Origin of the sequence: Mucilaginibacter defluvii, from assembly GCF_039543225.1 — a bacterium.
GTDB classification, from domain to species: Bacteria; Bacteroidota; Bacteroidia; order Sphingobacteriales; family Sphingobacteriaceae; genus Mucilaginibacter; species Mucilaginibacter defluvii.
Window position 1 is genome coordinate 1326445 of sequence record NZ_BAABJI010000001.1, and the last position, 57671, is coordinate 1384115.

49 protein-coding genes and 1 pseudogene (2 of these 50 only partly in view) are annotated in these 57671 nt (G+C 50.3%); 17 read left to right on the plus strand and 33 right to left on the minus strand.

Annotation, left to right across the window (positions count from 1 at the left end; all coding sequences use genetic code 11):
- From ABD960_RS05925 to ABD960_RS05940, 4 genes are all read right to left on the minus strand, one after another.
- Positions 1–459, minus strand: partial view of a TlpA family protein disulfide reductase gene (locus tag ABD960_RS05925; protein WP_345330002.1) — the 5' end (the start) only. 1005 nt of this gene lie to the left of the window's left edge; 459 of the gene's 1464 nt are visible here — the first part of the coding sequence; its start codon is at positions 457–459; its stop codon lies beyond the left edge, outside the window.
- 15 nt (positions 460–474) lie between these two features.
- Positions 475–1860, minus strand: a complete 1386-nt coding sequence (locus tag ABD960_RS05930) for a RagB/SusD family nutrient uptake outer membrane protein (RefSeq protein ID WP_345330003.1) — start codon at positions 1858–1860, stop codon at positions 475–477.
- Positions 1861–1871: 11 nt separating this feature from the next.
- Positions 1872–5144, minus strand: a complete 3273-nt coding sequence (locus tag ABD960_RS05935) for a SusC/RagA family TonB-linked outer membrane protein (protein ID WP_345330004.1) — start codon at positions 5142–5144, stop codon at positions 1872–1874.
- 129 nt (positions 5145–5273) lie between these two features.
- The gene (locus ABD960_RS05940; protein ID WP_345330006.1) at positions 5274–5546 is read right to left on the minus strand and encodes a hypothetical protein; all 273 of its coding nucleotides are present in this window, start codon (positions 5544–5546) and stop codon (positions 5274–5276) included.
- Positions 5547–5922: 376 nt separating this feature from the next.
- Here ABD960_RS05940 and ABD960_RS05945 point away from each other — a divergent pair, with 376 nt between their 5' ends.
- Both ABD960_RS05945 and ABD960_RS05950 read left to right on the plus strand, forming a co-directional pair.
- Positions 5923–6207 (plus strand): helix-turn-helix domain-containing protein, encoded by a 285-nt coding sequence (locus tag ABD960_RS05945; protein ID WP_345330008.1) that lies wholly within the window; start codon positions 5923–5925, stop codon positions 6205–6207.
- Between the two features lie 241 nt (positions 6208–6448).
- Positions 6449–7741, plus strand: coding sequence for a hypothetical protein (locus tag ABD960_RS05950; protein ID WP_345330009.1), 1293 nt, complete (start codon positions 6449–6451; stop codon positions 7739–7741).
- Between the two features lie 189 nt (positions 7742–7930).
- On the opposite strand, the gene ABD960_RS05955 is transcribed toward ABD960_RS05950, so the two are convergent.
- From ABD960_RS05955 to ABD960_RS06015, 13 genes are all read right to left on the minus strand, one after another.
- The gene (locus tag ABD960_RS05955) at positions 7931–8566 is read right to left on the minus strand and encodes a TetR/AcrR family transcriptional regulator (RefSeq protein ID WP_345330010.1); all 636 of its coding nucleotides are present in this window, start codon (positions 8564–8566) and stop codon (positions 7931–7933) included.
- A complete protein-coding gene (locus ABD960_RS05960) occupies positions 8563–8703 on the minus strand; it encodes a putative holin-like toxin (RefSeq protein WP_345330011.1) in 141 nt (46 codons plus the stop codon). Before ABD960_RS05960 ends, ABD960_RS05955 begins: the two co-directional genes overlap by 4 nt.
- Before the next feature lie 204 nt (positions 8704–8907).
- Entirely contained in the window at positions 8908–9267 is a 360-nt protein-coding gene (locus tag ABD960_RS05965; RefSeq protein ID WP_345330012.1) for a hypothetical protein, read from the minus strand.
- Entirely contained in the window at positions 9236–10111 is an 876-nt protein-coding gene (locus ABD960_RS05970; RefSeq protein ID WP_345330013.1) for a hypothetical protein, read from the minus strand. The genes ABD960_RS05965 and ABD960_RS05970 overlap by 32 nt, the downstream gene beginning before the upstream one ends.
- A 90-nt stretch (positions 10112–10201) precedes the next feature.
- Positions 10202–10699 (minus strand): IPT/TIG domain-containing protein, encoded by a 498-nt coding sequence (locus ABD960_RS05975; protein ID WP_345330014.1) that lies wholly within the window; start codon positions 10697–10699, stop codon positions 10202–10204.
- 19 nt (positions 10700–10718) lie between these two features.
- Entirely contained in the window at positions 10719–14078 is a 3360-nt protein-coding gene (locus tag ABD960_RS05980; RefSeq protein WP_345330015.1) for a TonB-dependent receptor, read from the minus strand.
- Between the two features lie 208 nt (positions 14079–14286).
- Positions 14287–15255, minus strand: a complete 969-nt coding sequence (locus tag ABD960_RS05985) for a FecR family protein (RefSeq protein WP_345330016.1) — start codon at positions 15253–15255, stop codon at positions 14287–14289.
- A 59-nt stretch (positions 15256–15314) separates the two neighbouring features.
- Positions 15315–15932 (minus strand): sigma-70 family RNA polymerase sigma factor, encoded by a 618-nt coding sequence (locus ABD960_RS05990; protein ID WP_345330017.1) that lies wholly within the window; start codon positions 15930–15932, stop codon positions 15315–15317.
- Positions 15933–16078: 146 nt separating this feature from the next.
- Complete coding sequence (locus ABD960_RS05995; protein WP_345330018.1) at positions 16079–16720, minus strand: TetR/AcrR family transcriptional regulator; 642 nt, start codon at positions 16718–16720, stop codon at positions 16079–16081.
- A gap of 240 nt (positions 16721–16960) precedes the next feature.
- On the minus strand, positions 16961–18190 hold the full coding sequence (locus ABD960_RS06000; RefSeq protein ID WP_345330019.1) for a glycosyltransferase family 87 protein: 1230 nt from the start codon (positions 18188–18190) through the stop codon (positions 16961–16963).
- 152 nt (positions 18191–18342) lie between these two features.
- Positions 18343–18660, minus strand: a complete 318-nt coding sequence (locus tag ABD960_RS06005) for a hypothetical protein (RefSeq protein WP_345330020.1) — start codon at positions 18658–18660, stop codon at positions 18343–18345.
- Positions 18661–18824: 164 nt separating this feature from the next.
- Positions 18825–19172, minus strand: a complete 348-nt coding sequence (locus tag ABD960_RS06010) for a hypothetical protein (RefSeq protein ID WP_345330021.1) — start codon at positions 19170–19172, stop codon at positions 18825–18827.
- Between the two features lie 90 nt (positions 19173–19262).
- Entirely contained in the window at positions 19263–19718 is a 456-nt protein-coding gene (locus ABD960_RS06015; protein ID WP_345330022.1) for an MgtC/SapB family protein, read from the minus strand.
- Between the two features lie 170 nt (positions 19719–19888).
- Here ABD960_RS06015 and ABD960_RS06020 point away from each other — a divergent pair, with 170 nt between their 5' ends.
- From ABD960_RS06020 to ABD960_RS06080, 13 genes are all read left to right on the plus strand, one after another.
- A complete protein-coding gene (locus ABD960_RS06020; protein ID WP_345330023.1) occupies positions 19889–20203 on the plus strand; it encodes a DUF6660 family protein in 315 nt (104 codons plus the stop codon).
- A gap of 271 nt (positions 20204–20474) precedes the next feature.
- The gene (locus ABD960_RS06025; protein ID WP_345330024.1) at positions 20475–24863 is read left to right on the plus strand and encodes a CusA/CzcA family heavy metal efflux RND transporter; all 4389 of its coding nucleotides are present in this window, start codon (positions 20475–20477) and stop codon (positions 24861–24863) included.
- Between the two features lie 5 nt (positions 24864–24868).
- Positions 24869–26086 carry an efflux RND transporter periplasmic adaptor subunit gene (locus tag ABD960_RS06030; RefSeq protein WP_345330025.1) on the plus strand — a complete coding sequence of 406 codons (1218 nt, stop codon included), beginning with the start codon at positions 24869–24871 and terminating at the stop codon, positions 26084–26086.
- A 10-nt stretch (positions 26087–26096) separates the two neighbouring features.
- The gene (locus tag ABD960_RS06035; protein WP_345330026.1) at positions 26097–28187 is read left to right on the plus strand and encodes a heavy metal translocating P-type ATPase; all 2091 of its coding nucleotides are present in this window, start codon (positions 26097–26099) and stop codon (positions 28185–28187) included.
- A gap of 86 nt (positions 28188–28273) precedes the next feature.
- Positions 28274–29596, plus strand: coding sequence for an NRAMP family divalent metal transporter (locus tag ABD960_RS06040; protein WP_345330027.1), 1323 nt, complete (start codon positions 28274–28276; stop codon positions 29594–29596).
- On the plus strand, positions 29593–30270 hold the full coding sequence (locus tag ABD960_RS06045) for a hypothetical protein (protein ID WP_345330028.1): 678 nt from the start codon (positions 29593–29595) through the stop codon (positions 30268–30270). Before ABD960_RS06040 ends, ABD960_RS06045 begins: the two co-directional genes overlap by 4 nt.
- Entirely contained in the window at positions 30267–30998 is a 732-nt protein-coding gene (locus tag ABD960_RS06050) for a ZIP family metal transporter (protein WP_345330029.1), read from the plus strand. Before ABD960_RS06045 ends, ABD960_RS06050 begins: the two co-directional genes overlap by 4 nt.
- Positions 30999–31065: 67 nt before the next feature.
- Entirely contained in the window at positions 31066–31689 is a 624-nt protein-coding gene (locus ABD960_RS06055; RefSeq protein WP_345330030.1) for a hypothetical protein, read from the plus strand.
- A gap of 15 nt (positions 31690–31704) precedes the next feature.
- A complete protein-coding gene (rseP, locus tag ABD960_RS06060; protein WP_345330031.1) occupies positions 31705–33021 on the plus strand; it encodes an RIP metalloprotease RseP in 1317 nt (438 codons plus the stop codon).
- 8 nt (positions 33022–33029) lie between these two features.
- Positions 33030–33626, plus strand: a complete 597-nt coding sequence (locus ABD960_RS06065; protein WP_345330032.1) for an HD domain-containing protein — start codon at positions 33030–33032, stop codon at positions 33624–33626.
- 118 nt (positions 33627–33744) lie between these two features.
- On the plus strand, positions 33745–34131 hold the full coding sequence (locus ABD960_RS06070; RefSeq protein WP_345330033.1) for a hypothetical protein: 387 nt from the start codon (positions 33745–33747) through the stop codon (positions 34129–34131).
- 124 nt (positions 34132–34255) lie between these two features.
- The gene (locus tag ABD960_RS06075; protein WP_345330034.1) at positions 34256–36595 is read left to right on the plus strand and encodes a TonB-dependent receptor; all 2340 of its coding nucleotides are present in this window, start codon (positions 34256–34258) and stop codon (positions 36593–36595) included.
- Between the two features lie 10 nt (positions 36596–36605).
- Positions 36606–37568 carry a DJ-1/PfpI family protein gene (locus ABD960_RS06080; protein WP_345330035.1) on the plus strand — a complete coding sequence of 321 codons (963 nt, stop codon included), beginning with the start codon at positions 36606–36608 and terminating at the stop codon, positions 37566–37568.
- A gap of 50 nt (positions 37569–37618) precedes the next feature.
- Here ABD960_RS06080 and ABD960_RS06085 read toward each other — a convergent pair whose 3' ends face one another.
- The 15 genes and pseudogenes from ABD960_RS06085 to ABD960_RS06150 all read right to left on the minus strand — a co-directional run bounded on the left by ABD960_RS06085 (position 37619) and on the right by ABD960_RS06150 (position 54195).
- Positions 37619–38020, minus strand: coding sequence for a hypothetical protein (locus tag ABD960_RS06085; protein WP_345330036.1), 402 nt, complete (start codon positions 38018–38020; stop codon positions 37619–37621).
- Between the two features lie 95 nt (positions 38021–38115).
- Complete coding sequence (locus tag ABD960_RS06090; protein ID WP_345330037.1) at positions 38116–38508, minus strand: hypothetical protein; 393 nt, start codon at positions 38506–38508, stop codon at positions 38116–38118.
- 66 nt (positions 38509–38574) lie between these two features.
- A complete protein-coding gene (locus tag ABD960_RS06095; RefSeq protein WP_345330038.1) occupies positions 38575–38817 on the minus strand; it encodes a hypothetical protein in 243 nt (80 codons plus the stop codon).
- Between the two features lie 36 nt (positions 38818–38853).
- Complete coding sequence (locus ABD960_RS06100) at positions 38854–39228, minus strand: hypothetical protein (protein WP_345330039.1); 375 nt, start codon at positions 39226–39228, stop codon at positions 38854–38856.
- A gap of 26 nt (positions 39229–39254) precedes the next feature.
- Positions 39255–39938 carry a DUF1345 domain-containing protein gene (locus ABD960_RS06105; protein WP_345330040.1) on the minus strand — a complete coding sequence of 228 codons (684 nt, stop codon included), beginning with the start codon at positions 39936–39938 and terminating at the stop codon, positions 39255–39257.
- A 34-nt stretch (positions 39939–39972) separates the two neighbouring features.
- Positions 39973–40773, minus strand: a complete 801-nt coding sequence (locus tag ABD960_RS06110; RefSeq protein WP_345330041.1) for a phosphatase PAP2 family protein — start codon at positions 40771–40773, stop codon at positions 39973–39975.
- Between the two features lie 61 nt (positions 40774–40834).
- Positions 40835–41254 carry a hypothetical protein gene (locus ABD960_RS06115; protein ID WP_345330042.1) on the minus strand — a complete coding sequence of 140 codons (420 nt, stop codon included), beginning with the start codon at positions 41252–41254 and terminating at the stop codon, positions 40835–40837.
- A gap of 22 nt (positions 41255–41276) precedes the next feature.
- Positions 41277–42209: a bestrophin family protein gene (locus ABD960_RS06120; RefSeq protein WP_345330043.1), complete on the minus strand. Its 933-nt coding sequence runs from the start codon at positions 42207–42209 to the stop codon at positions 41277–41279.
- Positions 42210–42252: 43 nt separating this feature from the next.
- Complete coding sequence (locus ABD960_RS06125; RefSeq protein WP_345330044.1) at positions 42253–43287, minus strand: hypothetical protein; 1035 nt, start codon at positions 43285–43287, stop codon at positions 42253–42255.
- Positions 43288–44043: 756 nt separating this feature from the next.
- A complete protein-coding gene (locus ABD960_RS06130; protein ID WP_345330045.1) occupies positions 44044–45270 on the minus strand; it encodes a hypothetical protein in 1227 nt (408 codons plus the stop codon).
- The gene (locus ABD960_RS06135; RefSeq protein ID WP_345330046.1) at positions 45267–45530 is read right to left on the minus strand and encodes a Rieske (2Fe-2S) protein; all 264 of its coding nucleotides are present in this window, start codon (positions 45528–45530) and stop codon (positions 45267–45269) included. The genes ABD960_RS06130 and ABD960_RS06135 overlap by 4 nt, the downstream gene beginning before the upstream one ends.
- A 108-nt stretch (positions 45531–45638) precedes the next feature.
- Positions 45639–45698 (minus strand): annotated as a pseudogene (locus ABD960_RS20970) (twin-arginine translocation signal domain-containing protein); the annotation flags it as partial.
- A 1-nt stretch (position 45699) separates the two neighbouring features.
- Entirely contained in the window at positions 45700–46884 is a 1185-nt protein-coding gene (locus ABD960_RS06140; protein WP_345330047.1) for a di-heme oxidoredictase family protein, read from the minus strand.
- Positions 46885–47282: 398 nt separating this feature from the next.
- On the minus strand, positions 47283–47960 hold the full coding sequence (locus tag ABD960_RS06145) for a hypothetical protein (RefSeq protein WP_345330048.1): 678 nt from the start codon (positions 47958–47960) through the stop codon (positions 47283–47285).
- Positions 47935–54195, minus strand: coding sequence for a P-loop domain-containing protein (locus tag ABD960_RS06150; RefSeq protein ID WP_345330049.1), 6261 nt, complete (start codon positions 54193–54195; stop codon positions 47935–47937). Before ABD960_RS06150 ends, ABD960_RS06145 begins: the two co-directional genes overlap by 26 nt.
- A gap of 270 nt (positions 54196–54465) precedes the next feature.
- On the opposite strand from ABD960_RS06150, the gene ABD960_RS06155 reads away from it, so the two are divergent.
- Together ABD960_RS06155 and ABD960_RS06160 are read left to right on the plus strand one after the other, a co-directional pair.
- Positions 54466–55950 carry an AAA family ATPase gene (locus tag ABD960_RS06155; RefSeq protein ID WP_345330050.1) on the plus strand — a complete coding sequence of 495 codons (1485 nt, stop codon included), beginning with the start codon at positions 54466–54468 and terminating at the stop codon, positions 55948–55950.
- A 5-nt stretch (positions 55951–55955) separates the two neighbouring features.
- Entirely contained in the window at positions 55956–56774 is an 819-nt protein-coding gene (locus tag ABD960_RS06160) for a hypothetical protein (protein ID WP_345330051.1), read from the plus strand.
- A 552-nt stretch (positions 56775–57326) separates the two neighbouring features.
- On the opposite strand, the gene ABD960_RS06165 is transcribed toward ABD960_RS06160, so the two are convergent.
- Positions 57327–57671: the 3' portion of a hypothetical protein gene (locus tag ABD960_RS06165; protein WP_345330052.1), read on the minus strand. 93 nt of this gene lie beyond the right edge of the window; only the last 345 of its 438 coding nucleotides appear in the window; its start codon lies beyond the right edge, outside the window — the gene reads right to left on this strand; it ends in the stop codon at positions 57327–57329.

Genomic DNA, 57671 nt, shown 5'->3' on the forward strand with positions numbered 1-57671 from the left:
CTTGAAAGCTTTTTTACTATCCCGGATCAAGTTGAATTTCGAGGCTCCTTTACCGGAGAACCGAACATCGTCCGAACGGGTATCGACAGTTACTTTAATATCATCACCGTTTTCAACAAAAAAGTCAGGTCTTAATATTTGCTTTTCTGGATCGCTTCCGGCGCGTCGTAAAGTAATAAAGACATAAGCTACCGGTCCACTGAATGCAAAGCTCAGGTGGTATTTCCCGTTAACCCGCCGTGCTTGCACACGGATGAATTCGGCCGTGCCGCTTTCTTTGTACATCAATGTGGAATAGCCTGCTGACAAAGAATCTTTAGCACTGATACCTTGCGCAAGCACCGTAATATCAGCTTTTGAGAGCGAATCTGATTTATACGTTGCTGATTGCTTACCATGAGCATTCGATGTCGACAGCAGGTATAATAAAGTAGTTAGAGCTATGAACAGGTGTTTCATAAATTGTCGGTTTAATTATCTTGGATTTTGTGCGATGCCGCTTGCATCGATCTCATTTTGTGGAATTGGCAGCGTGTAGAGCGGACTGTTAGGCGCTAATTGGTAGATCTGCCCTTTATAGTTGCGTTCGATGGTAACCGCCGTTTCGGATCGCTGGTTGAACCGCCGCAGGTCTTCCCAGCGGATATTCCCGGTGAAAGGCAGTTCTTTCCGGCGTTCGGTAATGATCCGTGCTAACAATTCCGCGGTCTGGCCGGTGTTGACCGGTACATAGGTCGCGTTGTACCGTTTGCTCAGCAGACGGTTCAGGTCATCTAATGCGGTAATGATGTTCCCGTTACGCAATGCGCTTTCCGCCCGGATCAGGTAAAGCTCATTGGTGGCAAAGCCTGTGAAATTGTAGAAGTTACTGCCTTCATAACTCCCTTTATAACGGTAAAGGCCGGTCTTACTGTCCAGGGAATAGAATGCGGACTTACGCAGGTCATTGTCCGTGTACTGTCCATATAAAGATGGGTTCACACGGCCATGGGTACTCAGTGGCCATACGGCGGAGTTTCCCAGCGCGCTGGCGTAAAAAATGATCTCAGGGTTTCCTTTCGCGAATGAGGGAAAAGGTTGATTGGCTGTGATGTTCAGCGTTTTGAAATCGAGCAGGTCACCTTGTGTTTTAAGTGCGTCGTCAGCGTAGCGGAATGCTTCCTGGTAGTTCTGCATGAGTAAATATACTTTAGCAAGTAAAGCCAGCGCTGCTGTTTGAGATGGGCGCGTCTTATACAGCGGTACTGCAGGCAACAACGCCGTAGCTTCTTTAAGGTCTTTGATCACCTGATCATATCCTTCCTGTACAGTTGACCTGACGGACCGCTGGTTAACATCGGCGGTCAGGCGGACCACGATGCCCGCGTCAGTGCCCGCCGTTCCAGGCGAATAGGGTTTAGCGAAAAGCTGGCTTAACTGGTAAAATGCAAAAGCGCGGTAAAACAAGGCTGAGCCGCGAACATTGTCAAACGCTGTCTGCTCTCCAGCGGCCGGTTTCAATAAAGCTGACCGTTCAAGTACAATATTACTGTACTCCACTTGCTGGTAAGGGTTTTGCCAATCTGGTGAATTAGCACCCTGGTAGATATCTTTTTGCCACAGGTAGGTGTTTCTGTTAGGGGCGGTAATGGCACCCACGCTGGCTTCGCTGAAATAAACGTTGTCCGAACCGATCAATCCTAAGATCGGACACGAAGCATTCATCACCTGGGTATTGTCCAATATGGCCTGAAGGTCTTGTAGATCCCTGGGCGTTACGCTGCTCTTATTGTTCTTGACGTCCAGCCAGTCATCCTGTTTCTGACAGGATGCTGCAAAAACCAAGAACAGCAAAAGACCTGAAATAATAGTATTTTTCATGATGGTCAGATTTAAAGGCGGGCATTGAAGCCGAACGCAATGATTAATGGATTTGGAAAAGTATATGGTGAACTGCCAGCATCCGGGTCGATCCCTGATTTATTGGCCCGCCATAGGATAGCTAAATTGCTGGCGTAGCCATACATCTGCAATCCTTTTATCGCCTTATGGTTGCGGAGCAGTCTACCCAGATCATAGCTTAAACGAACATCCTGTAAGCGGACGTGATCCGCTTTTTCAATGAGTGGCGCTGAATATCTGTAAAAAGTGTTCCGGTTCTGGTCTGAAGGGTAAACGACCGAGGGTATCCCGGTACGGCTTTCATCGCCCGGTTTTTGCCACCTGTTCGAAAAATCGGCATGTCGCCCATCATTACTTGAGACTATATCTGCATAGTTGAGGCTGGTAGAGGAGCGTCGAAAATAATATCCGAGTTGATAGGTAATATTGAAAGATAATTCGATGCCCTTATAGACCACATCATTCCGGAAGCCGCCGTACACTGTTGGCCGGGCAGAGCCGTGGAATTGGAGGCTGTCCGGTTGAAAATTGGCGATGATGTTCGCATAGTTCTTGCTTACAGTGCCGTTCAAGAAGCCTTGAGGATCGCCGTTTACCGGGTCAAGACCAGCCGAGCGATAACTGTACAATCCGAACAACGGCTTGCCGACCACCGGGAGACCGCCGAATTGTTGCAGGCTGCGACTGGTATAGGTTGCGTTAAACTTGGTCACCTTGTCTTTTAAGGTGCTGAACAGGATCGTTGAGCGCCAAAGCAACGCCCCCGTCGAATTGATCGTTCGCAGGGTGACATCCACACCCTTTGTCTGGGTACTGGCGTAATTCGCAAAAAAAGTAGTAAAACCGGTGGATGGTGCGATAGGTACGTTATCCACCAGGTCCTTGCCATCCTTTTGATACCATTCTACCGTAGCAGAGATACGGTCCTTGAATAGACTAAAGTCGATTGCGGCGTTAATGTTCCGGACCTTTTCCCAGCTCAAACTCGGGTTGGGTGCCGTCAGATTGAGTATCGTTTGCGCACCGGTAAGTGAGTTGATGGAATAACTACCGGTAACATACGCAGATCCGTTGTAAACGTTTCCGTTAAAACCATAACTCAGTCGTGCTTTCAATACCGGTAACCATTTTATGGAATAGAAAGATTCATTGCTGATATTCCAGCCAATACCCGAAGACCAGAGCGGCGTGATCTTATCGTTGGTCTTCACCCCAAAGATATTCGCACCATCCTTTCTCCCGCTCAGGGTAACGGTGTACTTGTTCTGATAGGTATAGGCCGCATTCGCAAAATAAGATACGTACCTGTTTAACGTCCCCGTAACATTGCCGGACGGCATTGGTATTTGCGCCAATCCAGAGGGGTTGGTAGGAAGAAAATTCAAATAATCAATCGCCCCAACGGATGTTCCGTAAGCATCATCATACCCGAGCGAATTTCGGATATAACCATCGCTGCTTAATTCGCGGATCTCTGCTCCGGCTATGGCGGATAGCTCGTGATCATCAGCGATTGTACGGTCAAAACTAAGCTGCCCTCTCAAATTATTTGAATAAAGGTTGTATCTGCCCAGGTCGAGCAGTCCGCCTTTAGGCACTTGGTACGTTTTTTTACCGGAGGTCTGGTCGATGACCGTAAAACGATTGACAAGGTTTCTGGCGTTATAACTTTCAGGACTCTGGTAGTTCCGGGTTTCCACTACTTGCCGCTCATTTTGATATTGTATTTCCACATTCAGGAAAGGAGCAAACTTGTAACGGGCACCGGCCTTTAAGACCATATCGCTCACATTTGTCGAAAAGTCCCCGAGCGCCAGTTCATTCAGTGGCTTATAGGTCCAGTCTAAAAAGCCTTTCGAGGATGCTCCGGTGGCGTATTCATAATTATAATCTTTTACGACACTGGCTGGATTGCCTGATGCATCCCTGAACTGAGCGTATGGATAGATGCCATTTACGGGTCCGCCGACCGATATGCCTGTGCCGTAATACAAGCGGTTATTTGTCAATGTTGTATTTCGGCTATAATTGATCCCGGTAGTGATCTCCAGATTCTTCAGCGGGGTGTACACATTTAGCGCATGGATCGTAAATCGCCTGAACCCATTCCGCACCAGGTTATCACTGTTGTGGTCATAGCCGATTCCGAATGCATAGCTGTTTTGTTGGGTGCCGCCCCTTAGATTTAAAGCGTACTGTTGTTTGATCGCTTTTTGATAGATATACTGCTTATAGTCATTTCGTACATCCAAGCTACCCCTGTCATTGATCTGCCTGTCAGCATCCGCCTGGCTGACCGAGCCGTTTTTCACCTTGGCCAATAAACTAATGACTGGTGATAAAGGTGGCATAGAAGGATCGTTGCTGAGATAAGCGTCATAATAACCCTGACCGAACAATAAACGTTCGATGCCAATATAATCTGCCGATGTCAGGAAGTTGCGGTCAAAAAAAAGATTGGGCTTATTTTGAATAGTAACGTTGCTGTTCAGTTCCACGTTAAGTGGCTGGTTCTTTCGTCCTTTTTTTGTCGTGATCACGATCACGCCATTCCCGGAACGCGCACCCCAGATGCTGGCTGCCGCTGCATCTTTCAGTACCGTAATATTTTCGATGTCATTGGGGTTGAGATTACTGATGTTCCCCTCGTAAGGAAAGTTATCTACCACGATAAGTGGATCAGTGCTTACATTTCGGGATAGGGTACTCGTACCACGTATATTGATGCCTAAAATACGGTCGCTGGGATTAGTGGAAATGGAGGTGTTGCTCAACCCATTGAAGCGTAAACCGCTCGTCACACCATTCAGTCGGTCAAGGACATTAGGTCCGACACTTCTATTGAATAATTTATTGTCGATCTGTGCGACCGAACCGGTAACTCTCTCCTTGGATAAACTTTGATAACCTGTTTTGACTACCACTTCATCCATGATCGCGCTGTCCAGATGGAGGCGTATGACCAGTGGAGATGAGGTTTGGGGCGTGATCCTTACACGTTGAGTTAGGTAGCCGACGAAACTGATTACCAACGTATTTGCTGTCGCTGGTAAGTTAATTGTGAACCGGCCTTCCTTATCAGTACTTGTTCTGCTGTCTCCGGGAACGGCTTGTATGTTACCGCCCTGAAGAGGTTTTTGGTCCGCAAAGTCGATGACCGTTCCGGTCAATATCTTGTTGGGAGGTTTGGTATTATCCTGAGCCAGCGCCTTAAAAAAAAGGCAAAGCGCGGCCGTGACGATCAAAGTCGTTATTTTTTTCATGTGTGTTTGTAATAATGATTTTGGAAATAAAAGGCAATGGCAACCCGCTATTTAACTATTAACTGGCGCAGGTTGCCATAGCAAGGGGATCATTCCGGTGGGCAGATGACCACCCGCCAAACGCGCATTTTACTTGTTGTCTTCATGGGGTTCGATACCGTTTTCCGACAAGGTTTGCATCACTTCGGCCTGGTGATAGATTTTACTGATCAGTTGGGGTAAGTTGGGGAAGCCCAGCGCTGCCAGGTCGTCTGCATCGCGGCCTTGTGCGGCAAGGCTGCGTGTGAACCATTCTTCCAGTTCCTGTTGGAATTGTTCATAAGGGACGGTGCGGAAACGCTCCATGATCTCGGTGAGACTGGTGAAATCGGGGTGTTCAGACTTCGGCTTTAATTCATCCATTGTTTAATGATTAAAAAGTTCATTAAGTATGGAGTCTGTAAGAGGAACTAGGCTAAAATACTACAGGCATGGTTCCCAACTTATCGCTCTGGAGGGTTGACACGCCCTTGAACACAAATAAGAAGGGAAACCCATACCTGTAGCATGGGCATTCCGGCTTCTCATCTCGCGTTCTTTTGAAAGTGTCAATTTCCAGAGCAAGACTCAAAGCGAATGCTTCAATTTTTTTCGTGAAGTATTCGCAAAAATAACATTAGTGCTTAAAACACTTAGTTTTATTTAGCTTTTTATAATATTCATCAAATATAACTTAAACTCAATAAAATAGGAAAAATTTTTCCTAATTAATGAATGAGATATGACTTCTTTTTGATGAATGGGAAGTCAGTACCGAGATCAAAAATTTATCGACCAGGTTTGCAAAAAAATTATTGAAATAAGAAAAGCAAAAGGATTAGTTCAAGAAGATTTGGTCGAGAGAACAGGATTTGATATTCGCCAGATTGGCAATATTGAAAGAGGGATTAGTAATACGTCAATTAGCAATATTGCCCAGATCGCCCGCGCATTAGAAGTACACCCAAAGGAACTATTAGATTTCGACTTTGAACTTTTAAAGCAACCTCCCACCAGAAGAGAAAGAAAAGGAAAAAAAGAATAGCCATCCGTTCTAAATAAATCTCTACTTTTTCTGTACTACAACTCGCCTGTACATATACAGGGTCGTATATTTTTTCACGCGATATTCTCGACTTTAAATTTATATTAACAACACTTCCTATGCGATGTTAGCTGAGGTATTACGACAATATTTGTAATAACAATGAAAGCAGCAGCGCGGAAAAATAAAATATTATTGCATGATATCCCAGCCATTTCTAACTTCGTGAATAAACCTGATCATGAAATTACTCATCGAGAAATGGCTGGAAGATCACAAACTGCCTGAAGCCGCTGAACCTTTAATTTGGGATGCCATAATTTGTTACAAGTCGGGAGCTTACAGAGCCTCCTTACTGATGTCCTATCTTGGCTTTTTGGTAACGATAAAACATCGCATATTAATAGGTAATAAACCCAATTTGTTACCGCTCCAAAAATGGAACGATAAATTAAGCGGCCTCCGAAATGAAGATCAGTGGGAAGCCGAAGTTTACTCTGCTCTCCAAAAAAAAGAAACGACCACTGGATCAGGACCAAGCAGAACCAGGACGGAAGACCCATATTTTCCGATCACCGACGGCGTAAGGCAACAGATCACCTATTGGAAAGACCGGCGAAACGATTGTGCTCATAATAAAGACAACATCATAATAGCAGCTCATATTGAAGCTTTTTGGTCGTTTTTGATGAGTAATTTACCTAAAATGACATTGGAGGGTGGTATGGTATCCCTGTTACTCAAGTTGGATGCCTATTACGATCCGAATCAAACTGCTGCAGGTACACCCTTGGCTCCGATAGTTGCAGAGATCCATTCATCTGTTGAACAATCTGAGCTTCCCTCATTTTGGACCGAAGCTTTTACTGTTGTTGGTGGTACGAATGACTGGTTTCATGACTTACGAAATGCTTTCATTTTTGAAGTCCTGAGATCATCTACAATAGCGATAAAGGGATCTTTAATAGAATTTATTAAAAGAGATGAACCCAAAATGTTAAGCTACATTGATATTCATCCTGAATTTGTCCAGATGTTGGATTACAGTGAGCAGGAAATTAGGGCATTTTGGAAAACAAAAACCCGACAAAGAACTAATCCACTAAAAATCTATGCTTCTCTGTTAAGGAACAACCTCATTCCTGATGCTGAAATAGAAGAGGCGAACAACTTCTTTGCAGAAAAGCTCGAGTATACTAAGGACGGGTTGGATCGTGATATTTTAAATCAAAAGGGATTTGATAAAGTATTATATAAGAAATTATTCACCGACCCGGACCGCAGCTATTGGAAATTTTGGGAGACGATAAATTCAACGGTGACCGGTTATTTACAATACGTTGAATTCCTGCCTTTGAACAATGATATCGTACAATTTATTTGTGAAGAATTGAGCAAACCCTATTTCTCTTATTATCTGGCGCAAGGATTGGAAAATATTTTTCAAAACAACGCGGGTAAAAAGCAAGAGTTTAAAAATATAGCAACACTAGGATCAATTGCTATTCCCGATAGATTGCCGTCATTGGCTTAATATTGCAAACAGCATTTTCAACAGATGATGCTGGTTGTGAGCAAAAAAATAACGCCCCGCTGCACTCGCTGCAATGGGGCGTCAACCTAAACCTTATCACAATTAAACTGGTAAGTTCACCAGTTTAATGCCGCAAATTTAGTGAATATTAGTTATTTACTATTAAGGTAAATTTCTGAGTTTATTGCATTACGCCTCATAAGCCCAGCTAATGATCATTTCAATAGCCTCCAGCATTTCTTCTCTACCCTGTTCTGTGGAAACATCAAGGTCTGAAAATCTGCCGCCATTGTGACGGGTATGTAAGATGGAGTAATAAATGCCGCCCACTAACAGTGCTGCGACCGCACGGAAGTTAATGTTCGTTTTCTTGAAATGCGTATCGGTCATTTCAAAGAGCTGCTGGCCTAAGCTTTCGCGAACATGGTGGATGCTGCGCATTAAGGGGCTTTTGGCGGTGAGCTCCCAAATGATGAGTTCCTGCAATTGTTTGTCGAGGTAAAAGTACCGGAACTGGTTTTGTAAGATGTCAGTGATCAGCTTTTGATTGTCGGTGAATTGATGCCGCTCGGTGAGTTCTTTTACCTTGTCTGCGAACATCATCCAATAATCTGTTTCGAGGATATAGGCTTCGATCAGATTGTTGAAGTTGCGGTCAAAGTAGTCATAGATCAGTTTTTTGGTGACACCGGCCTGTTTGGCGACTTTGTTAACGCCAAGCCCGGCATAACCTTCCTTGCGCAAGATCTCACCGACCGCATCCATGAGTTTTCTTTTGGTCAGTTCTTTGTTCCGGGTCTGCTTGGGTTTGTCTGAAAATATCATCGTTCTCCTTTCTTATTCTTCGCTTTCAGTTCAGACCAGGTACGTTTTTCGTTCCGGTTGTCTTTCCATATTTGGATAATGATGGCTAGTAGAAAAACGACCAGCATACCGAAACCGATCAGTGTGGTTATCTCCATTTTATTAAAAAATAAGGCAGGCCATCAAAGCATAAACAATGATACTACTGCCGGCCACCACCAGCCCAAGAGGCAGGAGGTGCGGGTTAAAGTCCAGTCTGTTGTCAGGTGATGCTTCAGATAAGTTCGTCATGGGCAAAAAGTATAAAAGGCAGACAGCCATTGCTGCCTGCCTTTGGGTATTACAATTACGTTGGGCTTGTATTAGGTGCCGTAAACCAGCCGGATATTCTGCGCGAGCAGCGGGAATACACGGGCATCCTGTTCGGCTTTCCTTTTGAGCGCTTTAAGCTTTGGGGACAGGAACTGGATCTTGGTTTTGTTGAACAGTTCGTGATAATCGCCGATCAGTTCGGAGAGTGCCATGACCTGTTGATTATAGCTGATAAAAAGTGTTTCCAGTTCTGCTCGCAGCTCACTGGCTACGTGCAGATCGAGATCCTGCTTAAAGTCACTGTTTAATAAACTTTCCAGTTGAAGCAGGGCATCTACCAGATGCTGATGCTTCGAGGTGCTGATGCGCTGCATGGTTTTATTGCTTGTGGCTAATGGTAAAGGCATCATCAGCGCCCACATTTACCTGTATTTGTTCAGTAAATGTATTTTCTGTATCTGTTCGATAAACGTCAGGCGATCTGTTGATCCGCCAGTATAGCAATCCGCTGGCCGGGTCTGCCCGAAGCCAGCTTACAGAACCTGTGGTTGCGATCTCTTTTCTGCCGCCACCATCAGACAGGTTAACCTGAATTAGTTTTTGCTGTCCATCATAATAATAGAGTTTACCTGCCTTGTCGTCAATTGCGATATAGCTTACTTCAGTAAACGGAGCCGACTCAAACAAGGTAACAGCGCTGCCAGAGCCATTAATGTTGGTACTCCTGATCTTGGTATACGGCGTGTATTCTGTCCAGAATACTTTACCTATAGTGCCACTACCCTCAACCCTGAACGGGCTTTCGGCGCTGAGGTCGTAGATCTTCTTTGGAGTGGATGCATTGTTCAGGTCTAACTCAAATAGCCCCATAATTCCGGTAGATCCCTGGTACAAATTCAAGTAAAGTTTATTGGATGCTTCATCTACGCCAAATTCCTGTACAAAATCACCATTGGCATCAGCCGCGTATGCTGCCTTTACCGGCCCTGAACCATCCATCGGCGCCTGCATCACATTGCCGTTATTCATGTTAATCCAGTACAATAATTTTCTGGTATTATCGCTCTTAATAAAGAAAGGAGTTCCGGCATCGGCACTACCATATAGCAGCTGCCCTGTAAACACGCCGTTTTCGTTTTTGCTCACGTAAATATCCTGCCCAACTACATAATAAACAGCATCTACATCAGGCAAACCTTTCAATATGGTAAACGGTAGCGCGCTTGTACGCAAACCACCCTGTTCAACATACACGGTAGTTTGGCCAAGTGCTAACCCGGCAGGTACTTTTACGGTGATGGTGGTATCGGTAACAGCAACAGGATCTGCTTTAACAGTGCCAAACTATATTTGGGGGTTGTGTTGTAACGAGAAATTGTACCCCTTTAACACCACTGATTTACCCGCCCCGGCGCTTACCGGATCAACAGCCCTTAGAATAGGCCCCGGCACAGCGGCAGCATCTACCCGGAACAGGGACGTTGTTATTTCTTTTTCCATCGCACCACCACTATTTGGTGTTGAGTTATCCCTGTTAAACTTTAACGTTAATGGGCCGGCTACGGCATCAGCCGGTAGTTTCAATAATAGTTTGGTAATAGATGCGCTAATTACCGTAAGGGTTTTACCACCAATGGAAGCCGTAACATCTGTAGTGAGGTAAGTGAAATTATCGCCATATACCTCAAAATAAGTACCCGCCGGGCCTTTGCCGGGCGATACGCTGTCTATTCGGATGCGGCCGCCATCGCGCACATCGATCAGCGATTCTTTATTACAACCGGAGATGCCTATGCCGGTAATAATGGCCAATAAGAGTATGAAGTTATGATAGAGTTTCATGTAATAATTGCTTAGCTTTTTATAAACTTAACTGGAAGCCAACCGTGTAATAAACACCCGGACGGTAATCTTTTACGTAATAATCGCCCTGGATAAAGCTGCGATACTCCAACAGCGCGCCTTGATAACGATAAGATTCAAGGGTAACGCGACGCGGCGCGGCACCAAACTTGCGGTCAAAATCGCCATCTACGTAATGCCTGATGGGCGAGTTAAGCAGGTTTTGGGCCGCTACTCTTACGCTAAGCCTGTTGGTGATCTTTTGTAGTATGGACACGTCAAGCAGGTGGCGGGTACGGTCGAACAAGGCCGGGTCATCATCTAAACTGTGACCTGTGTTAGCCAGCAGGCGATCGCCGTAGGCGTTATACTGCACAGAGATGCGGCTGCCCTTCGGTTTGTTATCATAAAACAAGCCGGCATTGATGATCCAGGGACTGGCTGCCTGCAAAGGCCGTGACGTGCCACCCGGGTAATAATTTAAAGGTAGTGCAGGGTTTTGCGATACCCGGTTATCTGCCTTGGTTTGGTTATAGGCCGCGTTAAGTATCACGCCCATGTGCCTGAATAGGCTACCCTCCATAAAATCCAGCTTTTTGCGCACTTCTATCTCGGCGCCGTATATACGGGCATAGCTCAGGTTGCCCGGCATAAAGCCGCCTACGCTGAAGAGGCCAGCGTTCAGGTCTTCGATCGGGTTTTTGATGTTTTTGAAATAAGCGCCGCCGGTAATGGTTTCACCTTCTGAAGGGTACCATTCCAAACGGGCATCGAAGTTATCTATCTTAGCGTCCTGCAAGCCCGAGTAGCCCTGGTAGGTAAATCCATCGGCCGGATTATAGGTAATAAATGGCGATAGTTCTCTAAATTCAGCCCGGTTAACCGTTTTATAATAAGCCATACGCCATTGCAATTTGGGCGAAATGTGCAGGGTGGTATTTACAGAGGGCAGCCAGTAGTAAGTATAAGGCGGTGCCTGGCCTACCATACTAAATGCACCACCATCGGCGGTTTTCTTGCCATCAGGCGATAGTACCAGCCTGTCCGTATACTCTAACCTTGTACCGGCATAAATATCCCATTGCAACTGGCGGCTGCCGATGTTGAAACGCAGCGGGATATTTAAAGCGGCATAACCAGCTGTGGTAATGGCCTTGGCTTTGTAACCCTGGGTTTCGGTACCGGCATTACCGGTAGTTTGCAAGGCGGTAAACATGCGCTGGCCCTGTGGGCGAAGCGCATTTGCCTCCAATAAGGTTTGGCCTATCGTGTTCCACGGGTCTGCTGAATATGGCATAGCAGGATAACGGCCGTATCTGAATGCGTAGAACTGGTAATTCTTGTTACGATTTTCGTAGTAAGCACCGGCCTTCAATTGCAGGTCTTTCCATGTTTTAGGCGCTATTTGGAAAACATAATCGATATTACCTTGCCAGCGTTTTTCCAAACCCTCGCCATCACTGAAGTTGCCCACATTGGTGTTCTGCGGAAAAGTGTACATACGCCAGGTCGTCGCGTCGGTGATGTTCAAACTTCCTTCGCCATTGTAAATGCCATTGATGGACTTTAGATCGGGTTCGTAGATATTGGAAAATTGACCTGGGTCATACGATCTTGCCCTTGAATAATTAACGTTCCATTCTATGGAATGCCTGTCATTATTGGTTTTATGTGTTCCTCCCAGCACGGTTGTCAGCAATTGCTGCTGGTTGTAGGCCGATTCTACACGGCGAGGGAATGGGTTGCCTGCAGAGTTGTTCCAATTGGTAGTGGTTTGTATCTGTAACTGGTCTTTGGCCATATGGTTAAACAGCACCATCAGGTTAATGTCGTTCCGCTTATCGATATTGAGCGAAAGATCCTGCATGGCAGCCAGGCGTACATTTTCTGAGTAAACAGAATCATACATCAGGCGATAATTGTCTTTATAATATGGGCTAAGCGGTGCACCATTGGCAGGGAAGTCCGTTTCAACAAATTGATTGGCCCCTCTCGCGGTATTACTGCGGAAATAGCCGCGCTGCAACTCATACCGTGCCAGGCTCACGCTGTTCAGTTTCATGCTGCCCAGGTTGGCGTAGGTGTAATAGGTGGCATCGCCTTGAATGTCCATGGGATGATATACGTTTTGCAACGTCCACTGCTTGGCCGAGCGCTGCAAGAGTGCATCGGTCAGCTTTTCGTTCGCTATGGAATAGCCGTTGGGGTTACTTACGCTTACCTGCGATAAGGCTACGCCATATTGATTGCGGGGGATGCCTTTGGGCAAGCCGCGTGTGCCATCGTCAAAACCCAGCCAGTCGTATTTACCGTTACCGGCACTGACGTGATTGCTGAAGAACTTATTGCCGGTGCGATATTGGCCGTTCAGCGTCATCTCGAACCGGCGGATGTTCACCGATTTTTTGGTATGCACTTTGACCACACCACCGGCAAAATCGCCGGGAAGTTCCGGCGCGCCGGTCTTATAAACCAATATGCGGTCGATCACGTTGGACGGTAGCAGGTCGAAGTTGAATGCCCGTTTATTAGGATCGGTAGAGGGCATGTAAACATTGTTCAGGAACACAGGGTTGTACCTCGGTGTCATGCCACGGATGCTGATGAAACCGTCCTGTAAGGTGATACCGGCTACACGGCGTACGACTTCGGATGCCGAACGGTCTACACTGATGGTGATCTGCTCTGACGAGATGCCGGATACTACCCCAACAGCATTTTTCATTTGGCCTACCAGTTTTTCGTTGGTGCTGGTGATCACCCTATCGGCTTTTACGGTCACTTCGGCCAGGTCGCCTTGTGAGGGTTCCATTTTGATCGCCAGATAGGTCGGCTGATCTTCTTTGACCACCACATCGTTGACCGCTGTGGTTTGATAACCGACATAGCTCAACGCTACATTATAGGTTCCGGGCTCTACCTGTAAGCTGAACCGGCCGTTTACATCAGTGCTTGCGCCGTTGGGGCGGCCTGATACGCGTACGGTTACGCCGATCAGTGTTTCGCCCGTTTTGGCATCGGTTACTTTGCCGGTAATGCGGCCGGGTTTGGCAGGAGGAGGTAGCTCGCTTACAGCGATAATATCGCCCAGTTGAACAAATTTCAAACGCCAGCTTTTGGCCAGTTCTTTTAAAATTACATCAACCGATCTGTTAGTCGCCTGATAGGTCGTTAATTGTTTATCACCAATCTGTTTGGCAAATGTGAAGGAAAGAGCTGTTTGTTGCTCAATTTTGTTAAATACGTCCTCCAGGGTAGTGTTTTTGGCCGAAAAGGTGACCTGGATGGTTCTCAGATCCTGAGATTTTACATCGGCGGCCAGCAACACGCCGCTAAGGGCTATCGTGATCACCGTTACCAGGAAGGCAAATCTCGTCATGGTCAACAGCAGTTTTATTACTATTAATTTTGTAGAATTGTACATAAGTTTTTAGAATGATTTATTGTCCTCAGAAAATGATAGATCGGCGTGAACTTATTTTGAGCGGAAGTGTCGTAACCACTTTCACTCTTTTTTATTCCATCCGATTTTTGGGTGGGTGTTTATTACATAGCGTTTCTCCCTTCTTCCGTTCGCTTGATTGTTTTTACCATACTGTTATTTCGCTGTTCTTTATTTCGTACCGAAATTCTCCGGCTATGCTCAGTGCTTTTATCACCGTGTTAATACTGTGGTTCTTAACCTTCAGGCTGATCTGCTTTTGCTGCAACGATGGATTTTTGAATATGATCCTAACCTTGTAGTAGCGTTCCAGCTGGCGGGCAATATTTTGCAGTGTTTCTTCCCTGAAGTTGAACCGGCCTTTTTGCCAGATGCCAATGCCTGCAACGTCTGTTTTTAACTGATCAATATTGTTTTTAGAACGGCGATACACCAGCCTGTCGCCCGGTAGCAGCATGTATGCTTTTGTTTGAAGGTTGAGGGGTAGAACGCCGACCTTACCGCTGGATACCGTAACTGATAGTTCTCCGTCATCACCATAAGCCTTTACATCGAAAGAAGTGCCCAGTACTTGTACATCCAGTTTGTCAGTATGTACTTTAAATGGTTTGCCGGGATCATGGGCCACATCGAAATAGGCCTCGCCCGTCAAAAATACTTCACGGGTCTTACCTGTTAACTCGGTGGGATATTTTAAACGGCTCTCGCTATTCAGCGTGATCTTTGTGCCATCGGTAAGTGTAACGGTCTTGATCTCGCCCGTTTGTGTTGAAAGCTGGGAATAGGCAGGCTGAACATCATCTGCATCTTGTTTTTGTGATCCAAAATAGACCATGCCGGCTATACTGGCCACAATTAGCAGGCTTGCAGCCACTGAACGAACCCATAGCGGGAACCGAACGACTTTGGCAGACCTGGTATTTTCGCTGAAGAAGTGACGCTTCAGTTCGCCTTTGGAAAGTTCTTCTTTTGCGGCCAGTTGTTCATCGGTCAGTTGCCCGATCACGTCCAGGCGGATGAGCCACCGGGCGATCAGTGCTTTTTCTTCTTCAGTAACCATTCCCTGGCGATACTTCTGAAAAAGCGCCTCTAATTGTTGTTGTTCGTTCTGCATCCTATAAACAATAAGCAGAACATGGGCTTTAGACCCAGAAAATTATCGTTAAATATTGATTAATTAATTGTTAACCAAATCAGGACGGTGATCTCGAAAGCGGTAAGAGAGGAATCGGCCGTTACGTTGCGGATGCGGTTGAAAGCGATATTGAGCTGGTTTTTTACGGTTTTTGGGGAAATATCCAGCTCTTCGGCTATTTGTGATATGGAATAACCGTTACTGCGGCTCAGCACAAAAACTTTGCGCATTTTCTCCGGCATCTCTGCGATCGTCCGGTCGATCACTTCGATAAGCGCCTCGTACTGCGATTCCATTTCCCTGATCTCCATCGGGTCCAGGTAGGGTGTAGTAGCTGAATCCTGCTGAAGAAAATCCGAAAAATGCCGGAAGTGCTTTTGCTGAAATCCTTTATCGCGGAAATAACCTGACAATTTGAACCAGAGCCGGTTCTTTAAGTAATTGGGTAAAGAGTTAGTGATCGAGAAGGTGGCACGTTTGTCCCAAAGCTCAATGAACATCTCCTGAACAAGATTATAGGCCTCATCTTCATCACCTATTTTTTTAGCAGCATGGGTGTATAAAGAGCGGTAATAGCGGCGGTGCAGTTCTTCAAATGCAGCATAATCAGCATCCCTGATCCGCTGCAAAAGTTCCTGTTCGCCTACATGTTGCATTTGTCCTAAAATTACAGATGCAAAAATAGTCCCGCAATATTATTTTAATATTAACTTAAAATATAGCCTATAAAAACGTGATGATGGGTTATTATTGAATTTGGCCAAAGATCAACCGGCTTTGGATGTTTTAATGCTTTAGGCTTTCAGACTCCGGCTTTATAGGCCCACCCTACGATCATTTCAATAGCTTCCAACATTTCGTCACGTCCTTTTTCGGTCGAAAGATCAAGGCCTGAAAAGCTGCCGCCGTTGTGGCGGGTATGTAGGATGGAATAATAGATGCCGCCGACCAGCAAGGCTGCGACAGCGCGGAAGTTAATGTTCGTTTTCTTGAAATGGGTATCGGTCATTTCAAAGAGCTGCTGGCCCAGACTTTCCCGGACGTTATGGATGCTGCGCATCAAGGGGCTTTTAGACGTGACCTCCCAAATGATGAGTTCCTGTACTTGCTTCTCAAGGTGGAAGTAGCGGAATTGGTTTTGTAAGATGTCGGTGATGAGTTTCTGATGATCGGTAAAGGCGTGGCGTTCGGTCAGTTCTTTTACTTTATCGGCGAACATCATCCAGTAGTCGGTTTCGAGGATATAGGCTTCCATCAGGTTATTGAAATCACGGTCGAAGTAATCATAGATCAGTTTTTTGGTGACACCGGCCTGTTTGGCCACTTTATTGACGCCAAGTCCGGCATAGCCGTCTTTGCGCAGGATCTGACCGACCGCATCAATGAGTTTTCTTTTGGTCAGTTCTTTGTTCCGGATCTGTTTGTGTTTTTCAGAAGGTTTCATTTTTAGTTATCGTTTATTGCCGTCTTTTCAATAAGTGTTTTTCCCGCCGGGTCTTTATCATGGTTATTTCCCTGCGTATAACTTTTTCCATATATTTCAAAATGATGCAAGCGGTCAAAGCATAGATGCATTCTTGCATGTTTGTAATTGCTGCTCATTAAAAACCGACTGCGCCTGAAGGTATTACAGCGCAGCGGGCCTTATCGACCGGCCTTTTCCCGACCGGGCACAACGACGCGGTCAGGAGGATGAGGTATAGCCGGTTCGGTCATGCCGTTGATAGCCGGTCATCACGACCAGCAGACAGGCCCCGATCATCAGCCAGGTCACGTAGCCGGCATGTTTCAAAAGGTCGGTCGCCTGCTGCCCGATCACGTCGCTGGTGATCAGGTTACTGAACATGGCCAGCAAGATCAGCACACTTAGTAAGGCCATTCGCTGTTGCCGGATCAGTACATAACACAGATAGGTATAAATAAAAGCGGTCACGACATGATGATGCGCCCAAACCCGGCCGGGTAATAAGAGCGGTACCAGAAAGATCAGGCATAGGTCTGCAGCCGAGAACCGCTGCCTGTCTTTGACGTACCGGTCATATAGGAATTTACAGGTCAGCAGGGCCATAGATGCTAACTGGAGGATATGGACGACCGTTTGCAACAGGTCTGCTTCGAGCAGAAAGACCGGTGCAATGCCGGCAGCGGGATTTCCCGAAACCAGTTTCCGGAGCACCGCAGGTATCCCTAAACTAATGATATTCTCATCTATTTTACCGTCAGCAAAGGGTGCCATAAAGGCGGCAATATATTCCTGCCAATCCGCGGTCCCAGCTTCATAACCACGGATCATGAAAGGCAATAAAATGAACGGGAGGCTGCAGATGGCGATCCATACCCAATCCCTTGGGCCGCGCTTGATGGCGAAAAAGAAAAGGAAAAGTATGGGTGTGACCTTGAGAAAGGTTGCCGCCCACAGGAATAGATAGCTTCGCCGGTAGTGCCCGGTCTGAAAAGCGAGGATGCCGAGCAGGGTCAGGCAGAACACGGGCAGGTTGGCATTCATCCAGATGTAGTTATGCCAGTAGAACCCTGCGGACAATGCTGCCGCGATCAACAACGGCCATTTCAGGTCCTGGTTGGGGAATTCCAATTGCATGACCTTTCGCACCAGCAGGAATGAGGGCAGCCAAAGGCCCCAATTGATCAGAAAAGTAAAAATGAAGGCCGAGCTATGAAAGGGCAAAAGGGCGAACAAGCTGAAACAAAAGGCAGCGAATGGCGGATACGTGAAGCCGCCGTCAACCAGGCCGGGGGTGTAGATCTTTTGCCCGCTGAGAAAGTCCTTTCCCGCCTTCCAATAGATATAATGATCGCCGTTGACATCGGCCTTCATCCCGCGGTTATAGGACATCACGCCGAAGGTCAGGGTGACCAAAAATAGCATGATAGATAGAGCGATAAGATTTCGCATAAGAAATTCTTTAAGATTTTGAGTGAACAGTAAAAGGTGATGCGCGCACTTTGTCAGGGCAAAGCAGCAGCGTTCCCACTTACAGGTGGGGCTGATCGGAAAGCTGAATTTCTGACCGTGTCCGGTGTTGCTATCTGATCGCTAAAAAACTTTCACGCCAAGGAGAGTATCCAGAAGATCAAACCGACGATCAGGACGACCGCCAGTACTTTGCCTGCATAACTATCCAGCTTATAATCGAAAACAAGGATGATGGACCATATCCTTTTGCGTAGGGTCAGCAAAATAATGAGCGCTAAAAAAAAGCCGCCCAAAAAGGCGAGGATCATTGTCTTGTGCTCCACGACCGCAAGCATTCCTAAAGGTATGCCGGCAGCACTTGAGAAGTTTTTAATAAATAGCGATAGGGTATCCATCAGGTAGCCGCTTGCTGAACTGCATTGTAAAAGCGTGGTTCCTTGTCCGATCATTCGTCATGAACATGTAGTTTGAAAATCTCCCCCGGAGAAACCCAAATGGAAAAAGCAGTCATCATTAGCATATCGATGCTGATGGCTGTTCATCTTAAATTTGACCGGAAAATACAGATAGGTACAGCTTGACCCCGGGCGGGCGGGCTGCAGAAATTCAATAATTAGCAGTGTGGCGGGCCGCGATGGTCCGGTATAGAGAGAAAAGGGTCAGGCGGGAATGGATCGTCCGTCGTCAGCACATACGATTGCGGGGGTGCTGTTTCCGGCCGGACGTAGAAATGATCGAACCTGTACAACAGGGTCACGATCCCATTTCCGATCTCGTTTACCAGGTCATTATCGTGGTAAAAATGATGGTCAACGTTCACCTGTTCCAGCGGACCTTCCGCGTGGTGCATGAGCCGGAGGTCGTGTACCAGTTCGGCTTCATGGTGATGCGGCGTGATATTATGATAAATCAGCAGGAACATTCCTGCCATTACCATCAATCTGCCAAGCCATTTTGCCATATGTGTAAATATAAATGCTCCATATTAGAATTTGATAAACATGGAAAGATTTTTTGATCTTCTATCAAATTTTCCGTTGTTGGAGCGGGATCAGGCATGTTCTTCTTTCTCCCGGATCTTTTTTTTCCACCGCAGGTACCACTTCTGATGATGAAGGGAAAGCAGAAAGTACAACACACCTGCGGTACCGGTAGCGACCAGGAATTCGTTCAGTCCGATGGTCACACCGACCGCCGCGGTACACCAGATGGTGGCTGCGGTGGTCAGGCCGGAGGAGTTGTTGGAATCACGGTCGCGGGAGATGATGCCGGCACCCAGGAAGCCGACGCCGACAACGATGTTGGCCACGACGCGCGAGGCCGCAGCGAGATCGCCCAGGTGAGCGGCTACGGAGGTAAAGATCGTCGCACCGGCACATACGGCTGCATAGGTGCGGATGCCCGCATCGCGTCCATGTTTTTCACGGTCGTATCCGATGATACCACCCAGGACGACGGCGGCCAGGATCTTTGCAAAAACGATGAGTTCAGTATTCAAAGAGATCATAAGATCAGGTTTTTGTTAAATTATGTTAAAATGGTTTTGATCCTGTAACACGATTCCACGTTCACTATCCAAAAACAAAGGTGCCCAATGCTTGTTAAATGTCAGGTTTACCGGGGACCGGATAAATGTAATTATTATTTTATTTGTAAATTATTATCTTTGCCCTCAGCATGAAATGGTTCTGTTACGTGTTCGCCTTATTTTTCCTTTGCATGGACCTGGAGCCGTGTAAGGATGTGGTGGGCTCTGTCCGGAGCACAACATCGATCGCTACCATTCAAGATCAGCATGAATCACACAGCGGTCAGGACCAATGTCCGCCGATGTGTCATTGCGGGTGCTGCAATATGCAGGTCGTATTTACCAAAAAGATCATCATCCGTGCTGTTGAAACTAAATTAACTACTGTTACCGACGCGTACCTGCCGGAAAAACCGGTGACCCGTCCGACGAATATCTGGCAGCCGCCCAAGCTCGCCGCATAATTTCCTGTGTTGCCGCTAACGTCCGTCTGACGTTCCGTGCGGCTTAATCTATTTTCTCATTATTTTCTTGTATTGGTATGGCAAAGACCAGGTCAAAGCCTGTTGCGCGTACCACTGCCACGAAGAAGAAGAAACGAAGCCCGAAGCGTCCGCTATGGATGCAGGTGATCCGGATCATTGGTCTGGTGATCATCACGCTCGTTCTTCTGATCGCCATGATCGGCATCGTGGAGCGGTACAGTCATATCTTATCCAAGCATTAGGATAAATTATGCTTAATAAGATCATTCATTTTTCGATCAATAATAAACTGATCATCGGGATCTTTACCCTCGGCCTGATCGCCTGGGGGATCTATTCCCTGAAACAACTGCCGATCGACGCGGTACCTGATATTACGAACAATCAGGTACAGGTCATCACGCAGAGTCCGGCGCTGGCCACCCAGGAGGTGGAGCGTCTCATTTCCTTCCCGGTCGAACAGACCATGGCCACGATCCCGGAGATCGAGGAAGTACGTTCCATCTCCCGCTTCGGCCTATCTGTGGTGACCATTGTTTTTCATGATGACGTGGACATCTACTGGGCACGTCAGCAGGTCAACGAGAAGCTGGCCGAGGCGAAGAACAATATCCCGGCCGGGTTGGGTAACCCTGAAATATCCCCAATATCGACCGGCCTTGGCGAGATCTACCAGTATGTAGTGCACGCCAGGCCCGGTTTTGAAAAAAAATATGATGCCCGTGAACTGCGGAGCATCCAGGACTGGATCGTCCGCCGCCAATTACTCGGCACACCGGGCATTGCGGAGGTCAACAGCTTCGGCGGCCTCCTGAAGCAATACGAGATCGCGATCGACCCGGATAAGCTGCGCAGTTATGACCTGGGTATCTCGGATGTCTTTACGGCATTGGAAAAAAATAACCAGAACACCGGCGGCGCTTATATCGATAAAAAGCCGAATGCTTATTTCATCAGAAGTGAAGGTTTGGTGGGCGACACCGAAGATATCGGCAAGATCGTGGTGAAGAACAACGCGAACGGCCTGCCGGTACTGATCCGCGATGTGTCCACCGTACAGATCGGCAGCGCGATCCGTTACGGCGCGCTGACCCGCTCGGTCAAAGGCAGTACTGGGGAAGCAGTCGGCGGTATCGTGATGATGCTCAAAGGGGCCAACGCCAACAAAGTGGTCGGCGAGGTCAAAAGCCGGATCGAACGTATCAATAAGACCTTGCCCAATGGGGTGGTCATTGAACCCTTTCTGGACCGGAGTTCCCTCGTGAAACGGGCGATCGGTACGGTAGAAAAGAACCTGACCGAGGGCGCGCTGATCGTGATCTTCGTGCTGGTGATCTTCCTGGGTAACTTGCGGGCAGGCCTGGTGGTCGCTTCGGTGATCCCGCTGGCAATGCTATTCGCTATCTGTCTCATGAACCTGTTCGGCGTGTCGGGTAACCTGATGAGTTTGGGTGCCATCGACTTTGGCCTGATCGTGGACGGCGCGGTGATCATCGTGGAAGCGACCATGCACCATTTATCCATGCGCAAGTCGACCAAACGGATGACCCAGCAGGAAATGAACGACGAGGTTTACGAGTCGGCCAGTCGCATCCGTTCGGCCGCGGCTTTCGGGGAGATCATCATTCTGATCGTTTACCTGCCGATATTAGCTTTAGTAGGTATCGAAGGCAAGATGTTCGGTCCGATGGCGCAGACGGTAGCGTTCGCCATCCTGGGTGCCTTCATCCTTTCCCTCACTTACGTACCGATGGTATCGGCCTTGTTCCTGAGCAAGGAGCCGCACCATAAAAAGAATTTCTCGGACCGGATGATGGAATACGTGCACCGCGCCTATTCACCGCTGATCAAGGGAGCACTCCGGATCAGGGCAATGGTTGTTATTGTAGCCGTAGTATTACTGGCCGTGGCGATCTTCATCTTTACGCGTCTGGGCGGTGAATTTATACCGCAATTGGAAGAAGGTGACTTTGCCGTGGAAACACGTTTGTTGACCGGCAGTTCGCTTTCGCAGACCATCGATAAAGTGAACCAAGCCTCCGCGATACTGGTGAAAAAATTCCCGGAGGTCAAGGAAGTGATCGGTAAGATCGGCGCGGCGGAGATCCCGACGGATCCGATGCCGATGGAGGCCTGTGACCTGACAGTGATCCTGAAAGATAAAGATGAGTGGACGTCCGCAGAGAACCGGGAAGAACTGGCCAATAAAATGGCAGCCGAACTGGAAAAGATCCCGGGCGTGACCTTTGGTTTCTCGCAACCGATCCAGCTCCGTTCCAACGAACTGATCTCCGGTGTTCGCCAGGACATCGGGATCAAGATCTTCGGTGAGGACCTGCAAACGCTGACGACACTATCTCAAAAAGTAGGTAAGATCGCGGGTTCTGTTCAGGGTGCTGCGGATATCTACCTGGAACAGGCGACCGGCCTGCCGCAGGTGGTGGTGAAGATCAACCGCGACCGCACGGCCCAGTACGGCTTGAGCGTGGAAAGCGTGAACCAGGCGATCAACACGGCATTTGCCGGTCAATCCGCCGGTCTGGTCTATGAAGGTGAACGCCGCTATGATATGGTGGTCCGCCTGTCCGACCAGAACCGTCAGAGCATCGATAATATCAAGGATATTTTTGTGACCACACCGGACGGTCGCCAGGTACCGCTGGAGCAGGTCGCCGACATCAGTTTGCAGGTCGGCCCTAACCAGATCCAACGGGAGGATACCAAGCGCAGGATCATCGTGGGATTGAATGTCCGTGGACGCGACATCGAGAGTGTGGTGAACGAGATCCAGGCCAAGATCGGCCAGCAGATCAAAATGCCGACCGGTTACTATATCACCTACGGTGGCCAGTTCGAGAATCTGAAGGCGGCCTCGGCGCGTTTATCGATCGCCGTACCGGTGGCTTTACTGCTAATCCTGGTCCTGCTGTATTTCACGTTCGGTTCTTTCAAACAATCTATCCTGATCTTTACGGCTATCCCGATGGCCGCCATTGGCGGTGTGTTCGCGTTGCTGCTTCGCGGCATGCCGTTCAGTATCTCGGCAGGCGTAGGCTTTATAGCGCTTTTCGGGGTGGCTGTTTTGAACGGGATCGTATTGATCACCGAATTCAACCGGCTGAAAAAGAGCGGGCTGACCGACCTGGGCAAGATCGTGCTGGAAGGTACGCAGGAACGTCTGCGCCCGGTGCTGATGACGGCAACGGTCGCCTCGCTGGGCTTTTTCCCAATGGCTATATCGACCGCCGCCGGTGCAGAGGTACAAAAACCATTAGCAACCGTTGTGATCGGCGGCCTGATCACATCGACCATTTTAACTTTGATCGTGTTACCCGTGTTATATACCTATTTTGAGAATTTCCGCTCCGGCCGTAAGCGCGGCAAAGCGGGTATTGCTGTTGCGTCTATCGTGGCCCTGCTGGCATTCGTTCCGGGTAAGGCTGGCGCGCAGACCATCCCGGTTACCGGGCAGCCGCTCACGATGGAACAAGCATTGTCAGCCGCGCAGACCAATAACTTCGGGGTGCGTTCGGCTGCTTTACAGGTCAAACAGCAAACAGCGCTCAAAGGCAGCGCTTTCGACCTGGGCAAGACCAATGTGAACCTGCAGTACGGACAGTTCAACAGCATCAACCGGGACAATAACATCTCGGTACAGCAGAGCATCCCTTTCCCCGGTCTGATCAGCAGTCAGCGCCGGGTGTTCGAGGCGCAGGAACAGACCGCCAAACTCGGGCTGAACGTTACCCGGTCGCAGCTACGTTTCGAGGTCCGCCAGGCTTACCGGCAATTGGCTTATTTCACCGCGTTAAAAGATCTTTACCTGCGTCAGGATTCTATTTATGAAGCCTTTTTAAAAGCGGCATCGGTCCGTTTCGAGGCCGGCGAGACCAACCTGTTAGAGAAGAAAACAGCGGAGACGCAGCGCAATGAGGTCCGTAACCAAAAGCTTCGGAACGATGGCGACATCGCCGCCGCCAATGCGGAACTGCAACGCTTGCTGAATACGAAAGACTCCCTGATGATCACGGCCAGTGTGTTCAAAAAAGCGACCGCCGAGTTTCGCCACCTGGACAGTGCGATCAACGCGAACCCGCAACTGGCTTATCAGCGCCAGCAGGTCGAACTCTCGGACAAGAACATTGCCCTGGAGAAAGCAAAGGCTGGTCCGGACTTTACGGTCGGCTACTTTAACCAGTCGCTGATCGGCATCCAGAATGTGAACGGGATGGAACGCAACTTTACCGGTGCCAACCGTTTCCAGGGTGTTCAGGCCGGGATCTCGATCCCCTTGTTCTTTAAGCCTTTCGCTTCCAGGATCAAGGCCGCCCGGATCCAGAAAGAGGTGAACCAGGCGCAGTTGGACCTTTATGCGGTCAATCTTTCGAGCCAGTACGAGCAAGCCTACCACCAGTTGCTGAAGAACGAACGTTCGCTCAGCTATTATGAAACGAGCGCGCTGCCGAATGCGAACCTGATCCTGAACCAGGCACAGATCGCTTTCCGCAACGGGGAGATCAGCTATGTGGAGTTCATCCAGGCGTTGAAAACCTTTTCGGACATCCGCTTCGCCTACTTATCGGCGCTTAATCAATACAATCAATCTGTTTACGACTTACAATACCTGACCGGTTTATGATCATTATGAAAAAGAGTTTTTTAAAGATACCGAGTTTCTTCACCGTCCTGGCCCTTGTGGCTGCCCTTAGCAGCTGTGGCGGCGGAAAAAAAGAGGAAGCGACGGAAAGTGATACCACCAAAAAAGAAGAGCCTGAAAATGTAGCTGAGCTGAGCGAAGCCCAGTACAGGACGATCGGCGTAGTGCTGGATACACCGGGCAATAAAGCCCTGAGTGGCGTGCTCAAGGTGAGCGGTTTCATCGATGTACCGCCCCAGGACCTGGTGAGCATCAGTACCCAAATGGGCGGCATCGTCAAGTCCATCCCGGTCCTGCAGGGTTCGAAGGTCAGCAAGGGGCAAGTGATCGCGGTCCTGGAGAACCAGGACTATGTACAATTGCAGCAGGATTACCTGGACAGCAAAAGCCAGCATGACCTGAATATCACGGAATATAAAAGGCAGCAGACGCTCTCCCAACAGAATGTGACCTCTACGAAGGTGCTGCAGCAGGCCAAGGCGAATTTCGAGAGTGCGACCGCGCGTGAGGCCGCTTTACGCCAGCGTTTGAGATTGATCAATATCGATCCGGACCGGCTGACCGCTGCGGGTATCCGCAGCACGGTCAATATCTACGCACCGATCACGGGGTATGTGACCAAAGTGAACACCAATATCGGGAAGTTCGTCAACCCGAACGACATCATGCTGGAGATCGTCAACAGTAACAACCTGCACGTGGAGCTGAACGTCTTTGAAAAGGATGCAGAAAAGGTGAGGCAAGGCCAGCGTGTGCGTTTCACGCTGACCAATGATACGACGGAGCGCATGGCAACCGTGTCTTTGGTCGGCCGGGAGATCAATCCGGATAAAACGATACGTATCCACAGTATTGCCAAAGGCAGTTTCGATTTCCTGCCGGGTACTTATGTAAAGGCGTTCATCGAGACCGGAAAAGACGAGACGCAGGCGCTGCCGGAAAGTGCGGTGGTCAACTTTGAGGGCAAGAAATACGTATTCGTGAGTGCCGGTTCGGCAACCGAGCAGCGTAAGGAGAACCCGGCGGATGAAGCTACCGCGACCAAGGTATTTCGTTTCAAAATGGTGGAGATCTCCACCGGGGTGAGCGAAGGCGGTTTTACGGGGGTCCAGTTACCGGCTGAGATCGGAAAGGACGCCAGGATCGTGACCAAAGGAGCTTACGACCTGTTAAGCAAGCTGAAGAACAGCGAAGAAGAAGAATAAACCACTCGATATGAAAAAGCAAGAAAAGAAGCCGGCCACGCCGGAAAACCAACAGGATCACGCGCAGGACAGGAAGGCTGCGGCGCAATCTGTGACCAAAGCGAAGAAAGCGCAAACGGACAAGAAGGGGCACGTGCACAGTGATGATGAAGAAGATGGCGCTCATGAGCACGGCGGCATTTTCGGTAAGAACACGGAGATGATCTTTGCGATCCTTTGTGGCGTTTTCCTGGCGTCCGGCTGGGGGCTTTCCTTTATCAGCAACATCTCACCGACGGTCAGCCTGGTCCTCTATATCATTGCCTGCTTCTTTGGCGGGTACTTTACCACTAAAGAAGCTGTAGAAAAGATCGCCAAGGGCGGCTTCGAGATCGACTTCCTGATGCTGGTCGCAGCGATCGGTGCAGGTATACTGGGGAAATGGCTGGAAGGCGCTTTATTGCTTTTTCTGTTCAGCCTGGGCCATGCACTGGAAAATTATGCTATGGCCAAAGCACGCAAATCCATCGAGGCCTTAACCAGCCTGGCCCCACCCACGGCCCTGGTCATCCGGGATGGTCAGCAGGTCGAAGTAAGGATCGAGGAACTCCAGTTAGGCGAAGTGATCGTCATCAAACCGAACAGCAAGATCCCGGCAGACGGCGTGGTCGTTAAAGGCGAGGGCAGCGTGAACCAGGCACCGATCACGGGGGAAAGTGTGCCGGTCGATAAAAGACCTGTGCCCGATCCGGACAAAGATTACAGTGAGGATAGTAAGATCAAAGCGGAACACCGCGTATTCGCCGGGACGATCAATGGCGGCTCCGCGATGGAGGTCAAGGTGATCCGGGAAGCTAAAGATTCGACGATCAGCCGTTTGGTCAAGATGGTGAATGAAGCGGAGAAACAAAAATCACCGACGCAAATGTTCACCGACAGGTTTCAGCGTTATTTCGTGCCTGCGGTGCTGATCCTGGTCGTTCTGCTGTGTTTCGCGTTCCTGGTGATCGATGAGCCGTTCAGTAAAAGTTTCTACCGTGCGATGTCGGTACTGGTCGCCGCCAGCCCTTGTGCACTGGCCATCGGTACGCCGAGTGCCGTATTAAGTGGTGTTGCCCGGGCGGCAAAAGGCGGTGTGCTGATCAAAGGCGGGCGTCCGCTGGAAGACCTGGGCGAACTGAATGCGATCGCGTTCGATAAGACGGGTACGCTGACCGAAGGCAAGCCGAAATTGACCAAGGTCGTCCCACTGAACAATACAACAGAGGAAGATCTGCTGGAAGTGGTGATCGCGGTTGAAAAGCTGAGCGACCACCCGCTGGCCGAAGCCATTGTCAAAGGCGGCATGGAGAAACTCAAAAAAGGCCATCAGATCCCTGAGGCCAAAAATGTCAAAGGCATTGTCGGCCGGGGCGTACAGGCAGAGATCGGCAGTAAAAAGGTTCAGATCGGTAATAAAGCCTTGTTCGGTGATAGCCTGCCGGAACAATTTGAAAAGCAGGTCAGCGAACTGGAAGAGACCGGCAATACTTCGATGATCGTCAAGCATGGCGATGACTATATCGGCATTATCGCCCTGATGGATACGCCACGGAAAGAAGCGAAAAAGGTCATCCAGGAACTGAGTGCATTGGGCATCCGCAAAATGGTGATGCTGACCGGTGATAATCAACAGGTGGCGGAGGCTGTGGCCAAAGAGGTCGGTGTGACCGAAGCCTGGGGTAACCTGATGCCGGAAGATAAAGTTGCAGCCGTGCAAAAGCTTGACCGTTCTGAAAAGAAGGTCGCCATGGTCGGCGATGGTGTGAACGACGCGCCGGCAATGGCCAAAAGCACGGTAGGTATCGCGATGGGCGCTGCCGGGTCGGATGTGGCCTTGGAAACGGCTGACATCGCCCTCATGGGCGATAAACTGGAAACCCTGCCGTTCGCGATCGGCTTGAGCCGGATGTCACGGGGCATCATCAAACAGAACCTGTGGATCAGCCTGGGCATTGTCGGTATGCTGATCCCGCTGACCATCCTGGGGATCGCTTCGATCGGTCCGGCCGTGATCGTGCATGAAGGTTCTACATTGCTGGTCGTTTTTAATGCATTAAGGCTTTTGGCTTATAAAAAATAAGGTAACGGTGCCCTTGGAAAGGCACTGTTCAATACCCCCTGCCGGGTGCTGCGTAGCTGCGCAGCCCCGGCTAATTTGATGATAAAATGATGTGGCGTAAGGTCAAAAAATTTTTCAGTGCCCTGGGGCCGGGGCTGGTCACAGGTGCGAGTGACGATGACCCTTCAGGCATCGCGACCTACTCACAGGCCGGCGCAAAATATGGCCTTGCCACGCTGTGGACGGTCATTATTACCTTTCCGCTGATGGCGGCTATACAGGAAATGTGCGCGCGCATCGGTCTGGTCACCTCTGTGGGACTGACCACCACGCTGAAAAAGCATTATCCCAGACCGGTCCTTTACCTGATGATCCTGTTCAGTGTTCCCGCGATCATCCTGAATATCGGGGCGGATATCGCCAGTATGGGGGCGGTCGCCAATCTGTTGTTCCCTTCAGTTGCGCCGATCTGGTTCAGCTTGGTCTTTACGGCCCTGCTGCTGATCGTGATCATCTTTCTGCCCTATGCCAAATTCGTCAACGTGCTGAAGTATCTCTGCCTGGTGCTGTTGTTGTACATCATCGTGCCTTTTTTGACCCGGCCCGATTGGTCTGAGGTTCTGCATCATTTGTTCCTGCCCCGGATCACTGCGGACCGGGAGCAGATCGGCATGCTGGTCGCGATCCTGGGAACGACCATTTCCCCTTACCTTTTCTTTTGGCAGACCAATATGGTGGCTGAAGATGTCAAGGTCATCCGGAAACAGGTGATGGTCAACAAACGCATGATCATCGTGGCAGGGAATGAGGCCGATCCCAGAGCCCGTGAAAAACGGGTCATGGGCCTGCTCCTTCAAAAGATGGGTTTGGATGTCAATCTGGGCATGCTTTTATCGAATGTGATCATGTTCTTTATCATCCTGACCGCAGGTACGGCTTTGTTCCCTAAAGGTGTCCGTAATATCGAGACCGTTGAACAGGCGGCCCAGGCCCTGCGGCCCGTGGCCGGTGATCTTTCTTACCTGTTGTTCGCCGCCGGGGTCATCGGCACCGGGGCGCTCGCGATCCCGGTGTTGGGGGGCTGCTTGTCCTACATCGTATCGGAAGCGTTAGGCTGGAAAGGCGACCTGGATAAAAAGTTCGATCGTGCGAAAGGTTTCTACGGTGTGATCATCGTTGCCTTGTTGTTGGGCCTGCTGATCAATTATCTCGGTATCAGCCCGGTGCAGGCGCTCTTATATACCGCCTTGTTATATGGGGTGACCTCTCCGGTCATTATCGCGATCATCCTCCACCTGGCCAATAACAAAAAGATCATGGGAGAACATACCAATTCCCGCTGGTCGAATTTCCTGGGCGGGATCACGCTGATCCTGATGACGCTTTCTGCGGTGCTGCTCGTTTATTTTCAATTTTTTAACAGATCATGAAGAAATTTCGGCACATCAACAGTTTTCAGGTATTGCCGCTTTTGGTGATCACGGTCTCTGTCATCTATTTAGCGGTCGTCGTGTTCTCGGTATTCCCGGGCCGGATCTATGCTTTCAACGGAGAATTGGCATCGGCGCTTCGGTCGGCGAGCCGGTACTGGTCTGTTTTCCCGCCGGCACATTTGAGCCGGGGATGGAACTGGTTGCCCTATTGGGGCGCGGTCGTGCTGATGTTCCTGCACCGTGAACGGATCAGGCACTTGGTCTACCTCGGTCACTTCGGCGTTTTCCTGTTAGCGGTGGCCCTGTTGGTGATGCTGGTCAACGCGACCCTGGGTCACTGGATACCACAACTTTGCAGCCGGTCAGCGGATCTCCGGCACCTCGTACCGCCGCATCAGGGCTGCCGCTGGTTCTCGCTGATCACAGTTTGTGTGACGGCTGCCGGTACATTTGCCGTGCTCGTTCTGCCGAAAACGCAATGGATCGTGAAACTGATGTTGACTTTGAATACCGGTGTCATCGTCCTCGCTTTATTGGTCCAGGGGCGCTATTTTCCGGTCCAGCTAACCTTCAGCCTGTTGCTGGCGGTCGTGCTGGGTAGCATCGGATCGATGGTCTATGACCCCAATAGCCTCAGAATGATCAACGGGTCTAAATTACCGGGATCATGAACAGCTGGAAACTGGACCTTTTTTGGACCGCTTTCCCCTTAGCGCTGCTATTGCCGGGAAGCTTGCTCGCTGTCGAAAGGGCGAAGATCCGGGCGCTCAGCCGCCTGACCCTGCGGTTCAGCACCGGGGCAATATTTTCCGTGATCACGGTCGGGCTGATACCCGGCCTTGTGGGTGAGCATGACCTGTTCCTGGTCATCGTAGGTTTTGCCGCCGGGATCATGCTGATGCTGCTGATCGAACAAGGTGCGGCCCATCACGATGATCTCCGCCGGTCCGACAGCCCCCGCTTAAATGCGGCGCGTTCAGCGATCGGCATAACCGGCATCGGACTCGCGATCGCCGGTGTTGCTCTCAGTCTGACCTGGCTCAACGGACGTAAGACGGCCGTTTTGCTGGCGCTTGCATTGGGGTTCCGATTCCTGTGGGTCGGCATTACACATAAGGCCCGTATGGCTTCCACGATCACCGGCAGGCGTATCGCCGGGCGAACGTTCGTTGTGCTCGCCTTGTGTTTCAACTGGGGTGCCGGCATTGGCGCATTCGTCCTGCGACAGGCCCCCGTCAAAATGGTGGAGTTCCTTTTGGCTGCGTTCGTAGCGGCGACCCTGTTCCAGGTCATGGCCGACATGATGGAAGAACCCCAGGACGAGCGGCCGCAGCCGTTCTACACAGCGGCCTTTTTTGTTGGTTTTTTAGTTTTTCTAATTATAAGGATCAATATATGAACAAGAAAATGAACATCATGCTATGCCCGCGTGGGCAATCCGGCGACAGGCGAAGGGAGGCCGGACGATGAACAACTTATTCCAAAGATCTTACCGGCAGGATCTGTACCGTTTTCTCCATACCCGGCTAACACCATCGCCGGACGATCTGACACGCTGCGAGCTCTGCTTACAGGTCTATCTCACGATCGTTCGGGAATTGGCCGTGGGTTTGGAAACCTGGGTCCTGTTACCTTATTCGCCCTACCTCGCCGAAGTTTTAGGTCCGGTCACGATGATTGCCTACCGGTACCAGGTGACGTTCAATGATACGGATGGTCTGGGATTGGACGATGGTTTCCTGTCAACGGACAGGCCCGCGGAACAACGAACGTCGGCCAACCGCATGCTGTTCCCCCTGAAAGATGTGCTGACGCTGAGAAGCCTTCCTGAGGATGATCTCGGGGATCTGACCACCGAAGTGTCGGTCTTTCTGCTTCAAAAAGAAAGGTCAGCGGGCTTGCGTGAGGCCATGCGAACCGGGAAGACACCGGATCTTCCCGCGCTGCTTGACGGGCCGGAACTGTTCGTGCATATCACCTGTGCCAAGTCCAGTGCCTACTTCGATGCGATGCTGATCTACGGAAGAACGGACATCGGGGAAACTTTAAATGCCGCTGTGCGAAAACATGAGCTGGAGACCTATTTATAGCACTTATTAAAAGCGATGACCGAGATCTTTATCATGACCCTGCAATTCCTGGCCGCGCTTTCCCTGATCGTGTTCGTGCATGAATCGGGGCATTTTCTGGCGGCACGTGCTTTCGGGATACGCGTCAAAAAATTCTACCTGTTCTTCGACGCTTTCGGGAAAAGCTTGTTGCGCTTCCGTCACCGCGGGACGACCTTCGGACTAGGCTGGTTACCGCTGGGTGGATACGTCGCGCTTGCCGGGGCTAACGGCGGCGCAGAGGATGATGAAGATGTCCCGGAACATGAACGCTATGACGGGCGACCTGTCTGGCAGCGTGTGGTGGTCATGAGCAGCGGAGTATTGATGAACCTACTTTTTGCCCTGCTCACCTACAGTTCACTTTCGCTCATCTATGGCCGCACCCCGATAGCCGGTATCGGTAACGGGTCGGTTGTATTGCCCGGAAAACTCGGCCGGGACGCGGGCCTGAAGGCCGGCGACCAGGTACGGTCCGTTGACGAGGCTCCTGTGATCTATGAGGATGAGCTGTTCAGTACACGTCTGCTACGGGGCAACACGATCCTGACGGTCGTTAGAAAACAGGGAAATGACCGGGTTCACCTGCACATCGCCGTTGCACCCCGGACCATGCAGCTGATCGCGGAAAAAGGGTTCAATCAATTCTATTCGGTCCGGGCGGGCCTGCAGTTGGATTCGGTCCTGACGAACATTGAACTTTCCCGGAACGAAGGCCTGAAAGGATCCCGGCTGATCGCGATCAACAACGACCCCGTCCGTTCTTTAGCGGACCTGTCCATCAGTCTCAAGACGGATAAAAAACGGGAGCTTTACCTGACCGTGATCAGGAATGGCCGGACGAGCATTCTGCCTGCACACCGTGACAAGGACGGGCATCTTGCATTCAGCCTCAACGATCGGACACCTGTCATACCCCCGATGAACATCGGCCGTTCCTTGCGTGCGGGCGCGACCAGGACCTGGCATGCGGTCGCAGTGAACGCCCAGGGTTTCGGACAACTGATCAACGGGGAGGTCAGACCAGGCGATGCCATGTTCGGACCGTTGCGGCTCGCGACACTGTTTGGCAGGCATTATGACGGTCGCCGTTTCTGGGAATTAATGGCCGTCATGTCACTGGCGATCGCGGTATTCAATCTTTTGCCCTTGCTGCCGCTTGACGGTGGAGCGATCGGGCTGCTGGTCTGGGAGGCCGTGTTCAAAAGGCCTGTCAGCCTGCCCGTTATGCAGATCCTTCAATTAACGGGGATGCTGCTGATCCTCCTCCTGACCTTATTCGTCTTTTTTAACGACATACGCACCTTTATCTGATACCTGATATGGACCTGATCACTAAGACCCAAGATCACGTGACCGCGATCTTCAAAAAGAAATTGCCTGCCGGGATGGCATTCCACCATATCGGCCATACCCGTACCGTCGTGGCGGGGATCAGAATGCTGACAGCCGGCGTTTTTCTCAACGAATGGGAGCGCCACGCGGTATTGATCGCAGGCTGGTTCCACGACACCGGTTACTGCTACACCTATGAAGGGCACGAAGCGATCAGTATGACCCTCGCAGGGGATTTCCTGCGTGCGGAGGGTCGTAGTGAAAATTTCATTAAGCTGGTCTATGATTGTATTAGGGCAACGCAAATGCCCCAAACGCCGCAGACACTCTTGCAGATGATCATTTGCGACGCCGATATGCTGCACCTGTCCCGTCCGGATTACCTGGAAAAAGCCGCAATGCTCCGTTTGGAATGGGAGTTCATTTGCAAGAGGACCTATACGGATGATGCCTGGACACAGCTGAATTATGACCACCTGATGTCGCATCAGTATTTCACAGATATGGGCAAACTCGAATGGAGCGCGGGAAAAGAGCGCAACCTTCGCTTGCTGGAACGCCAATTACCGGAGCAGGATCTGTGAATCGGATGAACTACTTTAGCTATACGAGATACCCTTGTCCGGCTATCACGATGAAATATCATCCTGTTGTCCTAAAAGTGAGTAAATGCCTGGACCGATCATTTATCTTTGCAAGCGAATGAAAGATCGTTGTCTGGCCATATTGCTGCTTATTGCCCTGATCAGTTCCGGCTTTTCCAGGTCTTTCGTTTATGCCGGTTTTCAGGTGAATCAGCAATATATTGCTGAAAAACTTTGTGAGAACAGGGCGCGTCCCCTGCTGCACTGTAACGGCAAATGCTATTTGATGAAAAAGCTGAAAGCGGCCGAGGACAAAGAGAAAGAACAGACGGCCAAGGATAATTTGAACCGCCTGGAAATATCGTTCTTTCAGGAGCCCTTTAAACTTTCTTTCGTCGAACCGATCGTATTGGATAACAACCCCGCTTTGGTATCGACCTACGGTCATCAGTACTCCAGCCAGTACCTGGATGCCATCTTCAGACCACCCCGGCAGATCGCCTGAACACTCCTTTTTTCTTGTTGCAACGTGAAGCGTTAGCCAATGGCTAAGCGTGCGCTGCTATTGTTTTACTGGCTCTGATCCGGCTGCCTTTTCGCGGCCGGCCGATAGCCGTTTATGCGATCTGATGAAATATCTATATACCTTTATTATCTGCTTATATACCCTGTCTGCATTCAGCCAGACCATTAAAGGGACCGTAAAAACAACAACGGGAACTCCCGTGCCTTCTGTAACCATCAACGTCCTGAACACCAACAAGACGACCGTTTCCGATCAGGAGGGCAAATTCTCCATCGTTTCAACAAAAGGCCATTACCAATTGTCCTTCACTGCCATCGGTTATGCCACACAATTCAAGACCGTTGTGATCGGCGATCAGGCGGCCGTTGAGGTGAGTGTGCAGCTCCTGAGCACCGATAAGCAGTTGAACGAAGTGCTGGTGAGCGCCGAACGACGGGAACAGGAGGTCCAGAAAGTACCTGCCGCGATCACGGTCCTTGATGCCAAACAGATCAGGGACTACCGCCTGTGGGACATCACCAACCTGACGGCGCTGGCCCCGAACCTTTTCACTGTGGAACATGGCAACAGCGCCGCCTCGAACTTTTTCAATATCCGTGGGGTCATGGGTTTTTCGAATGAACAGGCCGTGGCCACCTATGTCGATGGCGTGTACCAGTTCGACTACTTTTCTGCCCCTGTCCAGTTCGGTGACATTCAAAGCATCGAGATCTTACGGGGGCCGCAAGGCACGCTGTATGGCCGTAATGCCTTTGGCGGCGTGGTGAACATCACCACGAAACAACCGGGCAATAAAACCTCGGGTTATGCGGAAATGACCCTGGGCAATTACGGGCAGCAACGCTATACTGCCAGTCTTTCGGGGCCGGTCATCGCTGATAAATTATTCGCGGGTGGCTCCTTTACCTATAACCACCGTGGTGCTATTTATTACAACGAGTTCACCCAAAGCGGCTTCGACCGGCGGGAGGACTATTCAGGCAACTTTAATCTGCGCTACCTGCCTTCTGCCAACTGGGCGCTGGCATGGAATGCGAAAGTGGAGAACGATAATGACCGGGGCAGTTTCCCCTGGGTCGGGTCCTACGATGAAGTATTGGCCAAACCTTACCGGGTCAATACGAATAACACCAATGTTGAGCGCCGGAAGAACTACAACACTTCGCTAGCCGTCAACCATTATGGAAAGTATTTTAATTTCACATCGGTATCTTCCTATATCGACTGGCGGGCCTACTACGAGGGCACAGGCGTGGATTATGATTTTAGTCCGCTGAACGCGCTAAGTACCGCCCCTGATCAGCGGCAGCATGTATTTACGCAGGAGGTCCGCTTTACTTCCCCATCTGCCAGCGAAAGCAGGCTGAAATGGGTAGCCGGCGCGTATGGCTTCGTGCAAAATACCCGAATGAATGCGCCGACCTTTTACGGACCGGATTACGCGGTATTCGATCCAGGTGCTGACGCGCCATTCACCATGACCAATATCAGCAGGGGGAACAATAAAGGTTATGCTTTTTTCGGGCAGGCTACCTATGCATTAACGGACAAACTTGACCTGACCGCCGGCATCCGTTATGACCGGGAGAACCGGAAACTGACCCAGCGTACCGACTATCAAAAAGACCCTGCCCCGGTAACGAACTTGACACCTGAGCGCTACTATCTCGCCGGTTTTCATGCCTTTACGCCAAAGGTCGTATTGAGCTATAAATTACAGGACGACATGCTGCTTTATGGCAGTTATGCGCGCGGGTTCCGTGCCGGTGGCCTGAACACCAATGCGGCGGACCCGGCACAGGTACCTTACGAACCGGAAAGTTCGGACAACTACGAGATCGGCTGGAAGAACCGTTTTTTCAACAACAGGCTGAAACTGAATCTGACGGCGTTCTACCTCAAGCAGCATAACCAACAGATCAGCACGGCGATGGACGGCATCAATGCGTTGATCCTGAACGTGGGCGAAATGCACAACAAGGGTTTAGAGCTTGAGGTCACGGCGCTCCCGCTGAAAGGCCTGCAACTTGATTGGAACGCAAGTTATTCGTACGCCCGTTACACCTCGCTTTTACTGTATAGCAACGAGGCGAAAGCGGTGGTCGACTTTAAGGGGGGCCAGCCGATCAATACCCCGCCGGTCAGTTCGATGCTGGCCGCCCAGTACACTTACGATCTCGCAGGTAACAAGTATGGCTTAGCCGTTTTTGCGAGGGCAGAATTCCGTCACCTGGGCAGGTATTACTTTGATTTCATTAACGCCTTAAGCCAGCCTGCTTACAGCTTGTTCAATTTTAAGGCCGGCATATCTGCCAGGCGTTTTGAACTGAACGGCTGGATGCGTAACGCGACCAATGAAAAATATGTGGCTTATGGTTCTTTCGGTTCTTTCCTGCTGGGCAGCCCGAGAACTTATGGCACGACCCTGATCTATAAATTTTAAACGTCCAACAATGAAAAAGATATTTTCAGGCATTCTGATCGCCATTGCGGTCGCGGCCTGCCATAACGATCAAAAACAGGCACATCAGGCGGCACGTCCTGCGGAGCAAGCGATGGAACCGTTCCCGGAGCCTAAAGTGAAGATCAGCACCGTGGGGATCCTGTTGTACGATAATTATGCGGTGCTGGACGCCATGGGACCCTATCATGTTTTCAGTGAACTGATGGGCGCTAAAGTGTTTTTTGTAGGCCGGCATAAAGGGCTGGTCAGCACGGCGGGGATGAAAGTACAGTGTGATACCTCCATCAATGAGGTCAAGCAACTGGACATCCTGGTGATACCCGGCGGACTGAACGAAACGTATGCTTTGACGAAAGATACAGTTCTACTGAATTGGGTCAGGACCATTGATGTCCATTCTAAATATACCACCAGTGTATGTACCGGTGCCTGGATATTGGCAGCAACGGGTCTGTTGAAAGATAAAGCAGCCACGACACATTGGTTCGGCAAACAGGTCCTGAAAGAGCAGTTCGGCATCAGCGCCCGGGATAAGCGCTATGTACAAAGTGGTAAATACTTCACCAGTGCCGGGGTTTCTGCCGGCATCGACATGAGCCTGGCCGTAGTGAAAGACGTGATGGGTGAAAAATACACCCAAATGGTCATGCTGGATCTGGAGTATGATCCGCAGCCACCGGTCAAAGGCGGCAATGAACACAATACCGATCAAGCGATCGTGGAAAACATGCGGGACATGTACAACAGTGCTGTAGAGCCGGTATTGTATCCCGAGCGTACGAAGGCTAAGCCTAAGATAGATAACCCAAAAGACCCGGTGTGCGGCATGGCATTATCGACGGGTTATGCAGACACCTTGCATTACCATGGCAAATTGTATGGCTTCTGCTCTGCACACTGTAAAAGGGCGTTTAAAAATGCCCCCGTTAGCTTTGTGCGACACGCGCGGTAAGTACCTGAAAAAGTCAGTCCCGGATCGGGACGGACTTACAGGAATTGTGTTTACTTTTTCTGTTCCGGGTCGTGATGCTCACCTTCACGGTGATGTTCCGGCTCATTTTCATGTCCGGGGCCTTCGTGATGCTCCGGATGCGGATGTTTTTCCTGCGTCCCGTCTTCATGATGTTCACCTTCCGGGTGGTGTTCCGCTTCGCGATGATGCTCCGGCTCATTTTCATGACCGGGGCCTTCATGATGTTCCGGGTGCTGGTGATGCTCCTCGTGGGTATGCTGTTCCCCGGAAGTGGCGGGATCATGATGTTCGTTTTCGGTATGATGTTCGTTCTCCGCATGTTTTTCCGGTTGCTGGCCTTTGCCTGCGCCCTCATGATGTTCGGTGTGCGGATGGTGTTCCTGATGCTCGTGTTTTTCTTCTGATGAAGATCCTGGATTTTGTGTGTTCATGACATTAATGTTTACTGATGATCAATTCGCGGCCATGCGGGGCACCCTGCTGGTGCGTCCGGCCACGGTCCATAAATTTGCTGAGAAATGATAGATCAGATCAGTAATGTCCTGATGCGGAGATAGCGCGGCACCGGATCATCAGGGTAAATAAGATCAGGGTACCTTCGCACCTTAGGCACTATAGGTGCGGTGCGGATCTGCCAGGAGGTAACCGGCGAACTGACGACGGCCGCCAGACCAGCGTTGTCGGCCAATACCGGCCTGAGCACTTCCTGACAACTCAGATAGGTGCAAGCCCGATCAGTAGCCGGCTCATTTTCGGGGTCACTGACCGAACGGTCCAACGCCTTTGCGCTTTCCTTAATTGACCCTGTCCCGACAAGTTTATAAAGAAAGAAGGTGCCGTAGTCCACATTACAGACCAGCGAACCCGTGATCAGACACAGGTAAAAGGCGGCAAGCATGGTGGCGGCAGTTCGTTTCATATTCAGATCGCTCCAATTTAACTACAAGGAAACGATCGGATAGTTTGAATAAACTGTTAGGATATTTTATTTCCCGCTATGCCGCTGGTCGACCTTTTTAAAATGGCGATCCGCATCCCTGGCGGCTGTCAGGGTACGCAGCACAAGCAGTAACATCAGGAGCAGACCAAAGAGCACCTGTAATATACCCAGCCCGGTGATCCTGAATCTTCTTTTCTTTTTCGCATTGCGCGTTGCCCCCGGGACATTTCCCTGCCTGATCCGTCCGCTCTTCTTTTTAATTCGTTTATTGTTTCTGCTTACTGGCATTTTGTTGACATCTTTGATGGTTATCGATCAGCCGTGTTACTTGAAAAAAAGTTCTACGGCCGGTTTGAAATGGGGATCGCGATGCCGCTGCATGACGACGTATTGGTTCAGCGCGTAGGCGGTGAACCGGGCGGTACAGCCATCGAAGAGCTCATCGGCGAATACCTTTCCTTTCTGATATAACTTCTCCGGGTAGCGCGCCATTTTGGCCTGCACATCCGCAGCCAGCTCGAACCAGAGTTCGGCACTGACATGCGGGTCGTTCCAGTTGGCGATCAAACTTTCCTGTTCGTTGAGCACGGTCTCGGTCAATTCATTCAGGTAGCCCAGGAACTCCGGGATCTCTGTCCGCAGCAGCCGGTGCAACAGTCTTGCTTTCTGGACGTTCGTCATTAACGCTAATGTTTTCATTGCCTTTCGTTCATCTTGACCGTTGTTTATTGCTGGGCGATGCCCGATACCATATTAATGCTGAGCGCCACGATGACCGTGTTGAACGCGAAAGAGAGCAGTCCGTGCAGCAATACGACCCGCCGGATCTTTTTGGAAGTGATGGCCACATCGGAAACCTGAAAGGTCGTACCGATCACAAAAGAGAAATAGGTAAAATCGAAATAATCAGGGGCTTCTTCCTCTGGAAATACCAGCCCGCCGGTCGTATCCCGATGTTGGCGGCTGCCTGAATAATAGAGGTGCGCGTACCGGAAAACAAAGTTGGTATGGATCAGCAGCCAGGCACCGAATACCGAAGCGATGGCCAGCAGGATGTGACCCGTCAGGCCATCTTTGCCAAAACCTTTGATCGAGCTCATCAGGATCGCCAGTGCAAGGAAACATACACTGGTCGCGACCAGCATAAATACGGAGATGACCGCGCGGCCGGTGTCCTGTTTCCGTGCGGTCTCCCGGATCTGGTCCGCACTGCAGGCTGTAATGGTCAGCCAGCTGAACAAAAGATGCGTTGAGCAGAACCCCAGCCAGGTAAGCATCCAGTGCGCGGATGGTACAAAGTTGTTCATCGTCGTCAGGAACAAGATGATAGAAACGACGATGGATATATATAGCCGGGCCCGGCTGTCCAGGCCCAGGAGCTTTTTCGGCAGGTCAATAATGAATTTCATGATCAAATAGTTAAAGCTTGTCGGGAATTGGAGATCAGAATGTGGCGGTGAACAGGATACCGGGAGTGCCATACCGAAAGGATGGCAGCAGCAGGGCCTTGTTCTTCCCTTCCTTAGCCCGGAACAATTTCTTGCGGATAGCCGGATAGATGTAATAGGCGGTTTTGGTGGCGATGATGCCGAAACCCGCGCCTGCAATGATGTCGCTGAACCAGTGCTTGTCATTATAAATGCGCATGACAGCGGTGGTCGTGGCAAAGGAATAAGCCATCACGCCATACCAGGGCGATCGCCCGGAAAATTCCTGGGCCATAAATTCCGCGGAGGTAAAAGCATTACCGGCATGTCCGGATGGCCAGGAGTACCGGTTGGAGCCGTCCGGCCGGAGCCGCCCCGTCGCGGCTTTGAGCCCGGCTGTTGCAGCGTAAAAGATCGCTTCTGACATGACCAGTAATATGGTCCGGTCAATGAAGGTGTTCTTGCCCTGTACACCGGCGAAATTGAGCGCATAGACACCCACGGTCGGGGCGAATTGCAGGTAATTATCTATGGTAGACCGGAAATTCGGATAATGCTGTGTCATCTCATTATGGATGCTGTGGTCCACCTGCCGGATGGGCGGCAAGGCAAAGGACAAAGCACCATAACTGATAAAGGCCGCCGGTACGATAAAGGCCCTGAACTTGCTTTTTAAAGGTTTTACACTATCGGGCAGGACGGTGAGGCTACGGGCGGTATCGATCTTTGCGGTATCCGGCCGTACCTGTGCGGACGCGATGCCAAAGGGCAGCGACAGGAAAAGGATGCAGGACATCCCACGAATTATCAAATTCATTAAAAATGGTTTTTAGGATAAAAACTGAACGATTCATACAAGTTGGGGCTGTATGCTGCGATCAGATCCTAAAAACCCTCATTTCTAAGTAATGCCAGAAATACAGGAAAGGCCAAATGCGGTCCTGATAACGCAACGCTCCATATTTTTCTGATAAAGGTTTGAAGCGGCTGAAAAGCCAGTGAAAGCTGGCGATACCTGTGATCGGTCTGCTGATCTGGTCCGTTAGTGTGCGTACCTCCCTGTGCTCGGCTGAACGGTGTTTTTTTCCTGTTGAAGGATCGTGCATCCGGTCATTGCAGGCAGTCTTTGCATGTTCCCGCCCGGGCTTCGTCGGCATTTGATGCCCGAAGGTCTCACAAACAACGCGCATGCCGCTGGTAAAGGCGCAGCCCAGGTCACCAGCCGTGACCAGCAGGTAAAGTAACCCGGCCGCGATCGCGAGCACGGGTCTCATTTCAAGGTCGCCTTTCTTCCACATCAGCTATACGTCGTTTTAGCGGTCACAGGATATAATAGATCGCTGGTTGTTCCGGTTTGGGTGTTACGACATCGCCGTCGACCATCTCCCGGATATTGCTTTCGATGGTCCGGCTCAGGGTCGTGGTCGGCGTGTCGGTCGGCCTGTTCTCGAAAGGGTCCTGCATCAGGATCGAGGTCTTCTCGATACAGATGAAGAGGGCCGGGATCATGAAGGTCAGCATGATCTCCACCAGTTTTGACTTATCCTCCAGTCCAAATGGCAGCAGGCTCATCAATACATAGATGAGGAAGTGGATCATCACGCTGTAAGACCTGGGAAAGACCGTGTTCTTGATACGTTCGCATTTACCCATTGCATCGCATAGGCGGGTGATGGTGCTGTCGATCTGAACCTGCTTGTTGGCATCCAGTTCAAACTCCGCTGCCGCTTTGGCGAGGGTACGGCTGTGCTGGCTCAGCAAGTGGTTGGGCAGGTTCAGCGTACTGATCGCATGCTTATCCATGTAGTCTTTGACCGTCCCGGTCCAGGGCTGTTTGCGAAGGCCTTGCGAAAGGGCGTGGCACCAGAGGATCTGCTGTTCGGCGAACTGCCTGATGTAGCCGAGCCCCGCGGCGTTCTCCGGCAGGAACAGCTGGACTTGCCGGATGAGGGTCCGGCTATCGTTCACGATAGCACCCCAGACGGTTCTGGCTTCCCACCAGCGCTCATAGGACTGGGAGGTCCGGAAAGCCAGCAATAAAGATAGTAAGGTGCCTATAAATGCCGACACGGCCAGCGGGATCGTGATCGACTTGAAGATCCAGAAATGATCAAAAGTACCGGCGAGCACCGCATATACGGCGATGGCCACCAGATCGTACTTGATCAGGTTCAGAAAATAAAAAACAGATAGTCTCTTGTTCAGTAGCATAAACGCTTTCTTTTTATGAATGGGATAACTGAAAATAGTCATATATCAAATGTAACAGGCCTTCTTGCAACTGTTAGCCGGTGTGTCACAGGTCCGGCCGGAGCCGCAGCAGCGTTCTTCTGCCAAGATCATAGGTGATCCGGAATGCTTGCTGGTTGCTGCCTGCACCCTGTGGGCTTTGGTGAAAACTAAAAATGAACTGTCCTTTGATGCCCCGGAACAAGAACGGCGTAAAGATCACATCCAGCCGGTTATAGAAACGCTGTGAAAAATACCGGTCACCATGGATCAGGTTATGTCCTTCTCCCTGGTAGAATTCATCGAACAAGGCGAACCGTCTGTAGGCAAGATAAGCGCTGGCAACAAAGCCTTTGGGTGTCCGCCAGCCGCCAAGTCCACGGGTCCGTTCGAACGAGAACATACCGCCCGCTTCCAGGCTCAGGGAGTCGAGGAAATGTTGTTTTCGAGAAAGATCAAGACCTATCCTGAACTGGGCTGCACCATTATCTGACAACCGGTCGTCAGGTCTCAGCACGGCGGCCCCGGCATCATGGAACATATAGACGAAATATTTACCGAAGATCACTCCATCGTCGCCGGGCGCGAGACCGCCGGAACTGCCGAACAGGAACTGTTCGCGGTCTGTGGCGGTCTGACGGCTCATCCAGTCGATAAATACCGTAGTAGTGAAACGCCCGTGCTGATAACGGGCGAGCAGGCCTTCGACATTCGGCCGGAAGTAACGCAACGTGTCATTGAGCAATGCCCTGGGAAAATCGCTGACCAGACCTTCGCGCGGAAAAGCGCCGGCGTTGAACTGCCAGCGCTGACCGGTATACTGATAGTACATGACCGGATCGATCTTCCCGAAGAAGGGCCGGGCACCAAACTCATGCAAACCATTCAGGCCGGCAACAAAACGGTTGTTGCTGTCCAGATGCAGACCAAGGTCGAACGCGAAACGGGTGCCGGAATAAGTCCTCGAGCGGTTCGCATAACCTTTATATTCCCGGTTATCAAAAAAGCCCAGGGCGTTGAAGCCTAAATCCAGGGCCTGTGCGCTGGCGAGCTGGGACGAACACAGCCCGAGAAACAATAACAATGCGGATCTATACGACATATCGGCCGTTTAATCGTAAAAAAATAGCAAGATTTGACAGTCAGGGTGACGGGGACGTAAGCGAAAGCACATGATCGGCCGTTGAGGCCGTGATCAACCACGTGGAGGCCAGCATCTACGGGCCGTTAAGATCAAATTTACGCCCGCTCGTTGAGCTTAGGCGGTTGCCAGACATTGATCGCACGGTGAACAGGGACTTCCATCACCGCTGCATAATATACCCGTGAAGCCCGGGTTAATTGGGGAAGGGACATTGTTCGGAACTGGATGAGGGAAAAGATACAGCAGCAATTGCAACCGCATGAGGGCGGGCACTGGTCCTGGTGCTGGGTCTTTTTGTCTTTTTGCAGCGAAGCCATGGCAGAAACCGCCGGCGTTTGAACCGGGATACCGTCATTGCAGATCTCCAGGTCCAGGACCAGGAAAAAAGCCGCCAGCAGAAAACACAGATATCTCATTATCATTACCTGAGGCGAATTTAGTAAAGATTTTCGGATCCTGTCTGAACAAAAGACAGTTCCCCGGGAGCGCATGGTTTGAATATAGCCTGTAGGTTTAAAATATCTGTTGGTCTTTTCCTCGTTCCCAACTCATATCCCTCGGACGATGAGGGAAAATGGATCGATCCCTTAGTTGAACCAGTATAACAAACCGATCGCCCCACATGGATCGGGCGGCCATTTGATCTGTTCGGTATCATGGGTCTGCCAAAACTTAAGCGTCATTCAGCCAGGTTCAGTGTCGTTTTGACCGGCATCAAAAATAACTGGAGAGACCGATCTGAAACCCGCCTGTCTTCGCTGGCGGATTCCCCAACAGGTCGGTCTGCCTGACGATCTTATAATTGATCCTGAACACGGTCTGCGCCCCCGGACGCCAGCTCAACCCGGGTGTCAAACCCCAGAGCTGATCGCCAATGCGGTCGCCGGTCTCCCGGAACCGGCCGGTATTCCAGTCCACATATTCTGCCCGCAAGGCTAGGTTAATGACCGAGCGTGGCATGCCGGCGACCGTTCCGCGATAGACCGGCCTTACCAGATCGATGAAGCCACCTTGCTGACGACGGCCGTATTGCTGGGTATAGGTCTCTGCTACATCGACCAGGACCCAGGCCCACTCGGTAGTGATATACGTGTCCAATGGGCGGATATGTGTATTCATATCTACCGCGAATACATCCACACGACGCTTCTTGTCCAGCGGCAGGCCGTCCTCCCGGAACTTGTTATAAACCCCGCCCATATAAGAGAGGCCGATCTCAGCAAGGCCTTGCTTTTTGATCGCCGTTTTCAGCGTGATGAGCGGAACACCATTATAACTTTCCTCGAACCTGTTGGGATCCAGTTTGGCGGCAGGCAGGGAGGTCCGCCCGGACTGGTTATTGATGATCCGGTCATTGAAACCATTGGTCAGATACGCTTCATAAGCGAGTACCCAGTCCCGCCGGAAGGCTTTGCCATAGATACCGAAACCGGCATTGCTCCAGGTGGCCGGCAGCATTTCGGTGGCCGATACGGGCCGGTCAACGAACTCCCATTTCGGGCCATCGTGGTTCTGGTTAAATGCCCCGATCGGGTTCAGTACGATGCCGCCGCGTAAGTTCAATAAGGGATGCAGTTCCAGGTCCACGGCTGCGAACTCGATACCGATCTCCTTTGCGCCGTCCTCGAACTCGATCTCGGACAGGAACTTGATGCGCTCATAGATCGTGGAAGCGACGAATAAGGTGAACCGCCGCATCTGGAATTGGCTGCCTTCGGTCACGCCATTGGTGCCCAGGTGCTGGTAATTGGCCTCCGCATAGCCGCCCAGGGTCACCGGCAGTTTCCCGAACGAAAAGAATGGCCGGTCATAGACGGCATCCATATTGAGTTTCAGGCTGCTGGTATCCCGAACGGTGCGCCGTATCAGGGCGCTGTCGATCTGGGCGTTCGCCTGGAGAACGGCCAGGCTGACCAGGCAAATGAGTATCGTTATTCTCATGTGTTGGGTTTTCTGAGGTCAATAAAAAGTTCACTATCGCGGAGGGAGACCGGAAATGTACGCAGGGCCCTTGCCGCCGGCCCATCCACCACGTTGCCCAAGTGATCGAAGGCACTCCCGTGGGCAGGACAGGTCAATTGGTTCCCGGCCACCTGCAACTCAGCGCCCTGGTGCGAGCATTGCATCCATAAGGCCGTAAAGCTATCCGTGCCGTTCCTGAACAGGCAGATCGGGAAACGCAGGCTTTCATGCCTGATCACGACATACCGGACCGTATCGCCGCCCGACCCGAACCGGGAAAGCGGTAGCGTGATCCCGTCCCTGACCAGCGTACCGGTCACGTAATGGTACGAAGTGCAGCTGCTTGATAAGACCAGGCCGCTCAGGCAGGCGATACAGCCGCCCTTTAAAAAATCTCTTCTATCCATGTTATAGCGATCTTAAGAATTTGAGGATCTTTTGTCGTTCACCGGGGGCTAATGCCTGGTACCGGCCACGGCTGCCGCCGCCCTCGCCACCGTGAAGCAGGATGGCTTCCTCGATCGACCGGGCCCGCCCGTCGTGCAGCAGGTAATACTGGCCGCCCTGCGACCCGGGTGCCAGTCCCAGTCCCCACAGCGGTGGCGTCCGCCATTCAGCGGGTTTGGCGCTGCCCTCCGTATAACCGTCGTTCAAACCGGCACCCATATCATGCAACAACAGGTCGGTGTACGGCGCGAAACTGACGAAAGACAGGGGGGCGATCGGTGAATGACCGGTCTTTAGTTCCGGCCGGTGGCAGGCACCGCAACCGATGGTCAGGAACAGGGTCTTACCGCCAGCCACATCACCGGCCTGCGGGTCCCGTTGCACGGGCGCACGCAAGGTCTTTAAGTAAAAAACGACATCGGCGACCGTCTGGCTGGAGATCTCCGGGTCGGTCTCCGCGCCGCTATAGGTATCGCGCGGTTCGAATACGGAAGTGATTCCGATGTCCTCATTATAGGCGACGGCGGTCTGGTGCAGCAGGTCATAGGCAGCCGCCTTCTTTCCGAACCGGCCGATCAGCAATCCGTTCTTGACCATTGTACCGGGCCGTTGTATGACATAAGGCCTGGGGACTATCCAATTCGGCGCGCCGCTGATACCGTCCCCATCCGTATCCTCGGGATCGGACATGGCCAGGATATCCTGGTCCGTCACGGCATCCAGCAGTCCCAGGCCGGTATTGGCTGGCGGCGTAAAGCGGGAAAAGGCTACGCCTGGCGGGAGCTGCTCGGGAAAGTAACCCTGTAAAGCGCGGTGTTGCAACTGTGGTCCCCCTGCGTTCAGGTAACTACTGCCACTTTCATCGGTCTGGCCAAAACGGGTCAGCGTAGAGAACGGATGCCCTTTGCCGTCACCGGCATGGCAACTACCGCAGGAAGTAGAAACGAACAGCGGACCGAGACCTGTCTCTTTGGTAAAAATGTCGTCATTAAAGGCGACATCCCCGCGCAGGAACTGCGCATGCTGCGGTCCGGTCAGGCCAGCTAACGGGCCGTCCAATACCTCTTCTTCCCCGGGTGCAACGGGCTCAAATTTTGCACAGGCTGTTGTTAGCAGGATAATTATCCATAGTGCGGTCGATCTCATGATTAGATTTTATGCCAAATCTAAAAATAAAATTAGACAAGACTAAAAATAAAATTATGGTTTGTATAAATAAATAACACCTATGCGACTAATTGCATCGACCATCGCGCATAAATGGGCAATTATTACCTTTTTGATCACGCGATCAGCCATGACTGACCAAGCAAAATGTGGCTGCGGATCAAGAATGATAGCAACCGAATCGATATATAAATTCTACAAGATATTGTTATACCGGAGAAATTTCCGGATATGGACCGTCGATCCGGATCCAGATAGAGCAGTAGAGGAAAGCTCCCCCGCACGCTTTTTTATCGCGTTGCTCTGACAACATTCAATTGGAACCATGTTCGATGTTAATATTGCGAATTTGCCCGGTCACGAGGAGCCAGCAGAAATTATTTACCTGGCACATATCCTTTACCCTGATCATTAATTTCCTTTTCTAATAGCGATCTGATCTCAGCGGCCTGTTTTGTCAATTGATCCAGATGATCGATATAATTCCTGATCGAGGCGTTTCCAAGGTCATCTTTAAGCTCAGGACCGATCTTAGGATCATCAGGTTCGAGGTCATACTTCTTCCTGCGTAACAATTGTTGGATCACGGCGATGTCGGGGTCAGGTCCGATCACAGATGCATCCTGGATCAGGGAGCGATTTACGTCGTCCAATGTCGCCTCAGCTGCTTTTTCCAATGTATATTTCAGACAAACACGTGTAGCTCTATCGATCGCACCGGCTGCAGTCAGCCATTGTTCATTCTCCTTACCGACAGCTTTTGCGTCAAGCTTGAAATAATTAGGTTCGCTTGTTTCGGGATCGATCTGTTGCAAAAGGTCAAGCAACCGGTCAAAATCCCTTAATGGCCGGTATTCTTGTTGCATTTTCCAACGGTGATCCCACAGACCCAGTATCGCCTGGGAACATTCCAATTGAATTTCTTTGGCATCCGGGCCGGTAGCTTTTTCTGCCGCCACGATCTTCTCGGCCACATAATGCGCCATCCAGCGCCCAAGCGTATCCACGCTTTTGTTAAGTTTAAGTTCTTCAACGAGCGATATCCCTAAGGACATAACTTCTTTCGGTATCTCTGAGTACTCCATCAGCGGACAAAATAAAAATTTGATGAATAGACGGTTGATATTTGATCGTGTCATCCGAACGATAACGATGGGCCAGATTGCGGCTGACCTCTACTTTGAAAATAATGTCCATTTGCAATACTCCACAGACCTCAGCCAGCAGGTCAAGGGAACAGTTCAGCCGCGAGCCCGTTTGCTCAACCTCATGATCGCTGTCTTCTTTCCCGCTGCTCCATTGCTCAGCGAACATTACTTTCCTGTCCGGCTTGTCTTTTTTAAAATAGGTCTTGTGATCCTTTGACGTTAAGAGACCCAGCTTTTCAATAAAGTGCTTACCCAATCGGAACGGCGGGAATGGCAGTTCTTTGGCAAAGGGGTCGTACTCATCCAGCCGGGCGCTAAGGTGTTTGTCCCTGATCCAGCCTTTCAATTTGAAAGGTGGCTTCCTGAATTCCATGTCGCGCTCTTTATGATCTGGTATCTTGAAATCGTGATGATCCTCGCAGGTCGCCAACGCACACATCAGCGCGTTCGCGGTCGCCGGGCTGACCAGGGCGGAACGCACCCGGTAGGTCTCCCGGCGAATGTCTGATGCTTCCTCCCAATCACCTGCGATCGTCAGGAATACATCTCCGCCATTTTTCAGCAGCAGGTCCGGCACCATCTCTCCGGCATTGATAGTGGACTGCCATACCCGATGGTCCTTTTCCGGCCACACCGGTCTCTTTAGCGGCAGGGGGTCTTTCCAATCTGCGATCCAGTATCCATCCCTGCGTGTTATCGAATGCTTCGCCAGCCAGCCCGATAAACTCTTAACTGAGCCGTCCTCAGCCGGCGTAGCCTGCGAAAGTGACAATAACCGGGAAACGACCACCATCATCGCGTGATAGGAAATATAAAAATTGTGGTTATCATCCCGCGGGTAAGAACCATGGCTATGTCCGACACTGTAATCCTCCCTATACTTGTTCCACAGTTCTGCACGTGGATCAGCATCGAACCGATAGCTGGTGGTTCCCCATTCATTGACGACGACATGCCCCGACAGATCGACCATTTGTTTTTGTGTCAATCCGAAGTACCTTCCCAGGTCACCCAACCAATATCTGCTAAAATCGTAACCAAAGTAATAGCCAAAAGCTTCTTCACTATCCCCATCGTCATCCGTTTTGGGAATTGGGTCCCAAAGGGGCGTCAGATCGACCGGGTGCCATTCCGCGCGAATTATTTTTTCAAAAAAAGCGATCTCCTGATCACTGAATGTTCCAGGGCAAGCACTGGCTATCCTTAAAGCCGTTTCCGAGGCTGTCTTTTGTATGGTCGCATGTTCCAGCCCCGTCGCATAATCGGCGATCTTTGAAGCAAGCATTTTCAGTAGATACGGCTTCTCGGTTGCGACCCTGGAAATTGCGATCATCAGGTATTGCAGTCCGTGATAAAAGTAGAAAGGATAACGGGAACAGCCGTAAGCCCCCACCGTTCTCTTTTCGGCAAGATCAAAAAGATCATGGAACACCTGCTGCTCATTGAAGTTGGCCAGGTTCAACAGGGTATGCGCTGCCCGCCAGCGATGATCCGACCGCGGGGATGCCAGTGCCGACCAGAGAAACCCCGCCATCCCTTCCCCTGTGCCGGGTCCGGTCTCCAGCCAGGCGGCCCAGGGCCCATCGCCGAACGTTTCCTCGATGTGTATCTCGAAACGGCTTAAAGCATAATCCAGCGTTTCTAAAGCGTCGGCAGGGGTAAGCAGGCCACCCGCTAAACCCACCATATCGAAGAGATGTTCGGCATCTGCCTCTACATGGTCATTGATCATACCCTGAAATATCCCTTCTTTAAGCCAGTCCGAAACTTGTAGTGCCCCGGGAAGCACTTTGACCATATTCCGGAAACTATGATAACTGGTCAACTCTAGTGCGAAACGTCTGCCGATACCGGCGACGAGCTGCGGGAGTTGCTTAACGAATCCCGGCCTGTTCGCAGCACGTTCAGGTAAACACTTAAAAAAATATTCCAGGTCATAATGTTCGATCCAGTCACACTGAAGTAGTGCGTTGACCAAAGAAACAAGGTCCGGGTCGGCCGTCCGCTGTATGAGATTGACCTGTAGAATTTGCCGGCCGTAATGAAATTGGTGTTCGACCGCTTTTTGCCTGATCGCCTGGTCAACGCGGGTGATGCCCTCCGGGGTTAAAATATCATGTCCGGCAAATACCGCGTCCCAGTCAAGACCGGGAAGTCCGGCACTGACAACCTCCTCTCTTTTTTTAGCCCCGGTAAGCTTTGCAGGCAGGGAGGAAACAATGGCTTTCAGTTCCGCATCAGCCAGTCCCTGTTCATCGGCCAGTTCTTGCAGATCGGTCCAGTAACTTGCGGAATTCAATTGCCGCTTCAGATGACGAATGGAATCTTTCAGAATGACCTTCTTATCAGCCGGAGAGATATGCGCAGCACGAAGGACCCCTTTTAACAGATACGGGAAAGATCCCGGTGAGCAGAACGGATGATAACTCCAGGCTTGTACGGGAGACCAGCCTCCCGACCGGGTCAATTCGATCAATGCCGCGTTGATCAGCCAATCGAACCGCCCGATGTCCCGGTCCCGCCAGCGGCTGAGCGCTGCGATCCCGCCATTAGGGGACAATGACGCGGTAACTTGAATGGCCTCGTCACGATCCCAATGTTTTTCACGACGGTCTAAGCCCACCAGTTCTGCGACCCTGATGAAACGATAGGCATAGTCATGCTTTGGCACTTGGGGCTCGGCAGCCCGTTTGGCGATCTCGGTCACCGCCTCCCAACGCCGGACCATCTCATCACCGAATTTAGAAAGGATAGCGATCGCGTCGTCAAAGTACACCCCCGCATTATCGGTCGAGGTGATACCTACAGCGCGCGCAAGCGATACGTAATTCTGAGAAAGTTCTTCCGGACTTTCGTTCGTTTGTGATCGGATGTGCTGGTAGGCAATGTCCTCCAGGTCGTCGCTCAGAAAGCTCAGATGGGCTAAGCGGTGCGCCCAACGGGCGGTATCGATCCAGGCACGTGTTCCGATCACCCTATTGGTCCTTATCCGCGCATCAAAAAGACCAAGGATCTCTTTGTGGCCGGAATTTCCGCTGAATTTAAGGATCTCCAGGTAGGCTACTGACAATATGCCCGGGAGCGGATCTTCATAACGATACCTTTGACCAGAACCATTACTTGAGATCTTTGCGATCTCTTCGAGCCTTGCCGGGATAATGTTACCACCGTTGACGATCACCTCTAACCTCGTCAGGTACCATGGCAATGCGCCGCTGATCAGTTCCTTATAATTGGTCAGCTCTCTTTCTTCCTCGTGTGAGCTTTTTTTATCTTGCCGTTTTGCGGGCAGATAAACAGCGATGTCCGACAGATCAGAACCATTGAGCAAACAATGAATGGCTATACTCCGGAAGTAATGGACAGCATGCGTTAGATGATAAGATTGCGTGATATAATAGGTCGCTATCTTAGAGAAGAATTTTTGTATCAGTGTTCCGATCTTATCTTTAGGCAGCTGGTGGAAAAGACATGCTTCCGCAAGCGCTACGATCGTCAGATCAGGTTCCTCATGATAGCTGTCTACCGAACTACTCGGTTTGTATTTCTTTTGATTGAGTTTTGTTAATAAGGACTGTATGATCTTTTTATTACAAAATTTACCCACCTGCGCCAACTCATTATTGATCGCAAGCAGGTATAAGGGTTCTTTCCTGCATTTCCCGGTCAGTTCTTCAATCCGTTGGTGATCGCCTGCATCGATCAAACGCCTGATCAGGCGTCCGAGTATCTTGGCAAGCTTATCTACAGGTGAGAGCCTTTCGAATACACGTGCGCAACCTTCGACGCCATTGATATTCAAACTGGCAAAAGCCAGCTCTAAAATATCATGGTCTTGAAGCCGTTGTTCCCGCTCTTCCGGATCTCTGGGGGTGTTGAAATAGATCTTAAGCCAACTTTGCGCGGATCTCAGGAAACTTCTTGCTTCTCCTCTGAAGTCAGCGATATCTGATAGTAAAGATGCTGAATAGATGTTCGCCGATCCTTCCCAGGCACCGGAAAGTTCCCGCCGCATGGCCATTTCCTGTATCTTTTCCTTGCTTTGCAGCCGGACCAATAGGTCGATGTTCCGTTTGAGCAGCGCAACTTGTCGCTGGTTACCTGCGGTCTCTTCACCAGCCCTCAATGCGATCTTACAAGCTGCTTTGAGGTCTTTGATCTTCAGTGATGCCTTTAACGCGAACTGTAAGCGATAGAAACGGATGTTACGCTCGTCGATCGGGTTATCCTTAGGCAAAAAATCATCAGAAAGTGCGATCTCGATCAGCTTCTCGTATCGCTCCGCCTGGTGGTATAACTGCGGGAGCATTTGTGCAGCGTAGACCGAGCCTTCCGTCAAGGGCTCCAGTGTTAGAATGAATTGCTCAAGGTCTTGGGGATCGGCACTGAATTTCTGCCGGAACCAGGTTTCCGTCGGCTCATCTCTGAACTGCACGGAGTCATCAGCGAGCCAGAGCGAACGACCGATATCGCTGACGAAGCTTTTAATGGCAGCCGGATCCACATTGGCGACCTCTGCTAATATGGCTATGGGAATATTCGGTGATAATGAAGCCAGCCCGACACAGATCTTTTCAAGTTGCGGATGGTGTTCCGGAGGAAGGCTGTCTTTTAAACGCCCTAACGCTTGCTCCAGCTGCTGAGCGATTTGTGCCTCCACGGTCATCACAGCAGGTCCAAGATCAGCGAGCAGGACTGATATGCTCGGCACACCGGTCGCCAGCGCGTTCGCCTGGACGCGGGGGCTGGCGGCGGTCAACCGGTGAAACTCTTCTGCTTCTTCAATGGTCGCCATTGGATAGTGCAGCTGAAGGTTTCGGTGCGTTTCGGTAAGTGTGAATGGCTGTAGTGGCAATTGCACCACATAGCTTTCCGGCCGTAAATAACTGATGCGTTCCGTGCGGCATAAAAAAGCGATCCTGACACCGACGGGCATGCGTTCTTTAAGTAATTCAGCAGCAAAGCAGGAATCATTCATTTCTTTAGCCGCCATTTCCGCATTATCAGCGGCATCGATCAATAAAAGCAACGAACCATCAGGATAGGCGCTCTTTATCGCTACGGCCGAAGTTTCCAGGCGCTTGATAAAGGCGCGGGTAATCTCTGCCTCTTGTGTGCCGTTTGTTACCAGCAAAGGATCACATAGCCCTTTCGCGGCCAATTCATTCGCCATTTGTACCAGGGCATCTTTGTGGCGGTGCCGTGAGCGGCTCCTGTTCCGGTAGCTTCCCGCACCGAAACAATCATAGGCTATGATCTCGGAGCCTTCTTTGATATGCTCGATCATATATCTGGTGAAAACCGATTTCCCCACACCGCCGGGCGCATGAATGAGGACAGGAGCCCCAGATGACATTAGCTGGTCTGCAAGTTCCTGATAGCTATCACGGCCGATCACCGGCGTTGGAGGCTCCCAGACCGGCTTTGCAGGAAATAACTCGGACTCCGAGCTGAATCCAAAACATTTCAGGACCTCCTCCCGCAATAACAAACCATCGCTGTCCGGGAGTGCTTTGTCCGATATGATCGTGGTCAGGCTGCTTAACTGAGCGTTGTCCACGGGGCCCGCTAACAAACGGAACAGTTCTACACGGAGTTCTGCCTTTTGAAGGTTATAATCACCTTGGGTGTCATCCAAAGATAATATGCTGCAAAAAACAGCAAGATCGACGGGGTCCAGTCCCGTATAACGCCGGATCGTGTTGATGAATTTTTTATCTTTACAAGTATCTTGGGTCAGCTCTTTGATCCTGCTCTTGAATGCCGGGTCGATAGGCCTGTTCGTCACGATGGCGAACCTGATGTCCTGATGACCGATATCTCCCGCTTGCTTACGCTCCTGAAACTTTTTACCAAAGCCGACAAAAGTTTCCTTCAGTCCGCTGATGATAAAAGGATCGTCCTTTTGCGTGGTGGTGTGCTTCAGTTGATAATAGGTTATTCCGCTGATCTTTGCTTCATCGCCATAGTATTCAGCAAGGTCGATCACATATTCCCCTGCTTTACCTTTATCTTTTGAGCCTTCCACGACAATATGTCTCAGGGGCGAATTGGGATAGATCAGCTGCAGTGCACGCCGTGCTGCCCATCGGTAATGAAAAATATCGCCCGCCCTGGAATAACCGACCTTATTATCTGCCATTTGAGTTCATAATTGGTTTAAAATACGATCGCAGCAGGAACAAAATGTGCCGTTAAGCAACACTAAATGGCTTTTTGGAAAGCTGATAAGGCTTGAGATCCTGATCCGCTTCTAATAGCACACCGGAGGAACTGCTGACAAAGTAAATGTAAGGATATTTTGGGATGACCTCAATACCTTCTCTTATTGCGATACATCATGTCCTAAGCCATATCATAAAATATGTTAAATTTGACATTAAATACGATAGCGCAGACACAATAAAAAGATATGAGACTGATCGAGACCTGTTTTAATAATTTCCGCTGTTTCAAGCGTTATGAGATCAATTACGGTAGTGAGGTCACTGTTTTTTTCGGTAAGAACGGAACAGGTAAGTCCAGTGTACTGTCCGGTGTCAGACGCGGCCTGAGCTTTATGTTCGCCAAGCCCAGGAACTTTCAAAAGAACCTTGCTGTCTCCAACAACGCGAAAGTAAGGTCCTTTGAAAAGAACGAGGCTAATTTCGACCCAATAGACCGCGTTTATAATTACCCCATCGATAACCATTTCAAAGCCAGCTTTACAGATGGCCTGCTGCAATGGTCAATGGTCAAACAGACGCAAAATGGCGGATACCTGACCAACCATTACAAGGACGTGCTCGCCGTCGTGCTTGGCTATTACAACAACGACCTCAAAGCTGAACTGCCTGTATTGGCGGTCATCACAGATTCTTTCCCCCACGAGATGAGTAATTTTGGCAATAAGGCCAGAAAAACGGTGGGTGGTGATGTATTGCCAAGAGATCTCGCCTACTATGGTTGGGATGAACGAACGAATTGCATCGAGCTGTGGCTGAACAGATACTATAAAGTGGCGAACTTTGAGAAGGATGTTCACGATGAAGTCCGGGCGATCAACGATCAGCTTGAGCTTTACAAACAAAGATCAGAACTTCCCGCAGGTGAGGTGCAGGAACAAAATGCGAATCATACCAGGGATCACCAGACCCTTTCCCGATTAAAAGAACGGCTGACGCTCCTTCAGAAAGACGAAAGGTTCGTTGCGTTTTCCAGGGAACGCCAATTCATAGAGCAGAAGTTGCTTGATTTCACCAAACCGGTTTCTGAGGATTTTCATTTCATCAATAGGGATTTCGAACTTTTCAGGTTAGCTGTCAACAGGCCTGATAAAAAGTCATATATACTCGAATTTAGTTTCAAGGACGGCAGGGTCATCACCTTCGACACACTGCCCATGGGTTACAAACGGATCTTCTCCATGGTGATCGATATCGCCTACCGCTCCTATATCCTGAACGAAGGACTGGAAAGCCATGGTATCGTATTGATCGATGAGGTTGAACTTCACTTACATCCCACCTTACAACAGGATATTTTGCAAAGGCTTAAAAGGACCTTCCCTAATATCCAGTTCATTATCACGACGCACTCGCCTTTAGTGATCAGCAATTTCAGGGCCGACCAGCATAACATTGTCATTAAACTGAATAACGAGGGTAATGAATATTCTAACCGTTCGATCGGCAATGTCTATGGGGTGGATTACAACACGGGCTTAACCGAGGTGATGGGGGCATCTTATCGTGAAGCGGAACTAGACAAGTTGATCGACTCCATTGTTATACTTAAAAAATTCAACAAAACGGATCAGGCGGAAAAACTGCAAGCTGAACTTTTGAGCATCGTTGGTGAAGACAATGCCTATATCCTGGAAGAGATCGAGAACAGACTTGCACAAAACGCGCAATAGTACCTATGATCTATTTAACTAAGACCGACCAGGCAGCGATCAAATTCGTTAATGATTATGTTTCGGGTTGTTGGCTGGACCAAGGGGATGGCACATCCAAATATCAGAACCTGAGCTACGCCAGCGTAAAGAATCCGGTAAGTCAGTTTAGGGGCTTCTTCGTTGACGAGCAGCACAAAACCTGCTGTTACTGTAGCCGGGAGATCATCAATGACCATACAACGGAACTGGAACATATCATACCCCGTACAGAAGAAAGACCGGAAGTGTTCGAGCGGTATTATCAACACAGCGATCTGCTAAGAGACAATGTGATCTCTCAAAGCGTGTTTTTGCAAGCGACCGAAAAGCAGCAAACACCTCCTCAGCCGCACCATGTCGCTTATCACAATATCGTAGCCTCTTGTAATGGCCGGACCTTTCACACATCCGAGGATTTCACCTGCTGCAATCGCGCCCGGGGCGATCATTTTTTACCGCCGTTCAATTTAATGGAAAATTCCATCGGCTACCTGCCCGATGGCACGATACTTTATCTTAAAGACCTGACCGACCGCACCCCATTTGAATTGCTGAACCTTAATAAACAGAGCCTGGTTAACATCCGTAGATTGTGGTATTTGTTCAGCCGGTCGGCGTTATCGATATCGGATATCGTCAACTTCAATGTAGCAGATCTGCAGAACAAAATCAACGAGCACGCCCTGGTATATTCACCAACGATAACTGTAGACCTGAAACTGGCAGAAACCTTTTCAATACCGGGAATGTGGGCTGTATTCGTAAAGTATGCTTATTTTGGTTCTTATTATCGGAATAACTAACTCACGGGTCCGGGAGAACCTTGAAACATCAGATTCTTAACTTCGTTTGATACGTCTGGTGATCAATTGATAGTCAAAAAGCCGTACGTTGAGAATTTTGCGCAGATTAACCGCCAGTAGTTGTGGGCCTTCCATCGCGCCGAAGTGGCCGCCTTCACCAAATTCGGTCCCTGCGGGCGAGTTTCAAGTCGTAAGCCAATGCCCGGGGCTTGGCACCCTGGATCAGAGAATATGCGTTTTCCGTCATTTGACACTTGACAGTTATTGCGGCTCCAGCCGGTTCACCTTCGCTTTGCGCGCTGCCGCGCACGCCGCTCCGGTTCTCCCGCTTACACCGCCGACGCAGCAGCCCTGGTTTTGGCTACGCTTCGCCGCGGCGGGCGCTGGCGCGACCCCGCCACGGCCAAAACCAGGGCAGCTGCTGTTTTTTGATCTTCAGAAAAGCGGCATCGTAGAGATGTTGCATCGCAGTTACCCGTTCTTGTAGGCACCCAGCGCCAGGGCCTGCCGGGTGGCTTCTTGTGATATGTCCGGTGCGAATTGTATCATGGATCAAACCAGATAGATCTCGTTGGGGTTTCGGGTGAGATAAACCCAGTTCTCTTTGATGTGGTAGCCGTAATCAAAACACATTTTACAAACCACCTCGAAATAGTCGTCCCGGTGTTCGCTGGTATAAAATTTAAGGTTGACCCCAAAACGATGGAACTCTTCCAGTGGGATACGGCGTTCATAAAGGTGATACATATTAAAAAGTTTGATCCGGTTGCTGATCAAAATCCCATAAACTTTCTCGATCGCTGCCATGTCTGCGTCTGTTTCCTTTTGCAGTTCAAGCTTTTCGTGGTCCACCGGAACATCGACGGTCTGCTCATTGCGCCGTTTGTTATTAAATGC

Excerpts from the sequence above, each read along its gene's own strand:
- ABD960_RS06090 (WP_345330037.1), bottom strand. The coding sequence starts at position 38,508 with ATGAAACGAACTGCCGCCACCATGCTTGCCGCCTTTTACCTGTGTCTG.
- ABD960_RS05955 (WP_345330010.1), bottom strand. The coding sequence starts at position 8,566 with ATGATATTTTCAGACAAACCCAAGCAGACCCGGAACAAAGAACTGACC.
- ABD960_RS06065 (WP_345330032.1), top strand. The coding sequence starts at position 33,030 with ATGGACCTGATCACTAAGACCCAAGATCACGTGACCGCGATCTTCAAA.
- ABD960_RS06105 (WP_345330040.1), bottom strand. The coding sequence starts at position 39,938 with ATGAAATTCATTATTGACCTGCCGAAAAAGCTCCTGGGCCTGGACAGC.
- ABD960_RS05940 (WP_345330006.1), bottom strand. The coding sequence starts at position 5,546 with ATGGATGAATTAAAGCCGAAGTCTGAACACCCCGATTTCACCAGTCTC.
- ABD960_RS06070 (WP_345330033.1), top strand. The coding sequence starts at position 33,745 with ATGAAAGATCGTTGTCTGGCCATATTGCTGCTTATTGCCCTGATCAGT.
- ABD960_RS06080 (WP_345330035.1), top strand. The coding sequence starts at position 36,606 with ATGAAAAAGATATTTTCAGGCATTCTGATCGCCATTGCGGTCGCGGCC.
- ABD960_RS06140 (WP_345330047.1), bottom strand. The coding sequence starts at position 46,884 with ATGAGATCGACCGCACTATGGATAATTATCCTGCTAACAACAGCCTGT.
- ABD960_RS06100 (WP_345330039.1), bottom strand. The coding sequence starts at position 39,228 with ATGAAAACATTAGCGTTAATGACGAACGTCCAGAAAGCAAGACTGTTG.
- ABD960_RS05980 (WP_345330015.1), bottom strand. The coding sequence starts at position 14,078 with ATGACGAGATTTGCCTTCCTGGTAACGGTGATCACGATAGCCCTTAGC.
- ABD960_RS05930 (WP_345330003.1), bottom strand. The coding sequence starts at position 1,860 with ATGAAAAATACTATTATTTCAGGTCTTTTGCTGTTCTTGGTTTTTGCA.
- ABD960_RS06035 (WP_345330026.1), top strand. The coding sequence starts at position 26,097 with ATGAAAAAGCAAGAAAAGAAGCCGGCCACGCCGGAAAACCAACAGGAT.
- ABD960_RS06045 (WP_345330028.1), top strand. The coding sequence starts at position 29,593 with ATGAAGAAATTTCGGCACATCAACAGTTTTCAGGTATTGCCGCTTTTG.
- ABD960_RS06125 (WP_345330044.1), bottom strand. The coding sequence starts at position 43,287 with ATGTCGTATAGATCCGCATTGTTATTGTTTCTCGGGCTGTGTTCGTCC.
- ABD960_RS06005 (WP_345330020.1), bottom strand. The coding sequence starts at position 18,660 with ATGATCGGACAAGGAACCACGCTTTTACAATGCAGTTCAGCAAGCGGC.
- rseP (WP_345330031.1), top strand. The coding sequence starts at position 31,705 with ATGACCGAGATCTTTATCATGACCCTGCAATTCCTGGCCGCGCTTTCC.
- ABD960_RS06055 (WP_345330030.1), top strand. The coding sequence starts at position 31,066 with ATGAACAACTTATTCCAAAGATCTTACCGGCAGGATCTGTACCGTTTT.
- ABD960_RS06110 (WP_345330041.1), bottom strand. The coding sequence starts at position 40,773 with ATGAATTTGATAATTCGTGGGATGTCCTGCATCCTTTTCCTGTCGCTG.
- ABD960_RS06130 (WP_345330045.1), bottom strand. The coding sequence starts at position 45,270 with ATGAGAATAACGATACTCATTTGCCTGGTCAGCCTGGCCGTTCTCCAG.
- ABD960_RS06120 (WP_345330043.1), bottom strand. The coding sequence starts at position 42,209 with ATGACTATTTTCAGTTATCCCATTCATAAAAAGAAAGCGTTTATGCTA.
- ABD960_RS06085 (WP_345330036.1), bottom strand. The coding sequence starts at position 38,020 with ATGAACACACAAAATCCAGGATCTTCATCAGAAGAAAAACACGAGCAT.
- ABD960_RS05965 (WP_345330012.1), bottom strand. The coding sequence starts at position 9,267 with ATGATGCCTTTACCATTAGCCACAAGCAATAAAACCATGCAGCGCATC.
- ABD960_RS06160 (WP_345330051.1), top strand. The coding sequence starts at position 55,956 with ATGATCTATTTAACTAAGACCGACCAGGCAGCGATCAAATTCGTTAAT.
- ABD960_RS06155 (WP_345330050.1), top strand. The coding sequence starts at position 54,466 with ATGAGACTGATCGAGACCTGTTTTAATAATTTCCGCTGTTTCAAGCGT.
- ABD960_RS06050 (WP_345330029.1), top strand. The coding sequence starts at position 30,267 with ATGAACAGCTGGAAACTGGACCTTTTTTGGACCGCTTTCCCCTTAGCG.
- ABD960_RS05960 (WP_345330011.1), bottom strand. The coding sequence starts at position 8,703 with ATGGAGATAACCACACTGATCGGTTTCGGTATGCTGGTCGTTTTTCTA.
- ABD960_RS05945 (WP_345330008.1), top strand. The coding sequence starts at position 5,923 with ATGGGAAGTCAGTACCGAGATCAAAAATTTATCGACCAGGTTTGCAAA.
- ABD960_RS05985 (WP_345330016.1), bottom strand. The coding sequence starts at position 15,255 with ATGCAGAACGAACAACAACAATTAGAGGCGCTTTTTCAGAAGTATCGC.
- ABD960_RS06015 (WP_345330022.1), bottom strand. The coding sequence starts at position 19,718 with ATGATCTCTTTGAATACTGAACTCATCGTTTTTGCAAAGATCCTGGCC.
- ABD960_RS06010 (WP_345330021.1), bottom strand. The coding sequence starts at position 19,172 with ATGGCAAAATGGCTTGGCAGATTGATGGTAATGGCAGGAATGTTCCTG.
- ABD960_RS06040 (WP_345330027.1), top strand. The coding sequence starts at position 28,274 with ATGATGTGGCGTAAGGTCAAAAAATTTTTCAGTGCCCTGGGGCCGGGG.
- ABD960_RS06075 (WP_345330034.1), top strand. The coding sequence starts at position 34,256 with ATGAAATATCTATATACCTTTATTATCTGCTTATATACCCTGTCTGCA.
- ABD960_RS05935 (WP_345330004.1), bottom strand. The coding sequence starts at position 5,144 with ATGAAAAAAATAACGACTTTGATCGTCACGGCCGCGCTTTGCCTTTTT.
- ABD960_RS06025 (WP_345330024.1), top strand. The coding sequence starts at position 20,475 with ATGCTTAATAAGATCATTCATTTTTCGATCAATAATAAACTGATCATC.
- ABD960_RS06150 (WP_345330049.1), bottom strand. The coding sequence starts at position 54,195 with ATGGCAGATAATAAGGTCGGTTATTCCAGGGCGGGCGATATTTTTCAT.
- ABD960_RS06000 (WP_345330019.1), bottom strand. The coding sequence starts at position 18,190 with ATGCGAAATCTTATCGCTCTATCTATCATGCTATTTTTGGTCACCCTG.
- ABD960_RS05975 (WP_345330014.1), bottom strand. The coding sequence starts at position 10,699 with ATGAAACTCTATCATAACTTCATACTCTTATTGGCCATTATTACCGGC.
- ABD960_RS05950 (WP_345330009.1), top strand. The coding sequence starts at position 6,449 with ATGAAATTACTCATCGAGAAATGGCTGGAAGATCACAAACTGCCTGAA.
- ABD960_RS05990 (WP_345330017.1), bottom strand. The coding sequence starts at position 15,932 with ATGCAACATGTAGGCGAACAGGAACTTTTGCAGCGGATCAGGGATGCT.
- ABD960_RS06020 (WP_345330023.1), top strand. The coding sequence starts at position 19,889 with ATGAAATGGTTCTGTTACGTGTTCGCCTTATTTTTCCTTTGCATGGAC.
- ABD960_RS06030 (WP_345330025.1), top strand. The coding sequence starts at position 24,869 with ATGAAAAAGAGTTTTTTAAAGATACCGAGTTTCTTCACCGTCCTGGCC.
- ABD960_RS06115 (WP_345330042.1), bottom strand. The coding sequence starts at position 41,254 with ATGTGGAAGAAAGGCGACCTTGAAATGAGACCCGTGCTCGCGATCGCG.
- ABD960_RS05995 (WP_345330018.1), bottom strand. The coding sequence starts at position 16,720 with ATGAAACCTTCTGAAAAACACAAACAGATCCGGAACAAAGAACTGACC.
- ABD960_RS06095 (WP_345330038.1), bottom strand. The coding sequence starts at position 38,817 with ATGCCAGTAAGCAGAAACAATAAACGAATTAAAAAGAAGAGCGGACGG.
- ABD960_RS06145 (WP_345330048.1), bottom strand. The coding sequence starts at position 47,960 with ATGTCCTTAGGGATATCGCTCGTTGAAGAACTTAAACTTAACAAAAGC.